The organism is Paenibacillus sp. FSL H7-0331, assembly GCF_001956045.1.
This window is the reverse complement of record NZ_MRTH01000008.1, coordinates 230,687-288,357: the sequence shown is the minus strand read 5'-3', so window position 1 is coordinate 288,357 and position 57,671 is coordinate 230,687. Positions and strand designations below refer to the sequence as shown.

General features: G+C 47.8%; 50 protein-coding genes, 1 pseudogene and 1 riboswitch (1 of these 52 cut by a window edge). Of the genes and pseudogenes, 12 read left to right on the top strand and 39 right to left on the bottom strand.

Features of this window, described 5'->3' with window-relative positions; all coding sequences use genetic code 11:
- Nucleotides 1-181: 181 nt before the first annotated feature.
- Nucleotides 182-1,579 carry a (Fe-S)-binding protein gene (locus tag BK127_RS14665; RefSeq protein ID WP_076231266.1) on the bottom strand — a complete coding sequence of 466 codons (1,398 nt, stop codon included), beginning with the start codon at nt 1,577-1,579 and terminating at the stop codon, nt 182-184.
- 3 nt (nt 1,580-1,582) lie between these two features.
- On the bottom strand, nt 1,583-3,094 hold the full coding sequence (locus tag BK127_RS14660) for an FAD-binding oxidoreductase (RefSeq protein WP_076231263.1): 1,512 nt from the start codon (nt 3,092-3,094) through the stop codon (nt 1,583-1,585).
- A 156-nt stretch (nt 3,095-3,250) separates the two neighbouring features.
- On the opposite strand from BK127_RS14660, the gene BK127_RS14655 reads away from it, so the two are divergent.
- Nucleotides 3,251-3,943: a FadR/GntR family transcriptional regulator gene (locus tag BK127_RS14655; protein ID WP_076231261.1), complete on the top strand. Its 693-nt coding sequence runs from the start codon at nt 3,251-3,253 to the stop codon at nt 3,941-3,943.
- A gap of 15 nt (nt 3,944-3,958) precedes the next feature.
- Here BK127_RS14655 and BK127_RS14650 read toward each other — a convergent pair whose 3' ends face one another.
- The 5 genes from BK127_RS14650 to BK127_RS14630 form a co-directional block, all read right to left on the bottom strand.
- Nucleotides 3,959-4,852: an ROK family protein gene (locus tag BK127_RS14650; protein ID WP_076231258.1), complete on the bottom strand. Its 894-nt coding sequence runs from the start codon at nt 4,850-4,852 to the stop codon at nt 3,959-3,961.
- Between the two features lie 40 nt (nt 4,853-4,892).
- On the bottom strand, nt 4,893-5,897 hold the full coding sequence (locus BK127_RS14645) for a zinc-dependent alcohol dehydrogenase family protein (protein ID WP_076231256.1): 1,005 nt from the start codon (nt 5,895-5,897) through the stop codon (nt 4,893-4,895).
- 129 nt (nt 5,898-6,026) lie between these two features.
- Nucleotides 6,027-6,362, bottom strand: coding sequence for a metal-sensitive transcriptional regulator (locus BK127_RS14640; RefSeq protein WP_372237355.1), 336 nt, complete (start codon nt 6,360-6,362; stop codon nt 6,027-6,029).
- A gap of 203 nt (nt 6,363-6,565) precedes the next feature.
- Nucleotides 6,566-7,639 carry a Gfo/Idh/MocA family protein gene (locus BK127_RS14635; protein WP_076231254.1) on the bottom strand — a complete coding sequence of 358 codons (1,074 nt, stop codon included), beginning with the start codon at nt 7,637-7,639 and terminating at the stop codon, nt 6,566-6,568.
- Nucleotides 7,640-7,749: 110 nt separating this feature from the next.
- Nucleotides 7,750-8,586, bottom strand: a complete 837-nt coding sequence (locus tag BK127_RS14630; protein ID WP_076231252.1) for an AraC family transcriptional regulator — start codon at nt 8,584-8,586, stop codon at nt 7,750-7,752.
- Between the two features lie 173 nt (nt 8,587-8,759).
- Between BK127_RS14630 and BK127_RS14625 the strand changes: the two genes are divergently transcribed.
- The 3 genes and pseudogenes from BK127_RS14625 to BK127_RS14615 form a co-directional block, all read left to right on the top strand.
- Nucleotides 8,760-11,018: an FAD-dependent oxidoreductase gene (locus BK127_RS14625; protein WP_076231383.1), complete on the top strand. Its 2,259-nt coding sequence runs from the start codon at nt 8,760-8,762 to the stop codon at nt 11,016-11,018.
- Nucleotides 11,019-11,205: 187 nt separating this feature from the next.
- Complete coding sequence (locus BK127_RS14620; RefSeq protein ID WP_076231250.1) at nt 11,206-11,886, top strand: helix-turn-helix domain-containing protein; 681 nt, start codon at nt 11,206-11,208, stop codon at nt 11,884-11,886.
- 23 nt (nt 11,887-11,909) lie between these two features.
- Nucleotides 11,910-12,764 (top strand): annotated as a pseudogene (locus BK127_RS14615) (IS3 family transposase); the annotation flags it as partial.
- A 133-nt stretch (nt 12,765-12,897) separates the two neighbouring features.
- Here BK127_RS14615 and BK127_RS14610 read toward each other — a convergent pair.
- The 3 genes from BK127_RS14610 to BK127_RS14600 all read right to left on the bottom strand — a co-directional run bounded on the left by BK127_RS14610 (nt 12,898) and on the right by BK127_RS14600 (nt 17,289).
- The gene (locus BK127_RS14610) at nt 12,898-13,908 is read right to left on the bottom strand and encodes an HD-GYP domain-containing protein (protein WP_144026460.1); all 1,011 of its coding nucleotides are present in this window, start codon (nt 13,906-13,908) and stop codon (nt 12,898-12,900) included.
- Nucleotides 13,909-14,008: 100 nt separating this feature from the next.
- Nucleotides 14,009-15,832, bottom strand: coding sequence for a FapA family protein (locus BK127_RS14605; protein ID WP_179097487.1), 1,824 nt, complete (start codon nt 15,830-15,832; stop codon nt 14,009-14,011).
- A gap of 132 nt (nt 15,833-15,964) precedes the next feature.
- Nucleotides 15,965-16,047, bottom strand: a riboswitch (cyclic di-GMP riboswitch).
- Nucleotides 16,048-16,299: 252 nt separating this feature from the next.
- Nucleotides 16,300-17,289 (bottom strand): carbohydrate kinase family protein, encoded by a 990-nt coding sequence (locus BK127_RS14600; RefSeq protein ID WP_076231242.1) that lies wholly within the window; start codon nt 17,287-17,289, stop codon nt 16,300-16,302.
- 253 nt (nt 17,290-17,542) lie between these two features.
- Here BK127_RS14600 and BK127_RS14595 point away from each other — a divergent pair, with 253 nt between their 5' ends.
- Complete coding sequence (locus BK127_RS14595; protein ID WP_076231240.1) at nt 17,543-17,914, top strand: DUF1904 family protein; 372 nt, start codon at nt 17,543-17,545, stop codon at nt 17,912-17,914.
- A 91-nt stretch (nt 17,915-18,005) separates the two neighbouring features.
- On the opposite strand, the gene BK127_RS14590 is transcribed toward BK127_RS14595, so the two are convergent.
- The 3 genes from BK127_RS14590 to BK127_RS43700 all read right to left on the bottom strand — a co-directional run bounded on the left by BK127_RS14590 (nt 18,006) and on the right by BK127_RS43700 (nt 23,846).
- Complete coding sequence (locus BK127_RS14590; protein ID WP_076231238.1) at nt 18,006-18,746, bottom strand: alpha/beta hydrolase; 741 nt, start codon at nt 18,744-18,746, stop codon at nt 18,006-18,008.
- A 204-nt stretch (nt 18,747-18,950) separates the two neighbouring features.
- Nucleotides 18,951-23,387, bottom strand: a complete 4,437-nt coding sequence (locus BK127_RS14585; protein ID WP_076231236.1) for an AAA family ATPase — start codon at nt 23,385-23,387, stop codon at nt 18,951-18,953.
- Nucleotides 23,388-23,669: 282 nt separating this feature from the next.
- Nucleotides 23,670-23,846 (bottom strand): hypothetical protein, encoded by a 177-nt coding sequence (locus BK127_RS43700; RefSeq protein ID WP_179097486.1) that lies wholly within the window; start codon nt 23,844-23,846, stop codon nt 23,670-23,672.
- A 261-nt stretch (nt 23,847-24,107) separates the two neighbouring features.
- Between BK127_RS43700 and BK127_RS14580 the strand changes: the two genes are divergently transcribed.
- A complete protein-coding gene (locus BK127_RS14580; protein ID WP_076231234.1) occupies nt 24,108-24,314 on the top strand; it encodes a TM2 domain-containing protein in 207 nt (68 codons plus the stop codon).
- Nucleotides 24,315-24,608: 294 nt separating this feature from the next.
- Here the strand turns inward: BK127_RS14580 and BK127_RS14575 are convergent, their stop codons facing one another.
- The 23 genes from BK127_RS14575 to BK127_RS43695 all read right to left on the bottom strand — a co-directional run bounded on the left by BK127_RS14575 (nt 24,609) and on the right by BK127_RS43695 (nt 49,487).
- Nucleotides 24,609-25,379 (bottom strand): phytanoyl-CoA dioxygenase family protein, encoded by a 771-nt coding sequence (locus tag BK127_RS14575; RefSeq protein ID WP_076231231.1) that lies wholly within the window; start codon nt 25,377-25,379, stop codon nt 24,609-24,611.
- 66 nt (nt 25,380-25,445) lie between these two features.
- Nucleotides 25,446-26,954 carry an extracellular solute-binding protein gene (locus BK127_RS14570; RefSeq protein WP_076231229.1) on the bottom strand — a complete coding sequence of 503 codons (1,509 nt, stop codon included), beginning with the start codon at nt 26,952-26,954 and terminating at the stop codon, nt 25,446-25,448.
- Between the two features lie 51 nt (nt 26,955-27,005).
- Nucleotides 27,006-27,878 carry a carbohydrate ABC transporter permease gene (locus tag BK127_RS14565; protein ID WP_256711312.1) on the bottom strand — a complete coding sequence of 291 codons (873 nt, stop codon included), beginning with the start codon at nt 27,876-27,878 and terminating at the stop codon, nt 27,006-27,008.
- Nucleotides 27,879-27,897: 19 nt separating this feature from the next.
- Complete coding sequence (locus BK127_RS14560) at nt 27,898-28,863, bottom strand: ABC transporter permease (RefSeq protein ID WP_256711311.1); 966 nt, start codon at nt 28,861-28,863, stop codon at nt 27,898-27,900.
- A gap of 120 nt (nt 28,864-28,983) precedes the next feature.
- Nucleotides 28,984-30,801: a cache domain-containing sensor histidine kinase gene (locus BK127_RS14555; RefSeq protein ID WP_076231224.1), complete on the bottom strand. Its 1,818-nt coding sequence runs from the start codon at nt 30,799-30,801 to the stop codon at nt 28,984-28,986.
- Nucleotides 30,798-31,874, bottom strand: a complete 1,077-nt coding sequence (locus BK127_RS14550; RefSeq protein WP_256711322.1) for a response regulator transcription factor — start codon at nt 31,872-31,874, stop codon at nt 30,798-30,800. The genes BK127_RS14555 and BK127_RS14550 overlap by 4 nt, the downstream gene beginning before the upstream one ends.
- Before the next feature lie 232 nt (nt 31,875-32,106).
- Nucleotides 32,107-32,508: a response regulator gene (locus BK127_RS14545; RefSeq protein ID WP_076231219.1), complete on the bottom strand. Its 402-nt coding sequence runs from the start codon at nt 32,506-32,508 to the stop codon at nt 32,107-32,109.
- Between the two features lie 199 nt (nt 32,509-32,707).
- Nucleotides 32,708-33,079 (bottom strand): response regulator, encoded by a 372-nt coding sequence (locus BK127_RS14540; protein WP_076231217.1) that lies wholly within the window; start codon nt 33,077-33,079, stop codon nt 32,708-32,710.
- Between the two features lie 237 nt (nt 33,080-33,316).
- On the bottom strand, nt 33,317-34,147 hold the full coding sequence (locus tag BK127_RS14535; RefSeq protein WP_076231215.1) for a phosphoenolpyruvate hydrolase family protein: 831 nt from the start codon (nt 34,145-34,147) through the stop codon (nt 33,317-33,319).
- A 7-nt stretch (nt 34,148-34,154) separates the two neighbouring features.
- Nucleotides 34,155-35,375 (bottom strand): Tm-1-like ATP-binding domain-containing protein, encoded by a 1,221-nt coding sequence (locus BK127_RS14530; RefSeq protein ID WP_076231212.1) that lies wholly within the window; start codon nt 35,373-35,375, stop codon nt 34,155-34,157.
- A gap of 68 nt (nt 35,376-35,443) precedes the next feature.
- Complete coding sequence (locus BK127_RS14525; protein WP_076231210.1) at nt 35,444-36,196, bottom strand: sugar phosphate isomerase/epimerase family protein; 753 nt, start codon at nt 36,194-36,196, stop codon at nt 35,444-35,446.
- A 118-nt stretch (nt 36,197-36,314) separates the two neighbouring features.
- Nucleotides 36,315-36,677: a cupin domain-containing protein gene (locus BK127_RS14520; protein ID WP_076231207.1), complete on the bottom strand. Its 363-nt coding sequence runs from the start codon at nt 36,675-36,677 to the stop codon at nt 36,315-36,317.
- Nucleotides 36,678-36,701: 24 nt separating this feature from the next.
- A complete protein-coding gene (locus BK127_RS14515; protein WP_076231205.1) occupies nt 36,702-38,216 on the bottom strand; it encodes an extracellular solute-binding protein in 1,515 nt (504 codons plus the stop codon).
- A 31-nt stretch (nt 38,217-38,247) separates the two neighbouring features.
- Nucleotides 38,248-39,129: a carbohydrate ABC transporter permease gene (locus BK127_RS14510; RefSeq protein WP_076231203.1), complete on the bottom strand. Its 882-nt coding sequence runs from the start codon at nt 39,127-39,129 to the stop codon at nt 38,248-38,250.
- A gap of 27 nt (nt 39,130-39,156) precedes the next feature.
- Nucleotides 39,157-40,119, bottom strand: coding sequence for an ABC transporter permease (locus tag BK127_RS14505; RefSeq protein ID WP_076231201.1), 963 nt, complete (start codon nt 40,117-40,119; stop codon nt 39,157-39,159).
- 55 nt (nt 40,120-40,174) lie between these two features.
- Nucleotides 40,175-41,170, bottom strand: coding sequence for a Gfo/Idh/MocA family protein (locus BK127_RS14500; RefSeq protein ID WP_076231198.1), 996 nt, complete (start codon nt 41,168-41,170; stop codon nt 40,175-40,177).
- 303 nt (nt 41,171-41,473) lie between these two features.
- Nucleotides 41,474-42,025: a helix-turn-helix domain-containing protein gene (locus BK127_RS14495; RefSeq protein WP_256711310.1), complete on the bottom strand. Its 552-nt coding sequence runs from the start codon at nt 42,023-42,025 to the stop codon at nt 41,474-41,476.
- 98 nt (nt 42,026-42,123) lie between these two features.
- Entirely contained in the window at nt 42,124-43,005 is an 882-nt protein-coding gene (locus BK127_RS14490; RefSeq protein WP_076231194.1) for a carbohydrate ABC transporter permease, read from the bottom strand.
- Nucleotides 43,006-43,042: 37 nt separating this feature from the next.
- Complete coding sequence (locus BK127_RS14485; protein ID WP_083689308.1) at nt 43,043-43,990, bottom strand: ABC transporter permease; 948 nt, start codon at nt 43,988-43,990, stop codon at nt 43,043-43,045.
- 9 nt (nt 43,991-43,999) lie between these two features.
- Nucleotides 44,000-45,085, bottom strand: a complete 1,086-nt coding sequence (locus tag BK127_RS14480; protein ID WP_076231192.1) for a mandelate racemase/muconate lactonizing enzyme family protein — start codon at nt 45,083-45,085, stop codon at nt 44,000-44,002.
- A gap of 26 nt (nt 45,086-45,111) precedes the next feature.
- Entirely contained in the window at nt 45,112-47,442 is a 2,331-nt protein-coding gene (locus BK127_RS14475) for a helix-turn-helix domain-containing protein (RefSeq protein WP_083689307.1), read from the bottom strand.
- A 104-nt stretch (nt 47,443-47,546) separates the two neighbouring features.
- A complete protein-coding gene (locus BK127_RS14470) occupies nt 47,547-49,082 on the bottom strand; it encodes an extracellular solute-binding protein (protein ID WP_179097485.1) in 1,536 nt (511 codons plus the stop codon).
- 261 nt (nt 49,083-49,343) lie between these two features.
- Nucleotides 49,344-49,487 carry a hypothetical protein gene (locus BK127_RS43695; protein WP_179097484.1) on the bottom strand — a complete coding sequence of 48 codons (144 nt, stop codon included), beginning with the start codon at nt 49,485-49,487 and terminating at the stop codon, nt 49,344-49,346.
- Nucleotides 49,488-49,963: 476 nt separating this feature from the next.
- Here BK127_RS43695 and BK127_RS14465 point away from each other — a divergent pair, with 476 nt between their 5' ends.
- Nucleotides 49,964-51,685, top strand: a complete 1,722-nt coding sequence (locus BK127_RS14465; protein WP_076231184.1) for a proline--tRNA ligase — start codon at nt 49,964-49,966, stop codon at nt 51,683-51,685.
- Here the strand turns inward: BK127_RS14465 and BK127_RS14460 are convergent.
- On the bottom strand, nt 51,678-52,418 hold the full coding sequence (locus BK127_RS14460) for a hypothetical protein (RefSeq protein ID WP_076231182.1): 741 nt from the start codon (nt 52,416-52,418) through the stop codon (nt 51,678-51,680). The two genes, BK127_RS14465 and BK127_RS14460, sit on opposite strands and share 8 nt — an antisense overlap.
- A 151-nt stretch (nt 52,419-52,569) precedes the next feature.
- Here BK127_RS14460 and BK127_RS14455 point away from each other — a divergent pair, with 151 nt between their 5' ends.
- The 3 genes from BK127_RS14455 (at nt 52,570) to BK127_RS14445 (ending at nt 54,598) form a co-directional block, all read left to right on the top strand.
- Nucleotides 52,570-53,517, top strand: coding sequence for a glycoside hydrolase family protein (locus BK127_RS14455; RefSeq protein ID WP_076231179.1), 948 nt, complete (start codon nt 52,570-52,572; stop codon nt 53,515-53,517).
- Between the two features lie 76 nt (nt 53,518-53,593).
- Nucleotides 53,594-54,082 (top strand): 8-oxo-dGTP diphosphatase, encoded by a 489-nt coding sequence (locus BK127_RS14450; protein WP_076231176.1) that lies wholly within the window; start codon nt 53,594-53,596, stop codon nt 54,080-54,082.
- 129 nt (nt 54,083-54,211) lie between these two features.
- Nucleotides 54,212-54,598, top strand: a complete 387-nt coding sequence (locus BK127_RS14445; RefSeq protein ID WP_076231173.1) for a hypothetical protein — start codon at nt 54,212-54,214, stop codon at nt 54,596-54,598.
- Nucleotides 54,599-54,816: 218 nt separating this feature from the next.
- On the opposite strand, the gene BK127_RS14440 is transcribed toward BK127_RS14445, so the two are convergent.
- Nucleotides 54,817-55,347: a TlpA family protein disulfide reductase gene (locus BK127_RS14440; RefSeq protein WP_076231170.1), complete on the bottom strand. Its 531-nt coding sequence runs from the start codon at nt 55,345-55,347 to the stop codon at nt 54,817-54,819.
- 2 nt (nt 55,348-55,349) lie between these two features.
- Nucleotides 55,350-56,420: a YVTN family beta-propeller repeat protein gene (locus BK127_RS14435; protein ID WP_076231168.1), complete on the bottom strand. Its 1,071-nt coding sequence runs from the start codon at nt 56,418-56,420 to the stop codon at nt 55,350-55,352.
- A 133-nt stretch (nt 56,421-56,553) separates the two neighbouring features.
- Between BK127_RS14435 and BK127_RS14430 the strand changes: the two genes are divergently transcribed.
- The gene (locus BK127_RS14430; protein WP_256711309.1) at nt 56,554-57,540 is read left to right on the top strand and encodes a sulfurtransferase; all 987 of its coding nucleotides are present in this window, start codon (nt 56,554-56,556) and stop codon (nt 57,538-57,540) included.
- A gap of 15 nt (nt 57,541-57,555) precedes the next feature.
- A protein-coding gene (locus tag BK127_RS14425) for a rhodanese-like domain-containing protein (protein WP_076231166.1) crosses the window boundary here: on the top strand, nt 57,556-57,671 show its start. The gene runs 280 nt beyond the window's last position; the window shows 116 of its 396 coding nt (coding positions 1-116); the start codon lies at nt 57,556-57,558; its stop codon lies beyond the right edge, outside the window.

Genomic DNA, 57,671 nt, shown 5'->3' with positions numbered 1-57,671 from the left:
CACATCCTATGTCAGCTTAATCAATCCTAAACAGCTTCCTTATTATCGAATAATCATCAATCATTACCCTTCTATTCGACATAAGAAACAAAAAACTGTTGTAGTCTCTTTGAACATGAACTTATAATAGACCATTTCGGTGATCAAGCTGATTTTATAGGGGTAGAAATGAAATAAATTGTTAAATATTGTTTTTATTTGCCTCGTAATCGACAGATTCAGCCAAAAAGTCGATCACATGCACGGCTTTTCTATGCTGGCCTTGTTCGGAACGCAAAATTCCCCACTGCATTTGCAGTAAGCAGCCCGGATTGGCGGTAACAATCGTTTGAGCCTGGGTCTGATCGACCAGCTCCATTTTATGATCAAGCACCTGTGTCGACATTTGCGGCTGTGTGAGATTGTAAATGCCCGCTGATCCACAGCACGTATCTGCACCCTGAAGCTCGTTAAGCTGTACACCAGGAATCGACTTCAATAAATCACGCGGCTGCCGATTAACCCGCATCACATTCCGTAGGTGGCAGGAGTCCTGATACGTAACCAGCTTGACGGGAGCATCAGGTGCAGTCGGCTTCAATACCAGTGGTCGGCCATAGTCGATCAACAGCTCTGACACATCCTTCAATCGGTCTACAAAATCCTTGGCTGCGGGAACAAGTGACACCTCCGCATGCAGCAGATGGTCATATTCCTTCAAGCTGGCGCCACAGCCTCCCGCATTGCTCGCGATATAATCTACCTGGGCATGAGCAAATACATCAATATTGGTGCGGGCAAGACGACGGGCGCTCTCCGCTTCTCCGGCATGGGCATGCAAAGCACCACAGCAGGTTTGGGCCTCAGGAATCGCAACCTCAAAGCCTGCTTCGCAAAGCAGCTTAACGGTGTTAATATTCGTTGATGTAAACAATACGTCCATAATACAGCCGCGGAACATGCCTACGCGAGCTCGCTTGTCACCAACCTGCGGAATGACCAGAATCCGCTGTCCATTGGCTGCAGTTTCCCAGGCTGCCGGAAGTCCCAGCTTCTCCCATGCTGCAATAACGCCGTCGGAGGAAGCCTGCGGCAGGATCTGCTCCATCTCCCGCATATGCCGGGGAAACAGCTTCATCACACCGCTTTTTTGCGTTAGGGTCTGCATACCTGAACGTTGGTACAGCTTAAGCAATCCGCCCACCATCCGCATGCGGCCATGATTCGGAAACAATCTTTCCATGAATAAGGTACGAACCGCTTTGACATGCCAAGGAAACTCGGTTTCCGTAGCTATCGATTCTCTTGCCTGCTCGATTAATTGGCCATATTTCACATCGGATGGACAGGCCGGCTCACAAGCACGACAGCCGAGACATAGATCCATCTGCTCCTTGAACTGCTGACCGGGCTCCATGAACCCATCAGCGACCGCCTTCATCAGTGCGATCCTTCCCCGGGGCGAGGCCGCTTCAAGTCCGGTTTCATTAAAGGTCGGACAGGCGGTCTGACAGAAGCCGCATCGCATACAATTCGTCAGCTGGTCATAATCCAAGGTGGCAATCAATTTGTCTTTGAGCGCTTGTTGTGTAGTCTCCACCTTTTACCCCTCCCCATTGGTCGTTTGACCATTATGCTCGTTAAGGATTGGATCGGCAGCCTGCTTGGTCCCTGATTGGGGCTCATGCGGCGCTGCATCCTCTGCTTCGTTCTTATATACAATCCGCTTACGCGTTTCAGCAAACAGCTTGCCGGGGTTGAGAATGTTGTCTGGATCAAATGCTGCCTTCAGGCGTTTCATGATATCAACACCGGAAGCACCTACCTTCCATTCCAAAAAGGGTGCCTTGACCATACCAACACCATGCTCGCCGGTGATCGTACCACCCATGCCGATAGCCGCTTCAAAAATTTCCTCAAAAGCCAGCTCGACCCTGTGAAGCTCCTCCTCGTCTCGCGCGTCCGTCATCGCCGTCGGATGCAAATTGCCATCGCCTGCGTGCCCGAAGGTACAAATTTGAACATCATGCTTGCTGGCAATCCGCTGTATTTCCAGAACCATATCAGCAAGCCTTGAACGCGGTACGGTGGCATCCTCGAGTATCGTCGTCGGACGCAAGCGCGACAAAGCGGCAAGCGCCGTCCTGCGAGCCTCCATAACCTTGGCCCCTTCCTCAGGAGTTGCTGCAACCTTAACCTGGATCGCTCCCTGCTGCTTGCAAATGTCGGCGATTTTCAACAAATCGCGCTCGACCATGGCTTCGTCCCCATCCTGCTCAATGGCCAGAATCGCTTCTGCATCCACCGGCAAGCCGATCTTGGAAAAGTCCTCAACGACGCGAATTGTCGCTTTATCCATAAATTCCAGCGTACAGGGCGTAATCCGGCTGGCTACAATTTGTGATACGGTTCGAGCTGCCGATTGAAGATCACTGAAGATCGCGATCATGGAGCGTCGGAAGTCCGGCCGCGGAACAAGCTTCACAGTAGCCTCGGTCAAGATGGCCAGCGTACCACCAGAACCAACAAGCAGCCTCGTCAGATCGTAACCCGCCACATCCTTGACCAGCTTGCCACCCGTACGTAAAATCTCACCATTGGCCAACACAGCCTCCAGGCCGATTACATAATCCTTGGTCGTTCCGTATTTCAGTCCGCGCAAGCCCCCTGCTCCCAGCGCAATATTACCGCCCATCGTACAAATAATCATGCTGCTCGGGTCTGGAGGATAAAATAAACCCGTTTCTTCGACCGCCAAATGGAATTTTTTCGTATTCAAGCCGGTTTGAAAGGTGGCGGTCAAATTGTTCTGATCGATCTCGATCAGCTTGTTCATCCGCGTCATTACCATCACGAGACCGCCCTGCATCGGAACGGTGCCTGCACACAGATTGCTGCCTGCACCACGTCCAATAACGGGAATCCGATTGGCAGCACATATCTTCATCACAGCCGACACCTCTGCGGTTGAAGCCGGAAATACGACGCCATCAGGCATCGCCTGGTAAAGCGGGGTTGCATCATAGCTGTAGGAAACGAGCGTTTCATTATCATGTTTGTACCAGCCTGGGCCTACAGCAGCCTTCAGCTCTTCATGTACGGATGGTGATATCATCGATATAAAGCCTCCCCGTTGCATATTGAATCGTTCTGAATTACAATCATAAATAGCAATTAATAATTAGTCAGGTCATCTGATGACTTTAATTATAAGAGGTTGCTTTTACCTATGTCAATATCGAATTAACCTATTAATGAAAGGATCGATATTATGCTGATTCCAAAAGCTTCTACTGTAGTCTCAGAAGCTCTACGCGAACAAATTATGAAGGGGGATTGGCTCGTAGGCTCCCGGCTTCCTTCCGTTGAAAAGCTGGCTGAGCTCTTTCAGGTCGGCCGCTCCACGATCCGCGAGGCATTGGCTTCGCTGAAAGCCCAAGGCTGGGTGGACGTACGCCACGGTGGAGGTACCTTCGTGCTCAAAGATAAAGAGCCTGCCATTGGAATTTGGCAGGCTCCTGAAATTCAGGATATCAAACAGCTCAAAGCCTGGCTTGAGCTGCGTTATATACTCGAAACGGAAAGCGCAAGCCTGGCAGCCGGGCGTCGCTCGGCTGAGCAGCTCTCCGAGCTCAAACAAATCATCCAGGAGATGATGACGCTCCAGGAGGAAAACCAGCTTGATCAGGCTGACATCCGCTTTCACGTTGCGATTGCCCAAGCCTCAGGAAATCCGCTGCTTGCGGGAACGCTGGAGTCATTGTTTTCTTCCATGGGACCCATCATGCGTGAAAGCCGACGTCTCTGGCTGTTCGCCGAGCAGAGTGAAGCGTCCAGACTGTCAGACGAGCATTTTCAACTGGTAGAAGCGATAGAACAAGGCTCTGCCACACTCGCCAAAAAACGTATGGCCTCCCATCTGCGCAAAGTTGAGCAAACGCTGCAGCGGCTTAGCAACAGTTGAACGAAAGCTACAACACTAGACTGTAACTCGGCTCCGCTCCAGCTCCTGCCTTGCCAGCACTAAAGAACCACTCAAACCGGCATTGTCCCCCAAAGCAGGTGGTACAATATATTGGCCGATTTTCTCAGGTGTCAGCTCTTCCTTCTGGACATAGCCGTTCAATATGCTAATAACATGACGGTGGATTAACGGAAATAATTGCTTTTGCTTCATGACACCGCCGCCAAGGATGATTTTCTTAGGAGAAAGAATATAGATGAAGTTCGTCACAGCCTGCGCTAAATAATAAGCTTCGAATTCCCATACTTGCTGGTTCTCCACCAGATCAATCCCTTTGCGGCCCCAACGTTTCTCGATGGCAGGTCCTGCAGCCATACCCTCCAGACAATCGCTATGGTAGGGACAAGATCCAGCAAACGTATCCTCCGGATGACGTTTTACCAGAATGTGTCCCATCTCCGGATGAAGCAGGCCGTGCAGCAGCTTGCCTTCAACCACGGCTCCTGCGCCGATTCCGGTACCAATGGTCACATATACGCAGCTGTCCAGTCCTTTGGCTGCTCCCCACTCCGCTTCCCCAAGAGCTGCGGCATTCACATCAGTGTCAAATCCCATCGGCACATGAATATGCTTGCGAAGCTCGCTCAGGATCGGGTACTGACTCCAATATGGCTTCGGCGTGGTCGTAACGCTTCCGTAGGTAGCACTCTCTTTATTCAGATCAATCGGACCAAACGATCCGATTCCTATCGCTTCAACCTGCTTGTCTGCATAATAACGAATCACTTGACCCAAGGTCTCTTCCGGTGTGGTTGTCGGAAAGCTGATCCGATCCATGATTTCACCATGCTCGTTACCAATCCCGCAAACAAATTTAGTGCCTCCTGCTTCTATTGCTCCCAAAATCATAATCGTAGGTCTCCTCCATCAATAGCAATTAATTTGATTCTTAATATACAATAACACCTTTGTTCACATTCATTTTAGGATAATCGCCCATCACCTGTGGTATATCTGCAAGCTTGAATTTGTGGCTGATTAACGGCTCTATACTCACGATTCCCTGTTGAATAAGGGCAATGGCTTCCTCGTGTGTGTGCGGATTAATAAATGAACCTAATACATGAAGCTCCTTGGCAAAAATCGCAAACGGCGACACCTTGATTTGAGTGGCTGGTGAAGCAACGCCAAACAGCAGCACCTGACCGCCTTTTCCCGCAGCTTCAAAAGCCAGCTCCATCGATTCGGGGCGTCCTACGCATTCAATAACAACATCGGCCTGGCTCTTCAACTGCTCCACAACGTCCGCAGTCGGGCTTACGACCTCGTCCGCTCCTAATGCGAGCAGTGCCGCATGCTTCTCAGCTGCAGGGTCACTGACGATAATTCGGGCTGCCCCCTGCTTCTTGACCAGCTGCAGGAACAATTGACCGATAAATCCGCCACCGATCAAGAGCACGGTATGAATCGGACGAATGTCGAGCTTTTTAAAACCATGAAGCACACAACCGAGCGGCTCAACCATAGCTCCTTCCACAAAGCTCATTGAATCGGGGAGCAGGTAACAATTGGCTGCAGGCGCTACACAATATTCACCCATCCCACCGTCTCGCGTAACACCGACTGCCTGAAGGTGATCACACAGGTTCAGCTGACCATTGCGGCAATATCGGCAACTGCCGCAGTAAATATTCGGATCAACCGATACCCGATCCCCCACTTTAAGCTGGGTGACACCTTCTCCGCATTCCGTGACTTCACCAGCAAGCTCATGTCCCAGCACGATTGGAGGTGTAACGGCTGCCGAACCCGGATTTCCATGATAAATATGCTGGTCCGTGCCGCAAATGCCACAGCCTTGAACACGAATTCTGACCTCTCCGGGCATAAGCTCGGCTGGCTCCCATGCGACTACTTCAATATGATGCTTGCCTTGCAATACCGCTGCCTGCATGTCACTATCTCTCCTTTAATTTATACTTCTCAAATCTTAACAAAAAAACAACAGCCCCACAATACAAAGCAAGTCACTTGGACTGCTTTTATTATGAAGCTGTTTATACAACTTTGTCAGGCATTTTACTTATTTCATAAGCTTGCCCATAGTTTTCAGCAGCTCATCAATGACATCCGTATCTCCCTGCTCCAGCCGCTCCACCAGACAGCTTTTCATATGACCCTCCAGCAAAATTTTGCCGACACCATTAAGAGCGGATTGAATCGCTGCGATCTGGTTGAGCACATCATCACAATAAGTGTCCCGCTCAATCATTCCCTTAACACCGCGAATCTGGCCCTCAATCCGGTTCAGCCTCGTTGTCAGGCTGCTCTTGACCTGATCGGAATGGTGGCTTTGACGTTCTCCATGGATTGTACAGCCAACTGCTTCTGTATCACTCACACCAATCTCAGCGGTCACAGATACTTCCTGAGGCTGTTGAACAGCCTGATCATCAGGTGTGTTCCTATTCATATTACTCACTTCGCTTTCCACGATGCGGGTCATGCGCCCGCAGAATTGTATGTTTATTATACAATATTTCCTCAAGCAGCAGCAGCAAAAAACCTTTCGCATAACGCGAAAGGCCAATTGAGTATAACCTAACCAAATTAATAAGCAGCTTACAGTTCAGGAATAAAAATATCGACTTCCCGCTTCAGCTCGCTTGAGCGCAATATTCCGTCAATAATTGCCTGATTACGAATAATTTCTGAACCGGGAATAGGAGCAGGACGACCCTCCTGGATCGCAGTAACGAAATCGCGGATTTTCTCATAAAAAATGTTGATCTGGTGCTGCTTGACAGGAAAAGCGCTCTCCGTGTTGTGACCCAAAATATCATGAAACAGCGATACCGAAGTAATACCGCCATCCCAGGCCCCGTTACCGGAAGGTGTGACCTTCAAGCCAGCGTCAGTGCCAAGAAACAGAGTAGGTCCAAGCGTATCCATATGCATAGCCCAACCAATTTTGAAATTGACGACAAGATCTCCTTCAAAGCGGATCATCGCCATTCCGAAGTCTTCGACCTCGAACGCGCTGGCCTGCGGATGATAGTGAGGATTCGTGCCAAAATGATTACTTGTCATCGCTGAAACTGTCAGCGGCTTCGGATACCCAAGAGCATTGAGCACCATATCGAGCGAATAACAGCCAATGTCGGCCAGTGCCCCGGCGCCAGCCAACTGTTTGGAAATAAAGGTGCCCTTCGGCATGCCTCTGCGCCGTCCGCCGCCTGTCTGTACATAATATACATTGCCAAGCTGTCCAGACCGAACGATATCACGGATCATTTGCATGTTCGGATCGTAGCGGGGCTGAAAGGCGATGGATAACATTTTGTCGGTCTGTTTGGACGTTTGCACCATTTCTACGGCCTGCTCCATCGTGACTGCCATCGGTTTTTCCACAAGGACGTGCTTACCTGCACGCAAAGAGTCCACACTGATCGAGTGGTGCGAGACATTGGGTGTACAAATACTGACTCCATCCAGCTCCAACTCCAGCAGCTTGTTATGGTCGTCAAACGCCTTTACACCCTCCAGCTCGTACCTCGCGATAAATTCATCAGCTTTGCCTGGAATAATATCGGCTACCCCGACAATTTCCACATCATCCATAAGCCGATAAGCCTTCAAATGCGCGCCTGCAATGTTGCCACTGCCGATAATACCAATCTTTATTGTCTGTGCCACCCTTGTCGCCTCCTGTACTTGTAACCAAGCTTGTATGATTAGCCAAATTCTATCATGTTCCGGGTAGGCTTCCTACTGCGAAAAGGTGACATACCGCTTCAACATTGCGACTACACCCGATGCATTTTACGATATTGGGAGGGACTTGCCTTCATCCTCCTCGTAAACACGCGGCTTAAATAAAAACCGCTCTCATACCCGCAGCGTTCTGCAATTTGCTCCAGAGTCATTTCGGTTTCAAGCAGCAGCGTCTGTGCTTTCTGCATGCGGAGGGTCGTCAAATAATCAATTGGTGTTGTCCCATGAGCCGCGTGAAACTTCCTCGTAAATTGCACAGGGCTTAAATCCTGACTAGCACTCAGCTCTTTCAGACTGACCGGTTCAAAAGCATGCTGCTGCAGCCATCGGGTTGCTTCCACGATCTTGGGGTCCTTGTCCTGCTGCTCGCTCGTCTGTTGGGAAAAGCCGCTCTCGACCACATGCTGCTGCCACAGATCGTTCAAATAATGGTCCCACAGCAGCAGCCGCTGCTCGTCCGGCAAACGTGTCAATTGGTGGATGTAGTAATAAGTGGAAGACAGCCGATTATGGTCCATATAGGTAAGCTGAACGGGCGGGGTGAAGTTGGATGTCCCCTCACTCCTATACGATGCTGCATTGGGCAGCATGGATGGGAAGGAGTCCGTCGGCCAGCCAAGCCTTATAAAATGGAACGAAACCGGCTCCAGCACCTCCCGTTCAAACACAACACCTGGCGGGCATAGGATAGCATCGCCAAATATCGCAGTTCCAGCCGCCTCTCCGATTCGGTAACGAAAAGAGCCATTCTCGACAGCAAACATCACCCATTCCGCATAACTGTCCTGCATGAACTGGAATTTGTCCTTCTGGTGCCAATAGGCATAGCTAATAAAATAAGGCTTCCATTCCCATAGCGGTGCGTGCATACGGTTCCTCCTCTGGAATCACTTGTTCCCGTCCGGCCAGGCAGCAGCGGCTTGATTCCCGAATTATGAAATAAAGGATATGTCTGATGTATAATCCGTGCATGTTCATCGCATCCAGCCGATTTTATAATGAAATTACAGATATTAACCATTATACTACTGAGGTGATCCTAATGAAAAATGAAACTGTGCAAACCGATATTACCGTCATCGGTGGCGGCCTATCGGGTGTGAATGCGGCGATCGCGGCAGCCCGCTTGGGGCAAAAGGTAGCTCTGATTCAGAACCGCCCTATGCTTGGCGGCAATTCCAGCAGTGAGGTCCGTGTCTGGGTATGTGGAGCCACCTCGCATGGCGTTAACCGCTATGCGCGCGAAACGGGCATTATGGGTGAAATGTTCGTTGAAAACCAATACCGCAATCCCGACGGCAATCCGTATTTATGGGATATGGTTGTGCTGGAATCCGTGCTGGCCGAGCCCAATATCCAGTTGTTTTTGAATACGGATGTGCATGAGGTCGAAGCGTATGGAGATGAGGATGATCGACGGATCGCTTCAGTCACAGGCTGGATGATGGGCTCCGAGCGGCGGATTCGTTTTGAAAGCGAGCTGTTTTTGGACTGCACAGGCGATGGGCTGGTAGGGTTCCTTGCCGGAGCACAGCACCGGATCGGCCGTGAAGCCAAGGATGAATACAATGAGGATTGGGCGCCTGAGGTCGCTGACAACATTACGCTCGGCAGCACGCTATTATTTTATACCAAGGATGTCGGACATCCGGTTCGATATGTACCACCCAGCTTTGCCAAGGATATTGCAGCTACAACGATCCCGCTTAAAAGGGTGATCCGCAGCGGCGACAACGGCTGCAGCTATTGGTGGATCGAGTGGGGTGGCGAGTTGGATACCGTGCATGAGAACGAACGTATTCGTGATGAGCTGTGGTCGGTCGTATACGGTATTTGGGATTATATCAAAAACTCCGGTAAATTCGAGGCCGAGACGATGACACTGGAATGGGTCGGCTCGATTCCCGGCAAACGCGAATACCGCCGTTTTATCGGCGATTACGTGCTGAACCAGAACGATATTCTCGCGCAGCGGGAGTTTGAGGACCGAGTCGCCTTCGGCGGATGGTCCATTGATTTGCATCCTCCCGGAGGCATGTACGCGACGGAGAGCGGCTCGAAGCACCTGCATCCTGACGGCATCTATCATATCCCTTTCCGCTCGTTATACTCGGTGAATGTATCGAACTTGATGTTCGCCGGGCGCAATATCAGCGCCTCGCACGTAGCCTTTGGCACGACGCGCGTGATGGCGACATGCGCGGTCATTGGCGAGGCCGCGGGTACCGGCGCGGCCCTGGCTGTGCAGCACGGCGTGACGCCACGCGCCGTGTATGAGCGGCACCTGACGCAGCTGCAGCAAACGCTGCTGCGTCAGGATGCCTCGGTCATCGGCCTGCGCAGCAGCGATGACGAGGATCTCGCACGCCGTGCGAAGCTCACGGCGTCGAGCACACTGCGACGGCTGGCGGTCGAAGACGCCGCGGAGCCGGTGGCTCTGCAGGGCGGGGACGTCGCCCTGCTGGTGCCGGTGGCGCCAGAGCTGCAGCGGATTGAGCTGCTGCTCGACGCCGCGGCGGCAACTACGCTTGAGGTGGAGGTATGGAGCACCGGCCGCGCGGAAAATTATATCCCGCATCGACTGGAAGTAAGCGGCTTGGCTGCCCTCACACCCGGCGAGCGCCAGTGGGTCAGCATTCCGCTAGCATGGAAGCCGCCAACGGCACAGCATGGCTTTATTATTATCAAAGCCAATGAGCATGTGACGCTGTATGTATCCCATCAGCCACAAACCGGGGTGCTCTCATTCGTTAAAAACACGTCTACGACCGTATCTGCTGATTTCAGCAATCAGGATCCGGAACAACCGGTCGTATTGTGGAGTATGAAGAAGCTGGTGCGCAAGCCCTTCTGCTTCCGCATGTACCCTGAAACAACCGCCTTCGAGGTCGAGCATGTAACGGATGGCTTTGTCCGTTCCTATGGTGAGCCGCACATGTGGCTGTCGGAGGCTCGGGACCCGGCTGTGTCTGAGTCCGCTTCCCTTGAGCTGCAGTGGCAGGAGACTGTGCAAATTAGTGAAATTCATCTCACCTTCAATGACGATGTGAATGAGGATCTGATTAATCTTCACCATCACTATACCCCGTTTCCGGTTATACCTGAGTTGGTTCGGGACTACCGTCTGGAAGCCTATGTGGAGGGGCAATGGGTCAAGGTCCATGAGGAAACAGCCAATCACAAACGCAAGCAAATCCATCGGCTGCCTACAGCGGTAAGCACCGATCAACTGCGCCTGGTCATCGAAGCAACGAACGGGAGCCTCCACGCAGAAGTTATTGAAATACGCGTCTACGGGTAATCACAGAGTCGTAGCGGTGGCGCAATCAGCGAATCGTAACCACTGATGTGGAGGGGTCAAATAGCAACTTAGTCATCAAGTAGGCCCACACACAAAAAAGGCTGTCCTCCCTGCAAATAATGATATGCTCCCCTTTAAGTAGACAGGTTTAAAAAATAAACCACTCTACTTAAAGGGGAGTTTTTCCTTGTCACAAAAAAATACATATAAGGCAATAGATAAATTCGCCATCTTAGAGGAACTAAAATCGGGACGAGCCGGCCGGGCAGGCGTTGCGAGCAAGTATAAGATCAGTGTGAATACCCTGGTGAAATGGCGACGTCGGTATGAGTTATACGGAATGGAAGGACTTGAAATACGGTCTTGTAATAAAAGCTATACTGCCGAACTTAAGCTTCAAGCGGTTCAAGATTATTTGTCCGGGCATTATTCTCAATACGAAATTATTGATAAGTACAAAATATCAAGCCGTACCCAACTCAAAAGCTGGGTGGACAAGTATAATGGTCATAGCAGCCTAAAATCCTATGGTGGAGGAACCCAAGCTATGACGAAGGGTCGAACGACAACTTGGCAAGAACGAATAGATATTGTCTTATATTGTCTTGCGCATAATCAGGAATACCAAAAGACAGCAGATCACTATAAGGTTTCTTATCAGCAAGCGTACCAGTGGGTGAAGAAGTACGAGGATGGCGGTGAGGATGCACTACAGGATGGTCGCGGACGGAATAAAGCGCCCGAAGAGCTAAATGAAGCGGATCGTCAAAAGATCGCGATGAAGAAGTTGGCGTATGAAAACGAGCGGCTGAGAGCGGAGAACGCGTTACTAAAAAAGTTACAGGAGCTCGAAAGGAGGCGACGTTAAGCCAACATCGACAGGAGAATGTCTACCTGGCTATTCAGGTCGTTCAACAAGAAGGTCCCTTTAGCTTGAAGTTACTGTGTAACCTTGCAGGGATCCCTCGCTCAAGCTATTACAAATGGCTGAACCATAAACCGAGTGCCCGTGAACAAGAAAACCAACAACTCTTAGAAGCGATGATCTTGCTGTACGAGAAGGTTGGAGGCATCTACGGGTACCGTCGATTAACGCTTAATTTGTGTCGGCAAACCAAGAAAGAGATTAACCATAAAAGAATAAGCCGTCTTATGGGGGTTGCTCGAATTCAATCTGTTATTCGCAGAAAGAGGAAGAAATATGCAGGGTCAACACCACAGCAAGTTGCAGAAAACTTGTTAAACCGTGAGTTTCAGGCCGAGTTACCTAACGAGAAGTGGGTAACAGATGTAACTGAATTTAAATATGGAACGAGCCAGAAAGCCTATCTAAGCGCTATTCTTGACCTGCATGATAATACCATTGTTTCCTATGTCCTAGGTCACTCGAATAATAATAGGCTTGTATTTGAAACAATAGACCTCGCGTTACAAGCAGCTACAGGGAGTACTCCTTTGCTTCACAGTGACCGTGGCTTTCAATATACCTCTTTAGGCTTTAAGAAGATAATAGATGACAGCAAATTAAAACAAAGTATGTCACGCGTTGGCAGATGTATAGATAATGGGCCTATGGAATCATTCTGGGGTACGCTGAAATGCGAGAAGTACTATCTAAACAAATACCATAACTTTGAGTCACTTAAAAAAGATATTGAGGAATACATTTACTTTTACAATTACGAGAGACTCCAAGCAAAATTAAACGGCCTCAGTCCTAAAGAATTCAGGACCAAAGCCGCTTAACTTATTTTTATTATTTGTTCTGTCCACTTGACGGGGTGCAGTTCATAATGCCGGGGGACAGCCTTTTCTTCAATTACATAGATCAGCAACCATTAGTCTAAATCACAATTGGTTCCTGACCGTATCCTTTCTCTTACTCCTCGCTCTCTGTTTCCACCTTAAACAGCTTCTCAATATATAAGGTTGGCTCCTGACTGAGATCAATAAAGCTTCCCTCAACTTCAACTAACGGATTTACCGGATTTTTATCATTTAACATCACGATTTTACCGAGCTGTCCATCCGATAGTACAACCTCGCAGCCTATTAAATATATCATCAGCTTTTCCATAAAGCTGTGCACGACAAGGGGATCCATAGCCCCATAGGCATGTACCCACATGTTTCTTAATACCTCATACAAAGGCAGCTCTTCCCTGTAGGCCCTTTTCGAGGTCATCGCATGAAACACATCCGCAACAGCTACAATTTTGCTCCACGGATCCATCTCTGAGCCCTTGATACCGAGCGGATAGCCACTGCCATCTTCCCGTTCATGGTGCTGCAAAGCGACGAGAGCAGCTCGTTCATCCACTTCCGGCTGACGCATCAAGCACGCGTAACCAAGCTCTGGATGAAGCTTCATTTGTTCATATTCCTCACTCAGCAAGCGGCCGGGCTTCTGCAAAATAGCCGGTGAAATAAACAGCTTGCCCACATCATGCAGCATCCCAGCCATTGCCAGGCGGGGGATTTCATCCTCAGGAAGCTTCATCCAGCGTCCAATCATCGCAGCCATCATCGCCACGCCCGCACTATGTCGGTACGTATAATCATCTACCCGCTGTATCGTGAGCATAAATCCGATAATTCCAAAATCCTTGGACAGGTCACAAAGCGTAGGCAGTATGGTTTGCTTGATTTTCTCGAATGGAATGTTCCCACTGTGCTCAATTTCCGAGAAAATCTGTTTGACTTCCATGACCGACTGATCCATAATCTGCTCCATCTCGTCTAATGCCGGTTCCAGATCCTCCGGGCTGAGGTGAATACAGTGTTGCGATAACAAACGGCTTGACTTCTCATTCAGCAGTGTCGATGCGGGAAGCAGCAGGGCGCTTTGTGATGTATAAATATTTTTGTTAATTCGCCGACCCTTAAACACATCGAAAGCATTCAATTTCTTCTTAGATATGACTTTTCCCCCTCTTTAACCGTCATAGGTCAGATTAACTTTCGCACAGCGTTCACTGATTCTCTTACAGTTAAGAAGTTCGAAGCTGCCGCATGATCCAGACCTTGTCTATGGTCTGATTCTCGATCACATCTACTATATCAACACAGAAGCTATCCACACATACGCGCCCCGAATACATTTTGCGAAGCATGATCTTATCTTTCGCTTTCAATTGCGACAAGGAGCCTGTGACGCCCCCAATAATAGAAGCCGATATCATGCCATCCGCCTCCAGTCGAGATCCTCTGCATACCGCATCATTGTGATAAAAAATAATGTTGTCTGTTGATCGGAGGTCGCTTTGCAGCACACCCTCCTTGCGGATCATAATATCTCCTTGCGACTGCAGTGTAGAAAGATGACATTGACCGATATCAATTTTTATGTTCGTTTCCTTCATGTTATCAATTTTTTCGACGGTTTGTTTCAGATCGTAGAGCAGACTCATCCATAACGCTTCGGACCCCTGCGAATAAACCTTGGATACATCGCTGAACATGCCCAGCTTATCCATCAAATACTGCCAGGCTTCATGATCCTGCTCCGGTACGCTATGGACATGGACAAGCAGCTTATGGATCAGCTTCGGAATTTCCTTGAATTTATTATCTACCAGCAATTTGACAACTTGTCCAAAAGCAGCATTTTGACCTTTCTGCCTGACCTGATCGGTTAGCAGCTTGGCGGCTTCCATCAGGTGCACCAGCTGCACAGACAATGCCTGCGAGCCTTCCTGAATACGAACGACCTTTTCACCGCAGTAGCCTGCATACAGCTTACTTTTCACAACATTGCCTTTCACAATAATACTTCCCGTAGCGGTCAATACGGCACTGTACACACAGCCAACCACATAAATCGTACCGAGCGCTTCAATCGTCATATTTTCCGTGACATCACCATACACCATCACATCACCTGAGAAAACAATATTCCCCGTGCTTAGATTCACGTCACCCGAAACAATGTAAGCGGTTGAAATATCCAAGTACAAGGTATGGGTACCCGTTACCCGCGGCCTGCCCTCCTTCATCGCGATAAAAGTATCACCTTGTTGTTCCACGTGTTCCCTGGCTATAACGTTCACATCCTGCGGCTTGGGGGGAATCACCAATTGACGGTGCACATTGTAGCCTGTAATACCATCGACAGCCTTGATTTTTTTGGCAATAACCTGACCTTTGCGAACTGAAGGAATCTTCAGCGAGTTTCGGTAATCGATTCCACCGCCGACCTCCATGAAGCCCCTTTCTACCACTTCAGTGAAAAACAGCTCCATACGCGCATCCTCACCCGGAACGGGGTAGCTGCCCTGTGCAACGAGAACAGGCTTGAAGGTAGGCTCCTGCAGCTCCTGATATATATTCCCGATATCCAGATTGTATGAAATCGATAACTGGGAAAGCTCCTGAGTCACCTCAGCCAGCTCCAATTTGCGGATCAGCTCCCCTGCTTCCCGATCCAGCTCAAGCGTCACTTTAGAGGCCGGCTCTGTGTTTTTCAACCTAGGTTGAACGAGCTGTGTATGGCGTACAATCAGGAACACTTTCATCTGATCCTCGGATACAAGAATCTGGAACAAGGGCTCATCTTCAGCCTTCCATTCCATTCGTTCATTGCCCTTGACGGTATAAGGGCCTTCTACCAACTCACCGTCAACGATCAGGCTTATCGGATGTCTGGCTTCGATGACAGGCAGTGCCCCCTTCGCCGTATCCACCTGAACATGAATGTGATCGTTATGGACCCAAATCCAATTATGCTCGTCATTACCCCCTTCAGAAACCCTTATCGGCTTGGAGGAGGATCTATCCATTTTGGGAACCGCTGACGACGGTTGAGACAGTTTCATGATCTCAGTTTCTTTGATAGGAATGGTCATTCTCGTCTTCCTTTCCATTATCCGAATTCACAAAAAAAGACACCTTCCCCATGTAACGGGAAAGATGTCTCATATCACTAAGCTCATCCGTATTCTCCCATTTTCGGTGGCATGGCGACCATAGAAATATCTTTAGGTCCATTGCTTTGCGTCCTTGCCTTTCAGCAAGTTTGCCTTTATCGTATGTGAGTGATTGTTGCAAAAAATGTAAGAATATAGATTTTTTTGATTAGAACTAAATGCCTGTAACATATGGCTAAGCCTAATTCGTAAGTACCATGAAATCGATAATTATATGACTAAATAGTAACATTCTTACATCACTTTTACAATTGATTTCTACAAGTATCGGGATTTTTTTGTCGATTTCACGCGATAAAATGGAAGTCCCTAAGAGCTCCTGTCGAATCCCTGGAAACCATTAGTGGAATTGTTCACTAATCCTCCATAGCTTCAAGCTCCTCCATCGTTGGCAGAGCAGCAAACACACCATGACGCGTTGTTGTCATGGCACCTGCTTTATTGGCAAAAGAAAAAATCGAGCGCACCTGCTCCTCGTCGTTCAAGATGGTTTCGATTTGCTCTGCAGTCGCTCCACGCTCCGCAAGCTTGAGCAGCATCGCACCGACAAAGCTGTCACCAGCGCCTGCGGGATCTACCGATTTGACACGAATACCGGGAATCGATGTCATTGCCTGGCGTGTAACCACACAGCAGCCGTATTCACCTAGTGTCACGACAATTACCTTTGCCCCCATATCCAGCAGCTGCTGGACGGCTTCCGCGGGTTCCAGACCGGTAAGGGCGGCTAAGTCCTTCTCATTGATCTTCACGATATCGGCCGTCCCGATATGGTTCCGCAGGTCCTGCCGCATCGTTTCTTCATCCGGCCATAAAATAGCACTCGAATTAGGACAGCAGCAGGTCAGGCCGCCTGCCGCCTTGATTCGGCGCGCCGCTGCCAAGGCCGAGGTCTGTGAGCGCCCTTCACTCAGAGGCGCAGAACCATAATGATACACGGCAACGTCATCGAGCCAGGTTTCATCGAACTCCGCCCTCTTCAGGTTGTTACCGTTCACCCTTGTCTCTCCGTCAGAATCGAGCTTGTTTCCAGACTTATCGTCGTGGTCCTCGCTCCACTCCGTCCATGCCAGACTCGCCATATCCATCCCGACGAGCGCAGCCTCAACCCCGGCAGCCTCCAGCTCGCTGCGCAAATATAAACCGGACGCGTCGCTCCCGATCTTTCCTATATAACGGGAATCACCGCCGAGCTTTGCTATTGCCGCCGCCACATAAGCAGGCGTTCCTCCACTTGCGGTCTGTCTACAGGACGCCACCCCATCTGATTGCTCCTGTTCCTCCAGCCTATATCCCGTCAATAACTCTCCGTAGCACACTATTTTTTTGGGTCTCAATGTAAACATACAGATGCGCACCCTCCAATATTACTTTTTTCCATAAATTAATTAGGTCTTAAGAACCTTTTGTTCATATAATCATAGCACAAATTGTTACCAAAGGTACAAGACATTCCTCTCTTCTTGATGTTCATAAATCCTCCACAAGATGAGTAGTGACCACATTGACAACCGGCTGAAACCATAGTACGATTTGGACTAACCAAAGTCACAGGTAGACCTTACCTGCATTTTCGTAAAAATAAGGGAGACCGACAGCATGCCTTATTTGCGCTTCAAAGGATTTTCCAACGAATATTTACACTCCGTCGCACCTCGTTTAATAGAAGAATTTGCCCAGCTTGTTCAAATTGACAAGAGTATGGTCAAGATCGAAACCCTGCTCACTGAAGCTATCTCGCAGGTGCCGCTCAGTCTGGAAATTCTGCTATTCCCCAGAAAGCAAGAGGTACATGACGCCGTAGCAGCCAAGTTTAATCAGATCCTGCGGGAGTCCGGCTATGAGCAGGTTCATATCTTTTTTATTTTGTTGAGTCCCTATGTTTATTATAAAAACGGTGAACCTATAGCGCATCGTCAAGCTGATGAAGATACGGAGCCTGCCTTCAAGCACAAATTAGAGCTTTCCTGAATGTCAAAACGATTGCCCCTTCCTATTCAGGAGCGGCGCAATCGTTTTTTATTCGTTTACGGATTCGCTGTTGGCAGGCCTGTACCTCCAACTATTTCGCCTGCGCTTGCAGCCACAGTACAAGCTGTTGACTGGTAAAGCTCCACTGATCTGTGGCCGTTATCCCAGCAATCCCATCGCCATTCTGGGGTCCATAGCTGCCAAACTGGGCATGATTGCCACCTGGGATTTCCACATACTGTGTCTGCATCGGTAAATAGGCTTTCGCCTGCTCCAGGACTGTTCGATTCAGCACGCCGTCCTCTGAACCAAATAGCGACAATACGGGTAGCCCCGCTTCACGTAAGCCTCCTGCTTCATCAGGATACGAAGCGAGGAAAAATACCCCCTTCAGCTGTTGGGTATGCTTCACCGCATAACGTGCTGCCATCACACCACCAAGCGAATGACCTCCTATTACAAAGGTTCGATCTGGTACCGTATCTATAATCCCGTCCGCCTTATTCGCTCCAAGCACAGCCAGATTCAGTGGCATTTTCACTATCCATGTACGAAATCCTTCCTGTGCAAGCAGCAGTGCCAGAGGTGCATAGCTTTCTGGACGAACACGTGCACCTGGGTATAGGAGCACATCCGTCTGTTTAACCATAGATGGCTCGAACTGGATCCAGCCTTTATGCTCCGTAACCGTTATCCCACTTCCGCCCTTCATCGCTTCAAGTCCTGCTACCGCTGGTGGATATGGCTTCAAGTAGATGCCAACGGCTAGTACAAGAACCACGAGCAACACCATCATGGTGGTCCATATCGCCTTTCGGGCTCCTGGCTTCATCGGCTAGCCTCAATTCATTATGTATGTTTACGTTCTATCCTTTACTTTACCCAATTCATTCGGACTTTTAGCAGACAGCGCAAATAACCGGATACCTGAAGGCTCCGGGTTACGCTGCTCACACTATGCTCCTATACACGCTTGCCAATTTAGCTACTGCACATGCTGACCCATTTTGCCACTCCACCTGACTTGCCGAACCAGCTAGTCCAGAATACGCAGCTCTCTTGCCTTTGCGATCGCCTGAGCTCTTCGTTTGATGCCCAGCTTGCTGTAAATGTTAAACACGTGATTTTTAACTGTTCCTTCTGTCAAGCCAAAATGAACTGCAATTTCCTTGTTCGATAACCCGGAAGACAATACACGTAAAATCTCGGCTTCACGGTTTGTCAGCGAATCGATCAAGGGCTGCATGGCCGAGTGAATCGTCTCATTATAGTTATCCCCCACATCTTCCACGGCAGCAACCTCCATCCGAGGCATACCCAGCGATTCCAGATATACCATTCGAGAGAATAGCATATCGAGTACATCTAACCTATCCTCTCTGAATATACCTGACACCAGATTGTTTTCCAGATAAAGGATGTAAGGGTGCCGTTTTCCCGGATGCGGTAGTGTCATGCACAGTATGGATTGCGGCTGACTGCCACGAACGTAGGGATCGGTCATGTATGGGCTTAATGAAGCATTAGCCAGAATGACTCGCTCTGCCGTACGCACCACATAACGGACAATCGAAGCAGCAAAGTCAACCTTCTCGGATTCATCGACTGATTGGCTTCCCACAGCTGCCTCTATGGTAAACAGTGCCTCCTCCGCACTGCTCATACTCAGCACATACCCTTTACCCGCACCTGCATAACGGATCGCCGACTCCAGAAAACGTTCCATAAGACTGCCCTCTCCAATGCCACCCGGCCAGCCAGCTGCCTGCTTCATCACGGATTTGTCGATGTCTCTGAACAGTAAATATTCCCGTTCATCCTCGTCCAAATCGTCGACACTGTGTATATCCGACATATATTCACCACGAGCAATCCACGATTCCAGCAGCTCAGAAGAACCAGCCTTCTCGAGAGTTGCCGAAACGTCGGCATAGGCAGACAGTCCTGAATAATGCTCACGAAGCTGCTTGGCCTTGGCAGTCGCGCCCCAACGTGCATAAGCAGAGTAAGCCTCGGCAAGAATCGCATCGGCAGCAGTCAATATTCCGGACACCCGGTACCAGCTGGACATCCGTTCGCAAACCAAAGCTTCTATCATCACGTTTCTTTCCTCGCGCGCAGCTGTCAGAGCTTGCTCATAGCCACTCGTCACAGCCAGCTTATTACTACCCTTGATCCGCATGGTTTCCGCCAGAATCAGCAGGTAAGCTGCTGAACGCTGAACATCACCCTCAGTCCACTTTTTCATTGAGCGGAGCTGCTTGCCCATTTCTGTACGGATACTGCGCTGCTCATCCAAGGTCGCCTCTTCATATAGCGAAGCTAACGACAGCGACTGGTAAAAATGCTGCTTGCGAACCTGAAACAAAGTTAATTGATGGGAGTTGAATTTCGTAAGCTCTACCCAGCTCAGCGCTTCGCGATAAGCTCCATTTAAGTAGGCAATCTGTATTTTTGAGGTACAAGCATAGAAGGCCTGATTTTTCTGTGTCACATTGGTAAGATCTCCGTTCATCAGCTCATCCAGCTCCATGTGGACACCAGGCTTACCTTCCATTTCATCTATATAACTGCGTGTAATTCGCAGCAGGTTCCGTGTAACCTCGTCCAGCAGCGGCCAAGAGCTTGCTTCGTAAACCGAGACGCATGCTGACAGATCGCGCAGGTCCCCGGTATGATTGAGAATACGCAGAGATACTGAAAATCCGGCAAAGGTCAGGTCCCCTGATTCCAGACCATAACGAGCTGATTTTTCAAAATGCTCTGCGGCTTTAATGGGGTCGCGGTATTGCTCAATGAGACCTGTTGCAAAATGCAGACGGCATTTAAAGCTCGTGTTCTCAAATTGAGCCGATAACTGAAAAGCGACATCCAGCAGTTGATAAGCAAAGCTGTAGCGATTAAGCGCTATGCCCTGGATCATTGCAAAAGCAACGAGCATAAACGTAAAAGCTTCGTTATTCCCATGCTGCAATCCATATCGAACGAATTTGGCATACAACAAAGCAGCAACTTCAGGGTTGGAAATAAAAGCGGAGGCCGCGATGGCCATGACCAGATCGGACAAAGCTCGATGCATAGGATCGGTATTGATAGGCAGTTCCTGCAGCTCTGCGCCTTTACGCTTCAAGGCCCAGAACGTTCTAATCATTTCACGTCCGATAACGGCTTTGGACGGCTTCGCGGAAATGCTCCATCCCAGTTCTTCCAATCCTTGTAGTCCGACGGCTACAGCTCTATCTTCCTTTTTCAGATAGGCATACATGGCGACTCGGATCAAATAAATACCGGAGCGCTGCAGCGGGTCCACGGTACGATCCATCAAACGCTGGAGCAGTTCCTCCGCACGGTCAGAACGCCCACCAACGTATTCACATTCAGATAGCTCCAGCAGCAGCCTGTAAAACAATGGATCTGTTCCTGATTCATCCTCACCGAGCAGCAGCAGGCCGGTTTCCAAAAAATGCTGTGCCACCACATAAGCCGTCGTCGCCTTTGATTTCAAACCTGCCTGTAGATTATATTCAGCCAGCTTTCTTCGTTCTGCCTGGTCCTTAACCTCACTAATTCCTAAATTCAAGTGATGAATAATATCAAAAAGTGCTTGTTCCTCATAACCGGGCTCGGTCTGAAGCTGCAGCATATATCCGATGTTCCTATGCAGACTAGCCCTGTCCTCTTCCGGAACTACGGCATATGCCGCTTGTTGAATCCGGTCGTGCATGAAACTGTACAATCGGTCTTCAGCCTGATCCAGCAGCGTGTCCGATTCCATAAACAACAAGCCTTCATCCAATAACGGCTGTATATTCTGATGCAGCTCCTGAAGCGGCTTGCCACTGACCAAAGCAGCTGATGATAAACGAAACCTCTGTCCCATCGCCCCTGCTATACCAAGCAAATCAATCGTATCTGGTGGTAAGGTACGGATACGAGCACCAATAAGCTGAAGCACATCCAGATCATCAGGCAGCTCCTTAATGGCCTCTTCATTCCATGTCCAAAAGGCCTGCTTGGCATCAAAAACCAGCTTTTTCTCACGATACAGACTGTCCAACAGACGATGCAGGTATAAGGGGTTTCCGCCTGTTTTTTGATACAAAAGTTTAGCCAGTCGACGCGAACGTTCCAGTTCCCCACCCAGTACAGAGGCTACCCATAGATTGACCTGTGTGAAGGGCAGAGGCCCCATCGTGATAAACTTCAACCGTTTGGTATCTTCCATAGACTGTAACAAGAACTGCTTCAGCCATACAGCGACATGTTCTTCTCCATCCTCATTAACGATTGAATTGGATTCCACCCGATGCGTACCAATGAGCATAAAGCCCTGAAGGGTGGAATCCTGCATCCACTCTCGCAAAATGTCCAGTGTAGCCGGATCGGCCCACTGCAGATCATCGAGAAACATCACAAGAGGATGTTCGGTATCAGCAAATATTTGGAGGAAAGCGGAAAATAACCAGCGGAAACGGATAACAGCTTCAGCGGGCTGCAATATCTCTACAGGAGTGAGTTCTCCCAAAAGAGGCGTAGCCTCAGGTATCAGTTCGGCTATAATGCTCGCAGACAAGCCCAGATCTGTGGCCAGCCGGCTTTTCCATGCAGTAATTTGTTCGGGAGATTCCTGCCAGATTTGCCGCACCAGACTTCGAAGTGCCTGTAGAATCGGCTCATAAGGTATATCCCGATTCATTAAATCGCATTTGCCCTCAACAAATCGCCCTCCCCAACGCATAACAGGAAGCTGCAATTGTCGAATCAATGTGGTCTTACCACTGCCTGAGCGGCCTGTTACCCAGACAAATGCCGGGCTGCCGCCTTGAGTCTGCTCGTAAGCATTCCACAGCTCCGCCTCTTCAGCCTCACGTCCGAAGAGGGTCCTGGGCAGCTGAAAACGGGCTGCATCATCCGTTAAGCCGATTTTAAACGGAGGAATTCCTCCTGTCTCTTCCAATAAAGAGATACATTGCTTCAAGTCTGCCAGCAGTCCTGATGCACTCTGATAACGCTCATCCGGAGCTTTGCACAGCAGCTTCATCACGATGTCTGCGAGCGGTCCCTTAACGTCTGGACGCACGTCACCAAGCGGCTTGGGTACCATGGCCAGATGTGCATGCAGCCAATCCTCCGCTCGATCTGCTTGCAGAGGTAGGCAGCCTGCAAGCATTTCATAATAAATAACACCCAGCGCGTACAAATCACTGCGAGTATCTGGCGTCCGATTCATCCTGCCGGTTTGCTCAGGTGACAGGTACGCATACTTCAACCTGCGCTCCTCTATAAGTGCTGCCTTATTGGAATCGTGCTGCAGCATGATTCCATCTGGACTCAAATCGCGGATGACCAATCCCTTTTTATGCATCGGCTCAACCATCTCGATCAAGGCTACAGCTGTATATATAAAAGGTTGGACATCCCATTTCATTCCTTCCAACCTATTGCGCAATATTGTGTTCTTAATATTCGTCATGGAGCCTCCCTTGTAGTCCTCACATAACCTGAACTCTCTTCAAGTCCAATTTAAATCCAACCTGTCTTTCATTTATTTTACCACCTTTTGATGCACCCTGTAACTAAAGTTATAGTCAATGTAATTGTTTCTATCATCGAATATATAATAAAATTAACCTAAAACCGATACATAACCTCCCGGTCTGCAGGGTTCGGCTAGAAGCGCCGCACGCGAATTGGAACAGCAAAAAACCGTAGCTCTCTGCCTGAGTAGAGCTTCGGTCTTTTGCTGTCCCGATATTTATTTTGCTTTTTGCAGGTCCTGGATCTCTTTCATTGCTTTTTCGCAATCCGATTTGGAGACACCGCTTTTCACACATTCATTAACATCGTTGCTGGATACAGTCGTTCCGCAAGCCGTTGCCATAGCAACCAACAAAGTAAGAACCATGAATTGTAATAATGATTTCTTCAACATCCTATCCATCCCCTTTTGTATAATACGCCTTAATACGCACAATATGCTGCACAAAGGCTAGTATAATGTCTAAACATGCAAAAGGAATGTAACCAAAGTACTAAAACCGTGTAAAAATAAGCAGATTTCAAAAAATCTTCGATTATTTTCGATAAATTTATGCTTCTATAACTTTAGTTAGATGTGCTTTAAGAACTAGTACGATAAGATGAAAATAACTTGCAAGGGCAAGAAAAAGAACGATAAGGGAGCGAAATTAACATGAAATCAAAAACAACTGCTGGAATACTCGCGATTCTACTGGGAAGCCTTGGTGTTCACAAATTTTACTTAGGTAAAATTGGTTTAGGTGTTGTCTACATCTTGTTCTGCTGGACTGGTATTCCGGGAATCATCGGTTTGATCGAGGGTATCCTTTACCTGACTAAAACCGAAGAAGAATTTCAAAGCAAATACGTTAATGCTTAATTTGTAGGGAATCAGTCCCGAAGGCTCGGGTATATACATGATGCGTTACATATGAAAAAAGCTTGGCCGTATGCGACGGGGCATACTTGGCCAAGCTTTTTTTGCTAATAGTGCGTGTTCAAAAAGTCGACTTTTCAGCACCGAGAAGGTTGCAAGAAGGTAAAGAAAGAGGAGCGGAGTTTCCGCACTTCGAGCCTGAATGCAAGATTCGATGCCGAGTAAGCAACGTGTATGACTTCGTGATCAAAAGATGACTTTTTGAACAACCTCTAATATTCAATTTCATACGATTCATTATAAGAAGTGATACACACTCGGATCTTTACCTTTTAAAACGTAGCGCTGATAGTGCTGATAATGCGCCTTGTAAAGCTGACCATTCTTTGCCGGTGAGTAGGTCAAGTAAAGCTGCTTGCGGCTAATTTCAGAGTTATTAGCGCCGCTCTGATGTGGGGTATAGGAGTGGAATATAATGATGTCCCCAGGCTCGGTTTCGACAATCTGACCGGTCGACGGATCAATCTCATCGATCTCCTCCTGATTCATATTCCGCAGCTCGCCCGGCTTTGAACGAAATCGGTCATGGTAGCCAGGGAAAAGCTCCAAACCACCATTTATTGTGCTCGCTCCGTCGATCGCTACCATAACCGAAATCAAGCCATCGGGTTGAAAGCCCTGCCAATAGGCAGCATCCTGATGCATGGTATATCCATTTGCCCCAGGGAGTTTAAAAATCAATTTATCCTTGAACAGCAGCGGCTCATCCAGATAAATATCACGAATCGGGTCCAGAATGCGCTCATCCCTTACCAAGGAGGCAAAGACAGGTGACAGATCGTGCACGGGGTCCATCTTTTCAATCATGACCTTGCCGTCCGGGTAATTACGGTGTGCAACACGAATGTTCCCGTGTGTGGTATACGGCTCCAACTCGAGCAGATGATCGCATTCCGCTTGAAGTACTTGTGCCTCTTTTTCGGTAAATACATGTTTAAGTACGAGATAACCTGCTGCATTGTAGCTTTCCAACTGCTCATGGGAAAGAAAATTTAGTCGCTTTTTCATGGTCCTACCTCCGCTGTTTCAGCTTATTTGCTGATGAATGATTTTATATTATTTACGTGCCTTGTGTTATTTTTGTAAGTAGGCGTCGCTCAATGCCTTCAGCACTTCTTCACCACCGGCTTTTTTCCAGCTCGCCACATACTCGTCATAAGCACTAAGCGGCAGTGCACCCGAAATGATTTTCAGGAAATACTCCTTTTTGAGATCGGCAAGCTCCTTCGATTTTTTGTCGACGATTTCAATTGGTGGAACCAGATCGATCACATTTTCATGCTTTGAATATTTGACAACCGGTTCAAAATAAGGTGCAAAGCCTTTTTGCTCCATCCGCTGCAAGCCGAGCTCTATCGTATCGAACATGTTGTAATAGACACGAAAGCGGATTTTTTCAGCTTCTGGTGTGGCGATAAATTTGCCATCCTTTTTCGTGTAGTGCTTCCCTTCCACACCGAAGGAAATATAATCAATCAAATCCTTGTTGGTCATTTTATTCAGGAATTCAACAGCGGCTTTAGCATTTTTACTGAACTTAGGAATGATGAAATATTTGACAGTCGTCTGGCCTTTGGCCACACCGGACATTCCGTTCTTGCCCGTAGGCGGATCGATATAAATTAAGTTGGAGCTCGGGTCCTTCGTTTTTATCGCATCGCCAATGACCTTGGCATCTGCCCAACCAATGGTTGACATAGCCGCCTTACCGCTGACCAGCTTTTCCTTCACATTATCATTTTTGTTAACCAATGCTTCTTTATCCAGCAATCCTTCGTTGTACAGCTTGTTAGTGTAAGCGAGAAACTCTTTGGCTTCTGGCTCTACCGCATTGTACACGACCTTGCCATCCTTCGCCGTGTAATCGACAGCCTGACCGAAAGCACCAGCTATAACCTCGAGACTGGACAAATCCCCCCCACCCTGCGCCAACGCACCTGCATAAGGAACTGCATCCGGCTTTTTCTCCTTAACTGTCTTCAGCATGTTGTAGAACTCATCTAGTGTCTTCGGTTCCTTGATGCCTAATGTATCAAGCCAATCTTTCCGGGCAAGCAATCCTTTAGTGCCCACACCGAAATTAACAGTACGAACCGCGTAAATCTTCCCTTTGTAGGAAGCTGATTTCCATTGATCGGGTGTCAGTGTGGCTTTGACATCTTTACCGACTTCATCAAGCAGTGGATCGAGCGGTGTTAACAGCCCCTGCTGCAAAAAGCTGCCGAATGTCGCCTTATCGTTAAGAATAATAATGTCAGGGGTGTCTCCTGAAGCCATCATGACGTTAAGCTTCTGCTTAGCTGCCTCAGCATCCTTCGGCTGGAGCTCCCACTGAACGTTAAAACCGGTTTTTTCGCGGATCGCGCTGATCATCTCATTGTTGTTCACATCGCTCCCCGTCGGAAATTCCTCCATATTGTTGGGACCGAGCACCTTGATTACCGGCTTATCCTTGCCTCCACCGGCTGCTGCTGTCCCACCTGCACTAGGTGCTGTATTTCCTCCGCTGCAGGCCGCCAAGGCCGTACAGAGCATCAATGTGGATACAACACCGCCAACTCTCTTTTGGTTCATCATCTTCATGTTTATGCCTCCCCATTTCATTGTTTCAAGTCGCATTTATGATTGCTTATATTAGCCTTTTACGGCTCCAAGCGCGATGCCTTTAACAAAATATCTTTGCAAAAAAGGATAAACAAGCACAATCGGCAGTGTTGCCGTTACCACCGTAGCTCCACGAATCGATTCCTGGGATACATGAACCTGCGACAGCATATCGATATTGTTGCTTGCATCCGAAGCACTCAATAGCATCTCGCGTAAAAACACCTGAAGCGGCAGCAGCTTACTATTATTAATGTACATCAGAGCATCAAAATAACTGTTCCAGTATTCTACCGCGCAGAATAGTCCTATCGTTGCGACCACAGGCATTGCGAGCGGCAGCATAATGGAGAACAAAATTCGCAGGTTGCCCGCTCCATCCATTTTCCCTGATTCCTCCAGGCTGTCAGGTATATTGAAAAAGAACAAACGGACGATAATCATATTAAAAGGGCTTACGAGAGTCGGAATAATTAATGCCCACAAGGTGTCCAGCAGCCCCAGGCTTTTGATGACCAAATAAGTGGGAATGAGTCCCGCTCCAAACAGCATGGTGAATACATACAGCATCATGATCACCTTCTGCCCTCTTAACCTGCTGCGCGACAACGCGTAGCCTGTAAACACGGTCAGTGTGACATTAATCAAAGAGCCAACCACGGTAATAAATACCGAGTTCGAAAAGGAGCTTACAAACTTCTGGCTGCCGAGTACCACACTGTAAGCATCAAGCTGGAACCCAATCGGCCAAATAAACACGTCTCCCGCAAGTACATGGGCTTCGCCACTGAACGACTTGGCTACAATATTCAGCACCGGGATCAGGCAAGTCAGAATGATGCAGGTTAGCAGGATATAATTCAACAGTTCGAACATGACTTCGTTTCTGGTTTTCAAGCGCACGGTTAACCGCCTCCTTTCCTTACCACAAGCTGCGCTCGCCAAATTTTTTGCTTACTGCATTGGCGGTTATAATGAGGATCATGGCGATCAACGACTGGAACAACCCAATGGCCGTTGTGAAGCTGTACTTCATCTCTCCAAGCCCGACACGGTACACAAAGGTTCCGATAACATCACCAACATTGTAGACAAGCGGACTGTAGAACATCAGCACTTGCTCCAGATCATTCGATAAAGCGTGGCCGATCCGCAGCATAATGATGAATACGATAACGCTACGAATACCAGGCAAGGTTACATGCCAGATTTGCCGCAGCTTGCCTGCCCCATCCATCTTGGCTGCTTCATACTGCTGCGGGTCTATCGATACGATCGCTGACAAATAAATGATCGAGGACCAACCCGTCTCCTTCCAGGCTGCTGATACCACCAGCAAGCTGCGGAAAAACCGCTCGTCTGCGATAATTAATACATGCTGCATGCCAAACAAGGCGAAGACTTCTCTTAATATTCCGGTCTCCGGTGAAAGCAGGTTGATGAATATTGCGCTGATAATAACCCATGACAAGAAATGCGGTAAATACGTAATCGTCTGGGTAACCCGTTTGAAGGGCAAATGACGTACTTCATTAATCATCAGCGCAAGGATGATCGGCAGCGGGAACTGAAACACCAGCTTGTATAGATTAATCAGTAATGTATTGACCAGCACGGTGTAAAATTTGGGGTTAGCAAAAAGCTCTTCGAAATACGTGAATCCCGCCCAGGGGCTGCCCCATATGCCATCGAACAAATTGTAATCCTTGAACGCAATCACAACACCGAACATCGGTGTATATTTGAAAAGCAGCAATACGATCAAGCCTGGCAGCAGCAGCAAATACAGATCGTAATCCTGCCGCAAATCCTTCCACCACGTTCTGGGTCGGACCCCTGTTCCCTTCCTTGTTTCTTCCTGCTGCATATTGGCGTTCACACCTTCCATATACGGTAACCCTCCTCTCTATCTTGTAGCTGTACATTCGTTGGTACCGCTTACATCAATTATCATACACAAAAAGAAAAGCCCCCGTAACGGGGCAAACCTACGAATAGGTGTCTTATCTTACGCTCTTTCCAATGGAAGTGCCCTTCTTTCCTTGCGCAGAATCAGCTTGACAGCCGTGCCCATACCGGGTTTGCTCCAGACCCTAACCCCACAATCCGGACCATAGGTAAGCACCAATCGCTGATGGACATTACGTAGGCCATATCCGGTAGTGGAGGAAGTAAATAGACGATCCCTTGCAGCCGCATCCATGCCTACCCCATCGTCAATCACCATAAATTCGATGAATTCCCCGACAATAACCCCACGAATGACGATATTACCCTTCTTGTCGGCTTTTCTGTTCACGCCATGTATGATGCCATTCTCAACTATAGGCTGCAGGATCAGCTTGATGATTTCCAAGCCCAATATCTCGGCCTCAATAACAGGGTGATACCCTAACTGGCCGTTAAACCGTACGTTCTGGATATCCATGTAGGCAGCCACATGCTCCAGCTCCTTATCCACTGTCAGCACATCATTCCCTTTATTCAGACTGATTCGGAAAAACTTGGACAGGCTTGTCACGATCTGAACGATATCCGGCTCCTTATTGCGAAAGGCCATCCACTTGACCGTATCTAAGGTATTGTATAGAAAATGGCTGTTAATGCGGCTTTCCAGCACCTTCATTTCCTCCTGCTGCTTGCTGATCGTGATTTTGTAAACCTCCTCAATGAGGCTGTTAATTTCGGTCGACATCCGGTTAAATCGCCTTTGCAGCAGCGATATTTCATCATGGCCAGTGACCTCCACCATTTCTCCGAAGTTCCCCTGCTCAATGCCTTTCATTTTATCAGCCAAAATATGGATGGGACGCGTAATTCTGCCCGACAGCACGATCGATAATAAAATGGCAGCTACTACCAGAATTAAAGTCAAAATCGAAATAAAAAAACCGAGCAGTGTACTTTGATCCGTAATATTTATCGTAGGTATGAGTACCACCAGCCTCCAATCCAGCTGATCGACAGGATGGACCAGGTACAGATACGATTTACCATCCATTTCGAGTTTCTCATAACCCTTGTATGGAAGCGGGTGGCTCTGCAGCTTGTTCCTCAGCATGTCCCAGCTGATCGATAACTGATCCGACTTGTTGTTCGTATAGGTCGTAATCACCGTATCTTTATTGACCAGCAGCGCTTGGTAAGGAAGTGACAAGCTCATATCGCGCAGTACCTCGTTCAACGTATTCTCGTCAACATCAATTGCAACAGCACCCAGTACATTATTAACCTGTTCAAAATCCTTCATCAGCCGATTGAGCGACAGCACTGATTTGATGCCGTTCGATAAGTACGCCTGTTGATCGACAAAGCTCCATTTCATAAATCCCGGCTGGCTGAGCAGCTCCTCATTCAGCTTTTGTGCATCTACAGCATTAATAGGAAAAATATTACGGTTTTCTGTTGCATATAAGGGATTGCCTGGAACGAACAGGCGGATTCGAAATATATTGCGATTTTTTTCCAGATTCGTTATGATTTCTGTCAGGCTTTTATAATCCTCATACACTTCAGAAATGGAAAGCTTCTGCGCAGCTGCCCTACGGACAATTTTTTGCAGCTTTTCGTTCGTATAAATAAGCTCTGAAATATTTTCGACTTCCCTTAGCCGGTAGGAAATATTGATCGTCGTTTGGCGAAGCGCCTCCAGATAGGCATGGCTCGTCTGTTCCTGTATGATGGAGGATGATTTTTTATACGAAAAAAAACCAATGCTAAGCGTTGGAATCAGCACGATCAGAATGAAGGCGATCAACAGCTTATGCCTTAGTTTAATGCGGGCGTCAAGCAGCAGCAATCGGCGCAGAAGTGTAGGCCTGATCATTGCTCGCGGTACGCTCTCGGACTGCGTCCGACCTCTTTTTTGAACAGCTTCGTGAAATATTTGACATCCTTATAGCCGACTTTCTCGGCAATTTCCTGAATGAGCAAATTGCCCTCCGAGAGCAGACGCTTGGCATGAGAAATACGGACGGCAGTGACATAATCGTTGAGCGTCGTTCCCACTTCCTTCTTGAACAGTGTGGCCAAATAATTGGGGGACAAGTGAACCTTGGTTGCAATATACGAAATCGTTAGCTCCTCCATATAGAACGATTGAATAAGCTCCATAATACTGCGTATGGTTCTACGTTGGTCCGGCTTGCTGTGTATGAATTCAGCCAAATGGTCAAGCAGATTGACCATAAACTCCTCCAGCTCTTCATCGGTGATACAGCCTTTCATCGCTTCTATCCCTTCGGCCACAAAATCAGTGGAGCCCGATTCGGCCAATTGTGCGAAACGCTGCTTGATCTGCATCAACAGTATTCCGCAAAATGCCTGCAAATAAGGTACGGCATTCCGCTCGAACTTACGAAACCAATCAAAGTATAATCGGACCGAATAGATCCGGTTCATCCGCTCATTCTGCTCGAGCTCCACGATGATCGCCGTCTCCAATGCGGCCTTACGCTCCAAAAAATAGTCCTGTTCTGCCTGCAGGTGAGGGGGAAGCCCCTGCTCCCACAGTCTGCGCTCCCGTTCGGCATCGCAAGCCTTCCTTGCTTTATGAATCACCTGCTCCAGCTCTGCCGTATCAAATGGCTTTAACAGGTAGTCCGTCACCTGCAGCTGCAGCGCCGATTTGATATAGGACCAATTTTCATGCCCGCTGATCAGAATCACCTGCACCTGCTTTTCGCTGAGTTCCTCGCGTAGTCTGCTTACAAATTCAATACCGTCCATCCCATACATCACCACATCGGTTAACACAATATCCGGAAGCATCGCTTTAGCGAGTTGGAGAGCAGCCGCCCCATCAGCCGCTTCCCCGATAATTTCAATGTCGAGCGAGTGCCAATCCAGACAACTCTTCAGCCCTTCGCGAATAATCGTTTCATCCTCTACAATCATCATCGTATACAACTGAAGTCACTCCCTTTTAAACGCTTACACTCCCTGCATCGTAAAAGATTTATCCCACTTCGTCAATTGTAACATCCAAGGACTCACTTCAGGTTGACAGCTTTGGATTATTAACAGCGTACACCGATCCGTATAGCGGGACCATACACTTCCTGCGCATCGTACATATACTTTTTTTCCAAAAAAATTGTTCATAAATGTTCATAACATCAAAAAACCTCCATCACCGGAAGCGGCGACGAAGGTCTTCAAAGGATAGCGATGATTCATCCAGCACTTTATTAACAGCATCAATGATTTCTTTCTTTTCAAAAGGCTTTACAATATAATCCTTGGCGCCTGAACTGATCGCGTCCACGATCAAGGCATTTTGCCCCATGGCGGAGCACATAATAATTTTGGCTAATGGATCGAGCTTACGAATTTGTCGGACAGCCCCGATCCCATCGAGTTCGGGCATCGTCACATCCATCGTGACCAGATCAGGCTTGTATTTCATATATGTATGAACGGCTTCCCTACCGTTCGTAGCTTCAGCAATTACTTCATGTCCAGCCTCAACCAGCAGCAACTTTAGCATCATCCTCATAAAAGCAGCGTCATCAACGACCATGACCTTTGCCATTATACGCCTCCAATTTTTATCTTATTGATTTATATCCTTAGTATAACAGGTAATTATTAGGTAACTTTCAGGAAACGATCTTCTTTCTATTAATATTCCAAACGCTTTTTTAATGTTTATGTTGAAACAACGAAAAACCTCCTATTGTCTAAATACAATAGGAGGCGGATCTTCATGCAGTGGATAATCGTGACAATCCTCAGCTTACAGGACCACCCAGTACTTTATTGACGGACTCGATGACACGATCCTTCTGGAAAGGCTTGACGACAAAATCCTTCGCGCCCGCGGTGATCGCTTCTACAACCATAGCCTTTTGTCCCATCGCGGAGCACATAATGATTTTGGCTGCTGCATCGAGCTTGCGTATTTCCCTCACCGCCTCGACCCCATCCATCTCGGGCATCGTAATGTCCATCGTTATGATATCCGGTTTTATTTTCATATAAGCTTGCACGGCTTCCAGGCCATTGGCCGCTTCTCCCACAACTTCATGACCGCCCTCAACCAGCATTGTTTTCAGCATCATTCTCATAAAAGCCGCATCGTCTACTACCATCACTCTTGCCATGCTGTAACGCCCCATCTCCATATGTTCCTACTTGATAATGTTACTATAGCAAATCGGAGTTAGAGGAGTTTTAGACACTTGTTGTACGCAGGTTAAATTCCATAACAGTTTGTTAACAATTTGAGATTTTACCTGATGGCACTTAGCATGCTAAAAAAGAACAGCCAGCCTATACCGCAGCCTCATTCGGACTCACGGCGTGCTAACTGCTCATCAATTGAAAGACAAGAAGCCTATTCATTTATTCCTCAGGCTTTTAAACTTCCTCACCTGCTCGGTAATCGCAATCTCCGTAGGCAGCCGTTCCACGCTGGACGCGCCGAAGAAGCCGGCAATCCCTTGTGTTTGACCAAGTACATAATCAACATCCTCCGGCTCGGAAATCGGTCCACCGTGGCAGATGACGATAATATCTGGATTTACACTTTTCCCGGCATCATAAATACGCTGCACCAGGTCGGCCGATTCATCTAGCGTCAATGCCGTTTTGGCTCCGATACTTCCTTTGGTCGTCAGGCCTACGTGAGCAACAAGTACATCTGCCCCAGCCTTAGCCATTAGTATGGCATCCTCTTCATTGAACACATAGGGAGTCGTAAACAGGTCGAGATTATGTGCTTTGCGGATCATCTCCACTTCCAAATTATAGCCCATACCGGTTTCCTCCAGATTTTGTCTGAAGACGCCATCAATCAAGCCGACTGTTGGGAAATTCTGCACACCGGAGAAGCCCATATCCTTCAGCTGTTGGAGATACACGTCCATCAAACGAAACGGATCGGTACCGCATACACCCGCCAGCACCGGAGTATCCTTAACGATAGGAAGTACCTCACTCGCCATGTCCACAACGATCTGATTTGCATCACCGTAAGGCATCAAGCCCGCAAGGGAGCCTCGCCCAGCCATCCGATAGCGGCCTGAATTATATATAATAATCATATCGACGCCGCCCTCTTCAGCACATTTCGCCGATAGCCCGGTTCCCGCTCCTGCTCCTACAATAAAATGCCCCTGCTCCAATTGCCCCCGCAGTCGGCTTAATATGTCTACTCTGGAAATTGCCATCTCTGCTTTACCCTTCCTTCTTCTGTGTTAAGAGCTCCAGTAAATAGCCAGCAATCGACTCTGCTACCACTGTATCGTTGATATGCGTCTCCAATTCGACCAACCGAATATCCGACCGCAAATGCTGCTTCATACCCTCGTACAAGGCTTGACGCTCTTCTGTTCCTGCAAAAGGTTTGTCATCCATATCAAGCAGTGAGACCCCCTTCTTCGGGAACACAACGATAGTCGGGCCGGTGGCGGTACTCAGCTTGAGAGCCAGTCTGCGACCTAATTCCCGATTCTCATCAACCGTTGTACGCATCAGCGTGGTTGTCGGGTTATGCTGATAAAAGGTGCGTTCTTTGAACTGTATCGGAACCGTATCCGGAGCACCAAAGTTAACCATATCAAGTGCTCCTACCGAGACCACCTGTGGAATACCTGCCGCACCCGCTGCCTCCAGACGGTTCGGTCCGGCGCTGAATACACCCCCTACCAATTCATCAGCAAGCTCGGTGGTCGTAATATCGGCAACACCCTTGATGTAACCTGCCTTGATTAATTCCTCCATAGCCAAGCCGCCTGTACCGGTTGCATGAAAGACAAGCAGATCATAGCCCTGCTCCTCCAAAATTTCACGAACGCGGGTAGCGCAAGGAGTTGTGACACCGAACATCGTTATGCCCAATGTTACTTTATCATCCTCGACTTCGTCCTCCATGTTCAGCACCATACCTGCCAAAGCATGAGCGGCATTACTCAATATTCGCCGGGACAATCGATTCAAACCGGCAATATCGACAACCGAATACATCATCGTAATGTCCTTAACACCGACGTAAGGCCGTGTATTTCCGGATGCTACCGTCGATACGAGCAGCTTCGGAATGCCTATCGCCAGTGCCTGCAGCGCAGAAGCGGCTACGGTTGTACCGGCTGTGCCCCCCATTCCGAACACACCGGCAACTATCCCCTGCTGCTCCAATCCGATCATGATCTCGGCAGCACCACGGGTCATCACCGCAATGGCCGTTCCCCGATCATTCAGCTTCCTCAATTGCTCAATGCTGGAACCGCCTGCCCTTGCCACTTCATCTGCTGTTATATCCGGGGTGAACAGTGGATCCCCCAATACACCGGTATCGATGACAAACGTTGTTACACCGCACGCCCCCAACTGATCTCTGACAAACTGAAACTCTAAACCTTTCGTATCCAAAGCCCCGAGCACAACCACCTTTTTCATCGCATGCATCCGCTCCTTTAGCTCATAACCTGCAGGAAAGCTTCATGTATTGCCAGCAAATTGAGAGATTATAACAATCCGTTGTGCAAGTACGTATAACAATCCTTCATGCCTTGAAGAATATCGCCGCCGCTTTCCTCATCAGCCGAGATCCATCCGGTATAGCCAATATCCCGAATACTGGCAAAGATCGGACCAAAATCAATAGCCCCTTGACCCAGCACCCTCCACTCTCCCTGCTCATAATCCTTCATATGGAAGTTATCAATCACATGACCAAAGCTGCGAATAACCTCAGCGACATCATCAATACCGGACTTAACCAAATGGGCCGTATCAATCGTAAGCCCTACCGAGCCTTCCTTGATTTGGTTAAAGAAAATGTCAAAATCATCGCGGTACATGACCGGATTATTATGATGATGATGCAGCGACAGCTTAACCCCTTGCTGCTGCGCTTCGAGGCCCAGGTCCGATAACACGTCTGCATACTGGCGAATGTCAGCAGCCGTCACATCAGCTCTTGGAATACCATGACAATAAACAATTAATTCCGTACCAATCGCTGAAGCAAATTGAATCGTGCTTTGCAGCTTCTCGATACTGCTCGCATCCAGATTACCGCCTGCAATCAGAGCCGAGCCGATACCCGGCAAATGTCCAAATGCTTCTTTAAATCGGTTCGGTTCATTCAGATAAGGCAAATATTGCACTGCTTTTAATTGAAGTCCGTCATAGCCAACAGCACCAAATTGTTGAAAAAGCTGTTCCTGCTCCTCAACGGTTGCCGTCAGTCTTGAAAAAGCCAGCTTATTGCTCATCTCGATTACTCCCTTGTCACTATATATTCGTGAACGTATTTAATCATGTCGAGAACATCCCTCCAAGCAGGTATAACCGGGAGAAGTCGTTCATTCCCCTGGCTATGCTGCCTATCCTTTATTCGCCGATCGTCTGACGGTCCGGGGCTGAGTAAGCAATGATCATCCGGCAAGGCTCCCAGCTTGTTGTTGTTGCATTATGCGGCACATTGCGCGGAATCCGCAGCATCATACCCGGCTCCAGATGGTAGGTTTCGTCGCCTAAAGTATGGTCACATTCCCCGGATAAAATAAAGATGACTTCCTCGCAATTCGGGTGTACATGCCTTGGATTCGCCTGGCCTGCGTTAATATAGACCATTCCGAATGTCATTTCACTAGCTGGATCAATATCCTGCCCGCACAGCCATTGAATTTTGCCCCAGTTCTCGTTTAAAATGCGTGTTGCTTCCTGCTTTCTCAAGTCAGTAATGGTAGCCATACACTCTCAGTCTCCTTTATATGTTTACTTAGCTGCTAATCGCTCTTTATATGCGGTGTTCATCTCCTGAATAATCTTCTGGTAGTTGGCATCTGCCTTCAGATCGGCAACCAATTTGTCCCATGCGTCAATACCGACCTTGCCCATCGTAACCTGGGTTTTCATATCGTTGATTTTCTTGGTGTAATCGGCACCTAATTTATTGTTGGTTTCGGATACCAGCCCGATCACAGGTATAGGTGTGCTGATTTTGGCTTTGGCATCAATGATTTTTTTGTTCTTTTCAAAAATTTCCTTCGGCATGCCCGGGGCAAAAGCATACATATACGGATCATGTTTCATAAAGAGCTTGCCAAACGATCCGGTACCCAGGTTGTCTTTAACCGCTTGCTCGTTGGTTATAAAGAAACCGTCTTCTTTCTTGTAATGGACACCTTCAATACCATATTGCGACAGGGTGCTGCCTTCCTCCGAAGCGCCGTAATCGAGCAGGGCCAGGATTTTACGCATCTTCGCTTCCGGAACGCTCTTCGGAATCGCTGTTACGCCAATAAATCCGCTGTTTTGCTGCTGGAACGGTCCTGTCCCTGGGCCGGATAAGGAAACGATCGGCTCCCAATTTACCTTCGGATCGCGCTTCCACTGATCATAGGTCCAGCGCCACATCGCTTCAATGGTTTCAGTCGTAACTCCTACTTTACCGCTTGACGCCATATCAACCCAGTCATCGTTCTTCATCACCGAGTAATCCGGTGGAATTAACTGCTCATCGAACAGCTTTTTCTTATACAACAAAGATTCACGCATTGCAGGTTCGAGCGTAATATCGATAAGCCCGCCATCCTTAACCTTCCATTTGTTTGCAGCGCCAGTATAAATGAATTCGATTTGATCGTTGGTACGCATCGTATAACCGTAAGTGCCTTTTTTCCCATCGGGTTCCTTTTCCTTAAAAACTTTCATGACCTGATACAATTCATCGAGCGTTGTTGGCATTTTCAACCCCAGCTTATCGAGCCAATCCTTGCGAATAAAAAAGGTAGTTCCACCTTCAAGTGGACGAACAATCGGAACGACGTAGTTTTTACCGTTAATCTTCGAATTTTCCCACATGCTTTTGGGTGAATCCATCAAGTTTTTGTAATCTTTTAAATAGGGGGTAAGATCCCAGAAAGCACCTTGCTTAACCATCGTTAGAAACTGTGGAACGGTCGTATCCGGCAGTTTAATCGCATCCGGAAGGTCTCCCGAGGCCAGAAGTACATTTAATTTATCATTGAAAACCGTATCCGAAACCCAGGTAATATTCAGCTTGGTATTCGTTCTTTTTTCAAATTCCTTGGTGACCGGATTATCCGGCGATGGCGGCTGGGCAATGGAAAAGTTACTGAAAATATTCAGGGTAACCGGTGCTTCCTTCTTGCCTTCCTCTCCCTTTGGTGCTGTCGCTGCCGGATTGCTGCCGGAGCAAGCTGCAGTTAAGACGGCAACAACCGACAACATCGCGATCAGTGCATGTTTCCTTGAGCGTTTTTTCATAGCCGAACCCCCCATTAAAATGAAACTGCGATCAACCTTTAACTGAACCGAGCATAACTCCTTTGGCAAAATGCTTTTGCAGAAACGGATATACAGCCAAAATCGGGACTGTCGCAATGACGACTGCCGCCATCTTGATCGTTTGCTTCGGAAGCTGATTCTCTGACACCATCTCGGCTGCCGATGCCCCGCCTGTAGAGGTTTCTGAATCGATCAGCATCGTTCTGAGCACCACCTGCAAGGGCACCTTCGTATAATCATTAATAAACAGAATAGCGTTAAAGAAGGTGTTCCAGTAGCCTACCGAATAGAACAAGCCGAAGGCAGCCAAGGCCGGGGCCGACAACGGAAGCACAATACGAAAGAACGTGCCGATATCGTTGCAGCCATCGATCATAGCCGCATCCTCAAGCTCAACCGGGATGCTGTCAAAAAAGCTTTTCATCAGAATGGCATTCCATCCGCTGATAAGTACAGGAATAATAAGCGACCATACGCTGTTGATCATCCCCAAGTCACGAACGACGATATAATTGGGAATAATACCGGGATTGAACAAGATCGTGAGTAATATCATCAGCATCAGGATACGTCTGCCTCTGAGTCGCTTGCGGGATATACCGAACGCCATGGCTGAGGTGAAGATCAGACTTAATCCGGTGCCGACCGTTGCCAGAAAGGTACTGACTAACGTGGCATTTTTAAACGTATCCGTATCTAATAAATACCGGTAAGAACCGAGCGACCAGCTCTGCGGGAACAAGACGAAGCCGCTTTTCTGAAGATATTCATAAGGATCGGTAAAGGAAATAATGAACACATAATATAAGGGGAAAACCGTAATAATTCCGATTACGACCAATGCAACCGCATTCACAATGTTAAATATACGTCCTCCGAAGCTTCCCTTCATTGTCCTGACCACCTTTGTCGCTTGTACTTAATAGACGCCATCCTCGCCAATTTTCTTGGCCAGCCTGTTGGCCACGATAACGAGAACAAGACCTACCAAGGATTTGAACAAGCCTACCGCTGTACTGTAGCTGAATTGTCCACTTTGGATACCATTCCGGTACACATACGTTTCAAAAACATCTGCATATTGGGCGACAGCACCATTACTCATCAGAAATACTTGCTCGAACCCAACATCCATAATATGCCCAAGCCTCAGTATGAGCAGGACCAGAACAACACTCCGGATTCCAGGCAGCGTTACATGCCAAGCCTGCAGCCATCGATTGGCCCCGTCTATTTTGGCTGCTTCGTATAATTGCGGGTCAACGGCTGTAATCGCCGCCAAAATGATAATCGTACCCCAACCGGTTTCTTTCCAGATGTTTTGCAGCACGAGCATTCCCCAGAAGGTATCGGTATTCGTCAAAAAATCATACTTGGGCAGTCCAATTGAGCTCATCATCATATTGACAATACCCGAAGATTGGGACAAAAGTAAAAACGAGATCCCCACGATAATGACCCATGACAGAAAATGTGGAAGGTAAACAATCGATTGAATGACACTTTTGAAAAATTTGTTATTTACTTCGTTCAGCAATAATGATAAGACAATAGGCAGTGGGAAGAAAAACACCAGGTTTAAAAAACTGATGACCATCGTATTACGGAACAGCAGTATAAAATCGGGATTAGAAAAAAAACGAATAAAGTGCTCCAGCCCAACCCAATCGCTATTCCAAACGCCTGCGTATGGGGAATACTCTTGAAAGGCAATCACGATTCCCCACATCGGAAAGTACTTAAATATGATAAAAAAGATAACGCCGGGTAAAATCAACATATACAAATATTTATCACGCCGGATATCGGACACAAGTGGCCGCCGCACTTTTTTCTTCTCTCTGGTGATGGACGATTGCATCGCAGATGATTGTGTTTCCATATTCACTACCTTCCACTTCCATCATTATGGTCAAAATATCGGACAGGCTGCACGCTTACACCAGAATCCCGTGCTTTAATTGAACGATGCGCTGCTCATCGGCCGATACATAGGCTGCGTCCAAGATGGAAATCGTTTTGAGATTGTCCTTCGAGCTGTTAGGCGCTTCAACGCCCGTTTCCAGTGAGGTCAGCAGGTGATTCAAGCCCTCGTAGGTAGCGACTTCTCTGGAGAGATTATTTTCCCAGGTCTCGGCAGGCGTCTTCTCGCCTTTACGATAAAGATCGGCACGGTTATAGCCGGTTACGATCGTTCCGGTCTCACCAATTACGATCATCTCGGTTCTGTTAAAGGTGGAGGAGAAGCTTTGTACATACGTAGCCACGACGTTGTTCTCAAACACAACTTGAACGGTTGCATCGGTCTCACCTGCACATTGAATGGCGGAGGAGGAACGATTCTGGCATACGACCGATACGGCATCGCAGCCCAATATTTGCCGAAACCCGTCAAACCAATGAATCCCCATCACAGACATTGCATTGCGTTCACATTCCTGACGCCAGCCCACGTCCTGTCTAAAGAAAATATTGGTGAACACAATAGAAGTGATTTGACCAATTACACCGTCCGCCACCTTATTCTTGACGAGCTCAAATGGATAATGGCGTCTGAAGTTCTGGTTGATCGATATCGGTACGCCCTTCTGTCTCGCTTGTTCGGTAATCTCGGTCGCTTCCTCCAACGTATCGGAGAACGGCTTTTCAACAAATACAGGAAGACCAGCCTCAATCAACGGCAGTACAATTTGCTTCCGGATGGAGGTAGGTGTACACACGACTGCCACGTCGATACCGCTATTTTGTATAAAATCGTGCAGATCGGTAAAGCGTTGAGGCACTCCATATTTATCCGCTTTGGCATGCAAGGCTTCGGGATTCGGATCGCATAAGGCTACGATCTCAATTCGCTCGGGATGTTCCTTATACCCTACAAAATGCAATTCCGTGACGCCGCCAGCACCCACAATACCTACTTTGTACTTTTTCATCGTCCCACTCCACCTCTTGAAATTATTGGTTGACCCAGCACACTGATTCGACAACGAGTTGCACGACTAGTTCATTTTCAACAAAGTTTATTGTAGATTAACTAAGTTGTATTTAATTCAACTGTGTTGAACAAGATTTATTTTACACTATCACTATGAATAATGCAATCGCTTTCTTTTAAGAAAATGACAAATAGTTATTTGTCGCCTTGTCCATAATCCTTGAGATGGAAATCATCGATAACACGACAAAAAGGCCTGGGTTTGTGCCGCAGGCTCTTGATTGGATAATTGGATAAGCTTCTACGATGGTACGTCAGGTAGTCCACTGTTCGCTTTGGACTGTGTGAATATGCCTATATACTTCACTTCATCTGTGATGGGGCACAGCATATGTTTCTCAACCGAATCGAAGTACAAACTGTCGCCAGGCTTTAACGTATACTCGACATTGCCAACCTTGTAGCGCATTTCGCCTTCCAGAATAAAGATAAATTCCTCGCCATTATGGCTGTACACATTTTTACTGTCGTGCTCGTCCTTACGTGAAACAAAAAGAAAAGGCTGCATCAGCTTTTCACCACGTTCAACAGCGAAGGCAAAAAAGGAGTAGCCCTTCTCTGTCTTGACAAGCTTTGATTCGCTCGTTTCCAATGTTGTATAAATCGTACCGGACTGCACTTGATCATCAAGTAAAAAAGAAACCTTGGTTCCCAGAGCATCGGCTATTTTGATTAAAGTGGCAATAGGAGGAACCGTTTTCCCGTTTTCAATCTTCGACAAGAGACTTTTGGAAAAGCCGCATATGTTGGCAATCTCGGTCAAATTGCGGTTCTGCTCTTTTCGGATTTTCATAATTTTGTTCCCAAGATCCATATGTTCATTCTCCTGTCCTCAAGGTAAACCATGTTTATCATAGCTAAACCTTGTGGAACAAGTCAAGTGTTACATGGTTATCCTTTAACCGATCCGAGCATGACACCCTTGGCAAAATGCTTCTGCAAAAACGGGTATACGATGAGAATCGGCACAATGGCGAGTACAATCGAGGCCATTCGTATCGTCTCCTGAGGAATGACCCGATCGTCTCCACCCCCGCCAGCTGCGCCTACCCCATTCGAATCCGAATCGATAACAAGTGATTTGACCAGCACCTGAAGTGTCCATTTCTTGGCATCGGTCAAATAGATCAACGCATTAAAATACGTATTCCAGTACGACACCGCGAAAAACAACGTAAAGGCAGCGATGGCCGGCATGGACAAAGGAATAACAATCCGCCAAAATACACCGATATCGGAGCATCCGTCGATATGGGCTGCATCCTCAAGCTCCGGAGGCAGCGATTCGAGGAAGCTTTTGATAACGATCAGGCTCCATGCGTTGGTTAAACCTGACAGGATTAGCGACCAATAGGAGTTCAACAGCCCAAGCTCCTTGATCAGCAGGTAATTAGGCAAAATGCCAGCATTGAATACCAGTGTAAAAATAACCGCGCTAAGCATAAACCGCCGTCCAGGAACAACTTTCTTGGTCAGCACATAGGCAAACGTGAACGAAATGATGACACTCAGCACCGTTCCGATGCCCGTTACGAATACCGTGCTTTTTAAAGCGTTGATAAAGCTGTTGGTCGACAAAATATACTTGTACGCCGACAATGACCACTTTTCCGGTAATAAATAAAATTGCAGCGGCACATAGACCTCGGGGTCTGTGAAGGATACGCTGAACACATAAATAAACGGAAAGATGCAGGCCAATGAAATCACGCCCAGCAGCGAGTAATTTATATAGTCAAAAAGCGTCAATTTTTTAGTCGCTACGAAACTCACGGGGTGTACCTCCTTTATTGTGCGTGTTAAACAACCTCTAGTAGATGCCCTCTTGTCCCATTTTCTTGACAACATAGTTGGACAGCATAACGAGAACCAAGCCCACAACGCCCTTGAACATGCCTACGGTCACACCTACGCTGATTTTTCCTCCGAGAATTCCGATGGTGTAAGCATACGTATCAAACACCTGGGACACCGAAGTAACCAGCGGGTTGTTCATGAGCAGCAGCTGTTCAAATCCGACATCCGCCATATGGCCGAGCCGCAAAATCAATAAAATAATAATGGTCGGACGAATCGCCGGCAGGGTGACATGCCAGATTTGCTTGAAGCGTGACGCCCCATCTATAACTGCGGCCTCGTACTGCTGAGGATCAACGCCAGCCATCGCCGCCAAAAAGATGATCGTTCCCCAGCCGACCTCCTTCCACATGCTTTGCAGGGTAATCAGTCCCCAATAGTAGTTCGGGGTCGATAAAAAGGATACCGTCTCCAAACCCATACTGGATATCATCTTGTTGACAATCCCCACATCTGTGGAGAGCATGAAAAAGGTCATACTCGCTACAACGACCCAGGACAGAAAATGCGGCAAATAAACGATCGATTGATTAATGCGCTTAAATACCTCATGTCGGACCTCATTAAGCATCAATGCCAACAAAATAGGCACGGGGAACATAAATATAATGCCAAAAATATTAATCGCAAACGTATTTCGCAGCATGATATAAAACGTTTGACTGGCAAACATTTCTGTAAAATTGGTCAAGCCGATCCATGAGCTGCCCCATAGCCCTTTATACGGGTTGTATTCCTTAAAGGCGATCAACAAGCCCCACAGGGGCGCGAATTTAAACAAAATAAAGTACAGGATTCCCGGCATTGCCAGTACATACATCCATTTTTGCTGTACCATCGTTGACCACAAACTACGCCGTGATTGTTGTTTGGTTTGCTTCTTAATAACAGCCGTTTGCATAAAGTCACCTCATTCGCTGATCTGATATTCCGCATTAGCGAGCCAATCCGGTCGAATCGTCACACCCCAGCCTGCTCCTTCAGGAACCTGCACTTTGCCATCACGTACTTCCAAGGGCTCCATAAAAAGGTTGTTCGTCCATGCATCCTGCTCGATCGTATATTCCATATGTGTCCCCGCATTCGGAATAGCCGCGACCATATGAAGGGTAAATATCATAAGCATCGACAGGTTGGCAGCATGTGGTGTGCAGGTCATCCCCACGGCCTCGGCCATTTTGGCTACCTCCAGCGCACGGCTGAAGCCGCCCACATAGCATATATCCGGCTGGACGATATCAACCGCACGCATGTTGATCATGCGCCTGAACTGTGCCAGATCGGTATCCTGCTCACCACCAGTGACGGGGATATCGAGAGCGTCTGCTACCTGCTTGGTCCATTCCAGCTCCGTGTACGAACAAGGCTCTTCAAAATGACATACGCCATATTGCGCCAGCATACGTCCGGTTTCAATCGCTTTGCGCGGCGTAAAGCCGCTGTTGGCATCGACATACAGTGGCGTCTTATCGCCAATGGCTTTTCTAACCGCCTTCACCACCTGCTCCGAACGACCCGGATAGACATCCACGTCATTACCGAAATTGCTGGCGATGCGGATTTTGAAAGCACCGTACCCATACGTATCCTGAAGGCGCTTGATCCGTTCGGCCTCGTCTTCCGGGGAAATGTCGCGCTTCATGCTAGAACCGTAAACCTCTACTTGACGCGGTTTTCCGCCCACCAGCTCACATACGCTTTTCCCTAATCGTTTCCCCTTCAAATCCCATAATGCCGTATCCAGCCCGCCGACCGCCCTGCATATATAAGAGCCTGGAAATTTGTGCTCTTCCCTGATGCAGGAAACAGACAAAGCCTCGATCGCGTCACAGTCGGCTCCGAGCGCATGAGGGGCAATCTGCTGATGCAGCACGAGCGCTGATATATTGGCATGGTAGGGGGCAATTTGTCCATATCCCTGCAAGCCATCCTCGGATGTAACACGAACAAAGGATAAGTTTCGGGTCGTAAAGGTTTCTATACTTTTAATCTTCATCACTTGGCCTCCATCTTGATTCGAATCTATCGGTGGTTTGATCTGTAGCCACCTGGCGTGATCTGGACATGCCGCTGAAAAATCCGGATAAAGTTGCGTTCCGAATATCCAATCGCTGTGGCAATCTCGCCGAGTCCCTGATCGGTATCCCTTAAAAGCCGTTTGGCTTCATCGATTTTGCTTTCCACAACATATTCCAGAAAGTTTTTGCCCATGCTTTTCTTGAACAGTCGACTCAGGTAGGAAGGACTCACACCGACAATTTCCGCACACTGTACCAGTGACAAATCATTCCCGCAGTTTTCACTAATATAGGTGCAAATTGTTTGAATAATCGACTCACCGGCTGACTCCCGATCGTTCCGCGTCAACCATAGGTACAGTGGAAACAGTGTATCCTCAAACCATTCACAAATTTCCTGAGAGGTCTGTTTGTCACCCAGCTGTCCAAACAAATTGTGCTCCATGACGTCTACGGCATTGGCACCCTGCTTTTCCAAAGAGACGATCAATGAAGAGAGCAGTACATGGTAGCTTTGATAAATAAATACATAGGATTGGGAGCTTTGCAGAATCTCCGTAAATCGTTTGAAATTTTGAGTAGCGAATGGAATATCCTCCTGTTCGAGTGCAGCCACTACCGCTGCCTCCTGCTCACGAGGGTATTTAATCAAGGCCTGCTTCTTCACAAGCTCCACATCTTCAATAAATAAAATCGTTTCCGAGTCCCGGAATATCCGATATTGCAGTGCAGTTTCTGCTTCCTTGTAGGACACCGGAACGTCAGCCACATGCGCATACAATCGTCCAATACCGACGGTCACCTCAAACGATAAATAGTTGTGGAAGGCTGCGGAGATGGCAGCGGCATATTCTCTAGTGAGATCCAGCATCGCTTGCTGCACCATATCGGGCTTGAATTGCAGAATTGCCGCCCCTCTCCCCTGGTAAGGAATCACATAGCCTTGCAGCGTATGACTGCGCAGTATCTCCTGCATCACATTCGCCAAGGAAAAGGCCACGATCCCTTTTTCCTCAGGTAAAAACCGCTTCTCTTTGTATATGTTTTCGGCTTCAACAATCAGCACGAGATTCGTCGAGGTCACTTCAATCCCATACGTTGTGCAATCCTGAATCAGCGTTTCATTTCTCGTATAATCGCCGCTCAATAGTTGAAAAAGAAATTTTTCCCGTAAAGAAGGCTCCATTTTGTCCATATAGGCACCAAGCTTTTTCGTTTCCTTGCTCAAATAATCCAGAGATTCCTTAATGATATCCAGCTCATTTTCCTTATCCTGAATTCCGTCTACACGGAGCGAACGGCTTTGATTAATCAATTGCTCTATAGGGTTATAAGCCCGTTTGGAGGTGAAGTAAGTCAGCAGGACCCCAACCCCCACAAAGAGCACAAGAATGAGCACCATGATCCTGCGAATCCAGTCCAATTGATCCGTAATCGCTTGCTCCGGTATGACGGAAACATAGGTTCTGGCAAACACGTTTTTCACATAACTGTACTGCGCCGGCTTACCGTCAATACCTTCGGCCACAAACCGACCGGAGTTTTTGTCTGAGGCTTGAATCATTTGTATACCCTTTAAACTGCCGGTCTGCTGCAACAGCTCAGCATCGGATTTCCTGTCCAAACCAAAGGGATCGTGCAATTTGACGATGATCAGCTCTTGGGCACTGGTCACAATGACCGTATCGGTCTCTAAAAACTTGCTGAGCGCCGACGTCTCGATCTCAAAGCCGAGTAATCCCTCGGGTCCACCGTTCCCAATTAATGGAAGTAATCTGGCAAAGGTAATATATCCTTCCCTTTTGCTGAGCGGGGACCATTGAGTCAAATACTTGCTTGCCAGCAATCGGTCGATATCTTCCTTATATTTATACTCTTCCTTCGGAATGGGGCCATATTCGTTAGACAGAATCACGCTGCCCGGGCTGTTATATAAAAAAATTTCATTAATAAAGCTGTTCGAGTTTTTAACCAACGCAATTTTTTTCAAGATTTCGATATTCCTGATGGTACTATCACTGGATGAGCCTGTGTAGGCTTCCTGTAACATGGGATCCTTGGCTAGCTGGAGCGAATCCTGCTCGATTTCTTGTAACACCCTTTCAGCACGATCCTTCAGAATGGTCAAGGACGAATCACTTTCAGTCTGAATAAAGGTCTCCATCCGATTCATCGAAAGCTGATAATAGACCGTGCTTGCCAAAATCACCGGAACACATACGGATATGCAGCCGAGCCAGATCAGCTTGTATAAATATTTATTGGGGTTAGTCAGTCGCTCGATTCCCAGGTATTTCAAAAATAACTTGCTCCAGTTCGCCATAAGTCCTCCCATTTCTAGAGCTCAACATCTTAAGTATGAGCTGTGCGCTGGCTTTAATGATAGGGAGTGAAGCACAATACATCAAGTGCCAGCAGAAGATTCCCATAGATGCTGTTCTAGCTGCCGATCTTTTCCTTGTATTCCTTGGCAAATTCCTGATACGCCTTCTTGAACTCCGCGCTGTTGTTCAGCTTGTCGACATAGGCTTTATACTCGTCCATGGAGATTTGTCCGACGATAGCTTTCACGACCATCGATTGCCATTCGCTATTGTATTTCGGCCAGATCGATATCCACGTATTGGAATTGATAATCGAGAAGAAATCAATTTTGCCGACCTTGCTGTACGATTCTACAGATGCTGATTTGGCGTCGTTGTACACTTTCGGGGCCGCCGGATTAATAACTTTCATCTTGTTGTTGTAAGCAAGCGGGAAGATTGCGCCTGTCCCGTTAGCCGTTACCTGCTTCTTACCAAGATCGGTCAGCTGCTGCTGGCCCTCGACCATCGTATAATGTACGCCCTCAATACCATAGTAGTTATAGTCCGTTTGCTCCATCGTTGTTGTTCTCTCGAAGAAATCGAGAATTTGCTTCACTTTCTCTTCAGGCACTTTTTTGGAAATATAGAAGGCACCGGAGAAAGGTACGGATAACTGAACACTGACCCCTCCAGGACCTTTCATAGGTGGCAATGAAATGACTTCCCCTTCCGGCTGTACTTTCTTGATCCCCTGCTCAAAGGTGAAGTCCCGCCAAACATTCCGGGCATATGAAGCCGCGCGTCCGGTCGTGTACATTTCTTCTGCCTGCGTTTGCTTGATAGCCGAGAAATCCTTAGCCAAAATGCCATCTGTATACAATTGACGGAAGTAGGCGACCATATCCGTATAATTCGAAGTTAAATTTTTATTAATCAGACCGCCTTCCTTGTCGTACACCGGGTCCAGACCGCCAAAGGCAGACAGGAAGCTGCCGTCACCGTCAGCAAGCAAAAACCCTTGCCCAATGAGACCGATTGTGTCCTTTTTCCCGTTGCCGTCAGGATCGCCGTTGACTATCGTTTTTAATGCGGCGGTGTATTCATCCAATGTAGTTGGCACTGGCAATTTGAATTTATCAAGCCAGTCCTTACGCATTTTTAAGCTGATGTCGATTTGCGGACGATTTCTCGGCACACCATAAATGCCGCCTTCGGACTTCATATAGTTCCATACTTCCTTGTAGCTGTTATTCTTCAAATTTGGATACTTGCTGAAGTCCCCAAGAAATGGTGCCAAATCCCAGAATGCACCTTGCTTAACTGCGTTTTGCAAGGTCGGACGTGTAATGTTGCCCGCTACAAGAACCTCCGGAATGTTACCGGAAGCAAGCACCAGATCGAACTTGGTATCATAGTCACCGGAAGGAATCCATTCTACCTCCAACTGAGATTTGCTTTCCTTTTGAAATTTGGACCAGTACTCATCATTCATGTTTGGAACATCGGCGTACGATGGGACCATGAATTGAACCTTAAGATCAGTAGGAGCCTTAGGTTCGCTTCCTGCTGCTTGTGGTTGTGGATTGTCGCCGCCGCACCCTGCGATCACACCTAAAGAAAGTGCCATTAGCAGGGACGAGCTGACTGCTTTACAAGATAAAACCTTCATGTTCATAAACCTCCCTATATCTGCTCAATATCTTTTCGTGACGATCCCGATTGCCAAGCCAATTCGGCTCATATGGGTCGTTTGCAGCTTAATTGTAGTGCGATCTTCGACTGCATGTAAGTGACAGTTTTTGAACTGGCTTTCAAAAAACACTGCAACATCAAGTATTGTCACCCAATGATGAATAATTTTGGGCTGAACTGTAACCGGACAGACTATTAGCAAAATATTCTGAAAATTTAATAAGATTCTAAGCTTAGCTTAAGCTTTCTCTTCGGCAGGCGGCGTATAATGAAGCACATACCAACAAATGGAGGGATCGCCATGAGTCACGTTAAACATTTTCTGATTGGTTTTTTCTATAGCTTTATTGCCATTGCTGCCCTGCCCGTTCTGCTTATTCAAAGCTTGCTGGAGTTATAAAATCAGCTGCATCCTGACATCATTTTCTATCATTATTGCCATAAAGGAGCCGTCATTTCCGTAGCTGCTGCTGCTGATGTGACGGCTTCTTCTCAGCTGTATATAGATGACTCAAGTGGAGGCACCCAAACCCATCCATTATCGCTAAATGGCTGCTATTGCTAAATGCGTTCGTGTACGGTAAATTGATAGTATATTCATTAAGCTACAGGCTTTAACCAAGGACATACGGTTAACGGTATGATTGCTCAGAGAGGGTGCACTCGGCTGCAAGGCGCCCCAATCATCGTTCAACCCTCCCACCTTGCAGCCGCGATGGGGAAATCCGTCGCCGGGGAAACCCGTTATTCCGTTTAAGGACTGCCGTTGTCAAACGGTGGTTAACTATAGGGTGGTACCACGAAACCGCATTCGTCCCTAACGAATGCGGTTATTTGATTTGGAGAAGGAGCTTGATCATGAGACAACGACACGCATTAATTCCTACACTACGGGAAACCCCATCTGATGCAGAGGCCGCCAGTCACCAATTGCTGCTGCGGGCAGGATTTATTCGCCAACTGGCCGCCGGCATCTATACCTACCTGCCTTTAGGTCGAAAGGTTCTGCGCAAGCTCGAAGCTATTGTCCGGGAAGAAATGGATTATACCCAAGCCCAGGAAATCTTAATGCCTGCTATGCAGCCTGCAGAGCTATGGCATGAATCAGGACGACACTCGGTGTATGGACCCGAGTTGATCCGTTTTCAAGACCGCAATTCCCGAGAGTTCACCCTTGGACCGACTCACGAGGAAGTTGTCACCTCGCTGATTCGCGATGAAATCAATTCCTATCGCAAACTTCCTGTGATTGTGTATCAAATTCAGAGTAAATTCCGGGATGAACGGCGTCCACGGTTCGGACTGCTGCGCGGAAGGGAATTTGTGATGAAGGATGCCTACTCGTTTGATACAAGCTGGGAAGGTGTCGATCAAGCTTATCAAGCTATGTACAGCGCCTACCACCGCATATTTGATCGGTGTGGTCTGAAATTCCGTGCAGTTGAAGCGGATGCCGGAGCCATCGGCGGCGAGGGCGGCACCCACGAATTTGTGGCATTAACAGATATTGGCGAAGACACGATCGTAACTTGTGAGAGCTGTGGGTATGCCGCTAATCTGGAGCGAGCCGAATCTCGGATGCCTGCTAATGGTTTAGATCCTTTAAATCGTTTGGATCTCTTGGACATCGAAAAGATCGCAACTCCCCATATGAAGACAATTGACCAGCTTGTACATTTTCTGAACGTGTCGGCTGATCAACTGATCAAAACCTTGATTTATATAGCCGATGGTCAACCAGTAGCTGTTTGTGTCCGCGGCGATCATGATGTTAATGAAACGAAGCTCAAAAACTACCTGAATGCCGATAGCCTTGAGCTTGCTGACGCCGATACGATTGCCCGCGCCACCGGGGCGCCCTCTGGATATATTGGTCCCGTGCAGCTGTCCATTGCCCTATATGTGGACCAGGAAGCTGCTCGCATGGACTCGGCGATTACCGGAGCCAATCTCACAGGCTTCCATCTACGTCATGTACGGCCAGGGCGGGATTTCACTCTGGAGCATACAGCGGATCTGCGCAACGTAGAGGAAGGTGACCTCTGTATACATTGCGAGAGCTCCTTAAAGCTGACTCGCGGCATTGAGATTGGCCATATTTTCAAGCTTGGTACCAAATACAGCGAACCGCTGAAAGCAAGCTTCGTTGATGCTGAAGGTAAGGATCAGCCCATGCTGATGGGCTGCTATGGAATCGGTATCTCACGGCTGCTGTCAGCTGTGGTGGAGCAGTCTCATGATGCGTTTGGTATCGTATGGCCGTTCTCCATCGCTCCCTTTCATGTCCATATCGTGCCCGTTTCGGTGCAGGATACGACCCAGATGCAGCTGGCCGAGAGCCTGTATGCGCAGCTCGGCCAGCTTGGTGCCGACGTACTGCTGGATGACCGCGAGGAAAGACCTGGCGTCAAGCTTAAGGATGCCGACCTGATTGGCATTCCCATACGTATCGTTGTTGGCAAAAAGGCTGGCGAAGGATTGATCGAATGGAAGGAACGTGGCGAGGCAGAAGTGCTTGTACTCACCAGCGAGGAAGCCATTGAGCTGATTACTCTCAAACTACGCGGTGCAGTTAACTAAAGAACTGGATAACCCGCTTTTTCAATAAAGGCAAGTTTGTCTTCAATTGTTGAAGCCGATGTCCGTTTGCTCCAGATGGGTGAGGAAAACCGGACAAGCAGCTCTGACGCTTAATAACTCCTTGTGAGACGAGGAGATTCAAAGCATCCTCCACCATTTTCCCCAACGGTATGATGAGTGGATTTGCGAGTTGTTTCAGTTCATTGTTCAGGGTGCTGCACATATAAGCCGATAAAAATTGTGATTTTACCAGCTGTGGATTGTGCCCTGTATAATTAAGTCCGTGTGAAAAAACAGGATATTTAATAACCGACGACGTATGAAGCCATTCATCCTGATCTTCAAATAATCGCGAGCAGGATGAAAGCCCAAGAGCTGTGTCCAGTTCAATTTGATCGAGCATGCTGCACAGGTTTTTCCTCATCGTACCGGCAAATCTCGCAGCTTGTTTAGACCTGTAGGCGATTTGTTCGAGCGACAGCCCTGCATCCACATCCTGTTTGGCTTGTCTGAATGCCAGCTCCATTTGTGTCCAGCCCGGAGTAATGCCAAGTATGACCAGCTTCGCAGCTTGATTGATATACTCGTTATGAGGAGCATAATACATCTCCAGCCCACCTTCCCTGTGAAGAAGAAAATCGGGAATAAGCAGATCCTGCTTCGTTAAAGGCTTATCAGCAGGCAGCCGCTGGATTGCATCTATATAATGGCGAAGCTGATTCCAGTCCTGCATATAAACACCATCCCGGTAAAAGGTAACTTTCTTTTCACGTTATCAAAGGTTTAGTATATCAAATATTCCGATAGATACCACGATTCATCGCAAGAAAATCAGAGTTACTGAAAGAACAGTTCATTTCCATAAAACGGAGGCGAAATCGGCTATGACAATAAATGAATTTGCTCCCAAGGCACCTTTATTCAGAGATCCAATCTATGATGGCGCGGCTGATCCGGTCGTAATTTGGAACCGTCAAGCTGCCGAATGGTGGATGATTTATACGAACCGCAGAGCTACAGCCAGAGGCCTTGGAGTCCAGTGGGTGCATGGGACCGATCTGGGGGTGGCTTCCTCTGCAGATGGCGGACAAAACTGGCTGTATCGGGGAACACTTACCGGACTTGAGCTGGAATGGGGTCGTAATACATTCTGGGCTCCGGAAATCATCTGGCATGAAGATCAATATCATATGTATGTGAGCTATATTCAAGGAATCCCGCAGCAATGGGCAGGCCACTCGCGCCATATCATTCATTATACAAGCCCTGATTTACTGAAGTGGACTTACCAATCCCGCTTACAATTAAGCTCGGAGCGTGTGATCGATGCCTGTGTGCACAAGCTTCCAGACGGCAAGTTTCGGATGTGGTATAAGGATGAAGACCATCATTCGCACACCTATGCTGCGGATAGTGATGATTTGTACAATTGGACGGTAGTCGGACCTGTGATTACAGGTCGCGGTCATGAAGGACCTAACGTATTTATCCTTGGCGGCAGCTATTGGTTGCTAGTCGATGAATGGCGCGGACAAGGCGTGTACCAATCAGAGAATGGTATAGACTGGGTGAACCAGGGGCTTATCCTTGACCAGCCTGGACAGCGTGAGGATGATCAGGCAATTGGCCTTCATGCCGATGTCGTGGTCCAGGGCGAGCATGCCTTTATCTTTTATTTTACTCATCCGGAACGCAAGCCCGGTCAGCCTGAACGTACCTATCAGGATCGCCGGACCTCGATTCAGGTCGCGAAGCTTACGGTTAACGATGGCAGGCTGATTTGCGACCGGAATGCACCTTTTGATTTTCGCATGATGGCCCCTGAATCCTGAAGAAAGATTACTTATTATCCGGAGGCCGGTGCTACTTGCACCTTGAGCTTCTATACAATGGAGATGAAACGATCCGATGAGCAACATAGAACCACTGCCCTATACTTATGGAATGTACACGATGTGCCTCGTTCAGGACGGAGACCGTGTATTGCTGGTAAATCGCCCAAGCGAAAAAGGATTTCCAGGTTATATCGGTCCTGGCGGCAAAATCGATTTTCCGGAAAGTCCTACTGATGGAGCTATTCGCGAGGTGCTCGAGGAAACCGGATTAACCGTTACGAAGCTGGTCTATAAAGGAATGGCTGAGCATGTCGAGCCGCAAACCAATTACCGTTACATGGTATTCAACTATGTGGCTACGGCTTATGAGGGTACCCTGCTGCACAACCCGCCCGAAGGCGAGCTCCTCTGGGTCCCGATCAGCGAGGCTTTGAATCTCCCGATGCAGCCGTGGTTCAAGGAGCGATTTCCTTTGTTCTTCGAAGAAGGAACCTTTGAAATCCATGCTGTATGGGACGGAGAAAGCAAGCAGACACTGGAGAAAACGATCAAGAAGCTGTAGACGTTCTGAGCCTGATCCTCTCCATATCGGCCATTTATTGAAAGTTAGTAAAACTGTCAGTACCCATCTATCAATTTAAATCATAGAGTATAGTGCACTTAAATCTACTTATGAAAGGAGTGCATTCATATGTCTGACAGAGTGACTCTATCAACCGGTGTGCTTACCAGAGAGCCTGGAACTATTACTGCCGTCATCAATCTTGCAAATGTGGACAAGGACGATTCACACCGTATTACTGTCGAAGTACTGGATTGGTCCTCCTATTCCGATCCTGTACTACTTCCAGTGCTTATCGGCGATAACGTTCCAGTAGTATTTCCCTATCGCCTGGCAGGCAATAATTTGGCTGTGATGTATGCTGATCTGGATGAAACTGTCGATCTCTACGAAATCCGGATTATATCTCACAAACACAAAAAAATTATTGCCAACTGTTTTGGAAGAAGTCTTCCTCCTTATACCAGTCAGCAAGGAAATACCGTACTTCAAAGCCAGCTCATCAAAATTAATTAACCACCGGTACAAAATGCTGCCTCTTAACCTTGACCTTGAGATGACAGCAGCCGCCCAGCATAGTTTATGCTGGGCTATTTTTTTGGAAATGGATTAGCTGTTGTTGGAATGGAATCCAGTCCCCCTGTGGACCGCAGGCTCCGCATAATGCAGCAAGCCCCGTAATAAAGCCAACTGGATCGTTAGCTGCACTACGGGGCGAGCACTTTTACAATCATTTATTTACTGAGCTCAATAATTCTTTTTTCCAAATACTTCGGCTCAATGACATGGAGTACTTCCAACACGGTTCCGTCCTTGTCAATCAGATAGTTCGTCGGAATCGCCTTATATTGGTAGGCGTCCATGCTTCTTCCCTGATAATCCAGCAGCACCGGAAATTTAAAATCAAATTCCTTGACCATATCCCGGGCATTGGCAATCTCATCCTGTACGGTGACATTCACTGCGTACACATCAAAGCGATCCTTATATTGGTTATACAAGCGTGTTAAATCGGGAGCCTCATCACGGCAGGGCGTGCACCAGGAAGCCCAGAAATTCAACAGCAAGGGCTTATCCCGCTTGCCCCCCACCTTATAAGTCTGTCCGTCAAAAGCAGGAAGCTCCAGCGCCGGAGCAGCCAGACCGGGTTGAGGACCGACTCCCTCCGGCACAGCAGCCTTATTCTGTTGGGTTTGGACTGCCTGAAACACAGCAAATCCGGCCATAATCAGGATAACGCCCATAATGATCCAGTTACGCTTCATAACTAACAGCTTCCCCCGATACCTGGCAGCGCTTTGAGCTGAATACCGTGCGGCTGCGCCCCGACTTTAATATGCTCCACGACCTCCTGCTTGACGGTATCGATAACAACAACCTCATCAGAGCCGCTCAGCGTCACATACGCTTTGCTTTGCTGACGATTAAAGGAAATATGTCTGGCACCGGACAAGCTCGTTAACGATTTGATCACCTTGCCGCTTGGCAAATCAACAAAGCTGACCGCATTGCCTTCCATACTGGTTACAACAGCGGTTAAACCATCTTCCGTAACAACAACATCTGTCGCACCCGGGGCTACGCTAATTTTACTCAGCTGCTTGCCGTCAGCAGTATCGTAAATCTCCAGCGTGTTATCGCCTGCGCTTGGAACGTACAGCTTTTTCCCGTCATCGCTGACCTTGATCGCACGTGGCACTTTGCCGGTAGGAATCGTCTGCTGCAGCTGCTTGGTTTTGACATTGACGACATATACTTTATGGTTTTCATGATCGCTCACATACAATTTGTCGCCGAAAAGCACGAGATAATTGGTTTTGGCACCTGCCCCCAAATCAATCGTTCCGGCCTCCTTGCCTTCCTTCGTATCGACCAAATAAATAAATTGATCAGCAACAGCTGCCACATACAGCATTTTATTATCAGGCGATAGCACCATGCCGTGCGGCATCGGTCCGACCGGAACTTCCTTGGTCACTTTCAACGTTTGTGTATTAATGAAGGAAACTGTGCTGCTGTTCATATTCGCGGCATAGGCTTCCCGCATGGTCGAAGAAAAAATAACGGTAGACGGAGCCTCTGCAAGCTGAATCTTGCCGACCACCTTACTCGATACGACATCAATCACCGATAGGCTGTTGGTTTTTTCACTGGGCACATAAAATTGGACGCTCGTTAATTTGCCGGCAGAGGATTGTTCGGTATTTACCGATTCACCACCAGCTCCGGGTTTGGTTTGCAGGCGCTGTGCGGCCTCCTCCTTCGTCTCCATCGCGCAGCCGCCTAATAAGACCGACATGGCAATAGCGATAATCATCATCTTTTTTGAGTGTATCATTGCAGGCTCTCCTCACAACTTAGACAATTTATACATAAATAAATCATTGTATTTATATCGGAATTAGTGCTATTATACAGGAAGCAAAGCTTTAAAATCAACAATTCATTTCATCATGGGGGGAAATTAAAAAATGAAAAAACCGGTCGTTATGATTACATTATTAGCTTTAGCCATTGTATCCGCAGCATGCGGAAGTAAGGATGCCGCCAAACCAGCAGCCAGCACACCAGCAACTACCGCGGCCGCGAAGCCTGAAGCTGCTGCAGCCTCTGCTTCCATCAAGGCAACAGACCCGTATCCGAACGCACAGCTGTTAGCTGATGTGAAATGGACTGAGGAGCATCTGAAGGATGCTAAAGTAAAAATACTAGATGCTCGTGCCAAAGGCTATGAGCAAGGACATATTCCCGGTGCATTATCGCTGAATTCCGGTCTATTGAAAGATGCCGCGAATAACACCATTGTAGCCAAAGATAAATTTACTGAGCTATTTCAAAATCTCGGTGTAAGCAGCGATACCACTGTTCTTATCTATGATGAAGGCAATTCCTTGAATGCTGCTCGTGTTTTTTACGCATTGGAGTATTACGGACACAAGGATCATGTTAAAATACTAAATGGTGGTTATGCTGCTTGGGCTGCAGCCTCCAAGGAAGTATCAACCGACACCCCTGCTGCACCTGCCAAGGGTAATTTTGCAGCCGCACCTAATGATAAGCTAATTACTACAAAGGAGCAACTAAAAGCATTGGATATTCAACAATGCACGCTGCTTGATGTACGCTCTGCCAAGGAATTCTCCGGCGATGACCTGCGCGGCAACCAAAAAGGCGGTCACATCGATAAAGCTGTCAATCGGGAGTGGAGCGATGCTATCGATGCTAACGCCAAGGACGGCGTACCTGTGTTTAAAAGCTATCTGGATTTGACTAAAGCATTCGAGCAAACCGGTGTCGACAAGGATAAGAGCAAAACCGTTATTCCTTATTGCCAAACCAATATCCGTGGAGCACACACTTACTTTACGCTTCGTCTGCTGGGTTACACTGATATTCGTCCTTATGAAGGTGCGTTTGCAGAATGGGGCAATGCCGCTGATACAACTGTTGTAAAATAGAAAGGAGTCAACTCCATGGCACAAATTATTGAAGGTGTATCCCACATTAGCTCACAGGAGCTGCAGGATATTGTATCCGATACAAACAGTTCTGTCATCATCATCGATGTTCGTGAGCCTGAGGAATACGA

Excerpts from the sequence above, each read along its gene's own strand:
- BK127_RS14600 (WP_076231242.1), bottom strand. The coding sequence starts at position 17,289 with ATGTTTACATTGAGACCCAAAAAAATAGTGTGCTACGGAGAGTTATTG.
- BK127_RS14625 (WP_076231383.1), top strand. The coding sequence starts at position 8,760 with ATGAAAAATGAAACTGTGCAAACCGATATTACCGTCATCGGTGGCGGC.
- BK127_RS14580 (WP_076231234.1), top strand. The coding sequence starts at position 24,108 with ATGAAATCAAAAACAACTGCTGGAATACTCGCGATTCTACTGGGAAGC.
- BK127_RS14455 (WP_076231179.1), top strand. The coding sequence starts at position 52,570 with ATGACAATAAATGAATTTGCTCCCAAGGCACCTTTATTCAGAGATCCA.
- BK127_RS14500 (WP_076231198.1), bottom strand. The coding sequence starts at position 41,170 with ATGAAAAAGTACAAAGTAGGTATTGTGGGTGCTGGCGGCGTCACGGAA.
- BK127_RS14430 (WP_256711309.1), top strand. The coding sequence starts at position 56,554 with ATGAAAAAACCGGTCGTTATGATTACATTATTAGCTTTAGCCATTGTA.
- BK127_RS14660 (WP_076231263.1), bottom strand. The coding sequence starts at position 3,094 with ATGATATCACCATCCGTACATGAAGAGCTGAAGGCTGCTGTAGGCCCA.
- BK127_RS14465 (WP_076231184.1), top strand. The coding sequence starts at position 49,964 with ATGAGACAACGACACGCATTAATTCCTACACTACGGGAAACCCCATCT.
- BK127_RS14520 (WP_076231207.1), bottom strand. The coding sequence starts at position 36,677 with ATGGCTACCATTACTGACTTGAGAAAGCAGGAAGCAACACGCATTTTA.
- BK127_RS14485 (WP_083689308.1), bottom strand. The coding sequence starts at position 43,990 with ATGCAAACGGCTGTTATTAAGAAGCAAACCAAACAACAATCACGGCGT.
- BK127_RS14605 (WP_179097487.1), bottom strand. The coding sequence starts at position 15,832 with ATGAAACTGTCTCAACCGTCGTCAGCGGTTCCCAAAATGGATAGATCC.
- BK127_RS14645 (WP_076231256.1), bottom strand. The coding sequence starts at position 5,897 with ATGCAGGCAGCGGTATTGCAAGGCAAGCATCATATTGAAGTAGTCGCA.
- BK127_RS14475 (WP_083689307.1), bottom strand. The coding sequence starts at position 47,442 with ATGGGAGGACTTATGGCGAACTGGAGCAAGTTATTTTTGAAATACCTG.
- BK127_RS14650 (WP_076231258.1), bottom strand. The coding sequence starts at position 4,852 with ATGATTTTGGGAGCAATAGAAGCAGGAGGCACTAAATTTGTTTGCGGG.
- BK127_RS14535 (WP_076231215.1), bottom strand. The coding sequence starts at position 34,147 with ATGGCAATTTCCAGAGTAGACATATTAAGCCGACTGCGGGGGCAATTG.
- BK127_RS14450 (WP_076231176.1), top strand. The coding sequence starts at position 53,594 with ATGAGCAACATAGAACCACTGCCCTATACTTATGGAATGTACACGATG.
- BK127_RS43700 (WP_179097486.1), bottom strand. The coding sequence starts at position 23,846 with ATGTTGAAGAAATCATTATTACAATTCATGGTTCTTACTTTGTTGGTT.
- BK127_RS14505 (WP_076231201.1), bottom strand. The coding sequence starts at position 40,119 with ATGGAAACACAATCATCTGCGATGCAATCGTCCATCACCAGAGAGAAG.
- BK127_RS14560 (WP_256711311.1), bottom strand. The coding sequence starts at position 28,863 with ATGGAAGGTGTGAACGCCAATATGCAGCAGGAAGAAACAAGGAAGGGA.
- BK127_RS14585 (WP_076231236.1), bottom strand. The coding sequence starts at position 23,387 with ATGACGAATATTAAGAACACAATATTGCGCAATAGGTTGGAAGGAATG.
- BK127_RS14445 (WP_076231173.1), top strand. The coding sequence starts at position 54,212 with ATGTCTGACAGAGTGACTCTATCAACCGGTGTGCTTACCAGAGAGCCT.
- BK127_RS14510 (WP_076231203.1), bottom strand. The coding sequence starts at position 39,129 with ATGAAGGGAAGCTTCGGAGGACGTATATTTAACATTGTGAATGCGGTT.
- BK127_RS14525 (WP_076231210.1), bottom strand. The coding sequence starts at position 36,196 with ATGAGCAATAAGCTGGCTTTTTCAAGACTGACGGCAACCGTTGAGGAG.
- BK127_RS14440 (WP_076231170.1), bottom strand. The coding sequence starts at position 55,347 with ATGAAGCGTAACTGGATCATTATGGGCGTTATCCTGATTATGGCCGGA.
- BK127_RS14540 (WP_076231217.1), bottom strand. The coding sequence starts at position 33,079 with ATGGCAAGAGTGATGGTAGTAGACGATGCGGCTTTTATGAGAATGATG.
- BK127_RS14550 (WP_256711322.1), bottom strand. The coding sequence starts at position 31,874 with ATGATGATTGTAGAGGATGAAACGATTATTCGCGAAGGGCTGAAGAGT.
- BK127_RS14470 (WP_179097485.1), bottom strand. The coding sequence starts at position 49,082 with ATGAAGGTTTTATCTTGTAAAGCAGTCAGCTCGTCCCTGCTAATGGCA.
- BK127_RS14495 (WP_256711310.1), bottom strand. The coding sequence starts at position 42,025 with ATGAAAATCCGAAAAGAGCAGAACCGCAATTTGACCGAGATTGCCAAC.
- BK127_RS14575 (WP_076231231.1), bottom strand. The coding sequence starts at position 25,379 with ATGAAAAAGCGACTAAATTTTCTTTCCCATGAGCAGTTGGAAAGCTAC.
- BK127_RS14460 (WP_076231182.1), bottom strand. The coding sequence starts at position 52,418 with ATGCAGGACTGGAATCAGCTTCGCCATTATATAGATGCAATCCAGCGG.
- BK127_RS14630 (WP_076231252.1), bottom strand. The coding sequence starts at position 8,586 with ATGCACGCACCGCTATGGGAATGGAAGCCTTATTTTATTAGCTATGCC.
- BK127_RS14530 (WP_076231212.1), bottom strand. The coding sequence starts at position 35,375 with ATGAAAAAGGTGGTTGTGCTCGGGGCTTTGGATACGAAAGGTTTAGAG.
- BK127_RS14480 (WP_076231192.1), bottom strand. The coding sequence starts at position 45,085 with ATGAAGATTAAAAGTATAGAAACCTTTACGACCCGAAACTTATCCTTT.
- BK127_RS14545 (WP_076231219.1), bottom strand. The coding sequence starts at position 32,508 with ATGGCAAAGGTCATGGTCGTTGATGACGCTGCTTTTATGAGGATGATG.
- BK127_RS14555 (WP_076231224.1), bottom strand. The coding sequence starts at position 30,801 with ATGATCAGGCCTACACTTCTGCGCCGATTGCTGCTGCTTGACGCCCGC.
- BK127_RS14435 (WP_076231168.1), bottom strand. The coding sequence starts at position 56,420 with ATGATACACTCAAAAAAGATGATGATTATCGCTATTGCCATGTCGGTC.
- BK127_RS14655 (WP_076231261.1), top strand. The coding sequence starts at position 3,251 with ATGCTGATTCCAAAAGCTTCTACTGTAGTCTCAGAAGCTCTACGCGAA.
- BK127_RS14515 (WP_076231205.1), bottom strand. The coding sequence starts at position 38,216 with ATGAAAAAACGCTCAAGGAAACATGCACTGATCGCGATGTTGTCGGTT.
- BK127_RS14570 (WP_076231229.1), bottom strand. The coding sequence starts at position 26,954 with ATGAAGATGATGAACCAAAAGAGAGTTGGCGGTGTTGTATCCACATTG.
- BK127_RS14595 (WP_076231240.1), top strand. The coding sequence starts at position 17,543 with ATGCCTTATTTGCGCTTCAAAGGATTTTCCAACGAATATTTACACTCC.
- BK127_RS14590 (WP_076231238.1), bottom strand. The coding sequence starts at position 18,746 with ATGAAGCCAGGAGCCCGAAAGGCGATATGGACCACCATGATGGTGTTG.